The organism is uncultured Hymenobacter sp. (assembly GCF_964242765.1).
GTDB lineage: Bacteria > Bacteroidota > Bacteroidia > Cytophagales > Hymenobacteraceae > Hymenobacter.
This window is the reverse complement of sequence record NZ_CAXTBM010000025.1, coordinates 25,710-77,770: the sequence shown is the minus strand read 5'-3', so window position 1 is coordinate 77,770 and position 52,061 is coordinate 25,710. Positions and strand designations below refer to the sequence as shown.

30 protein-coding genes are annotated in these 52,061 nt (G+C 58.2%); 19 read left to right on the top strand and 11 right to left on the bottom strand.

Going from position 1 to position 52,061, the window contains the following annotated elements; all coding sequences use genetic code 11:
* Both ACFE7X_RS12515 and rpiA read left to right on the top strand, forming a co-directional pair.
* The coding region (locus ACFE7X_RS12515; RefSeq protein ID WP_375436011.1) for a beta-N-acetylhexosaminidase at positions 1–1,292 on the top strand (1,292 nt) is incomplete at its 5' end.
* 43 nt (positions 1,293–1,335) lie between these two features.
* Positions 1,336–2,085, top strand: a complete 750-nt coding sequence (gene rpiA / locus ACFE7X_RS12510) for a ribose-5-phosphate isomerase RpiA (RefSeq protein ID WP_375436010.1) — start codon at positions 1,336–1,338, stop codon at positions 2,083–2,085.
* Between the two features lie 100 nt (positions 2,086–2,185).
* On the opposite strand, the gene pgl is transcribed toward rpiA, so the two are convergent.
* Genes pgl through gndA form a run of 3 tightly spaced genes read right to left on the bottom strand, consistent with a single transcriptional unit; the run spans position 2,186 to position 5,973 of the window.
* Positions 2,186–2,920, bottom strand: a complete 735-nt coding sequence (gene pgl / locus ACFE7X_RS12505) for a 6-phosphogluconolactonase (protein WP_375436009.1) — start codon at positions 2,918–2,920, stop codon at positions 2,186–2,188.
* A complete protein-coding gene (gene zwf / locus ACFE7X_RS12500) occupies positions 2,920–4,437 on the bottom strand; it encodes a glucose-6-phosphate dehydrogenase (RefSeq protein ID WP_375436008.1) in 1,518 nt (505 codons plus the stop codon). The genes pgl and zwf overlap by 1 nt, the downstream gene beginning before the upstream one ends.
* A gap of 36 nt (positions 4,438–4,473) precedes the next feature.
* The gene (gndA, locus tag ACFE7X_RS12495) at positions 4,474–5,973 is read right to left on the bottom strand and encodes an NADP-dependent phosphogluconate dehydrogenase (protein WP_375436007.1); all 1,500 of its coding nucleotides are present in this window, start codon (positions 5,971–5,973) and stop codon (positions 4,474–4,476) included.
* Positions 5,974–6,314: 341 nt separating this feature from the next.
* Between gndA and ACFE7X_RS12490 the strand changes: the two genes are divergently transcribed.
* From ACFE7X_RS12490 to ACFE7X_RS12480, 3 genes are read left to right on the top strand one after another with little or no spacing between them, the layout of a single operon-like run.
* On the top strand, positions 6,315–7,142 hold the full coding sequence (locus tag ACFE7X_RS12490) for a polysaccharide deacetylase family protein (protein WP_375436006.1): 828 nt from the start codon (positions 6,315–6,317) through the stop codon (positions 7,140–7,142).
* A gap of 27 nt (positions 7,143–7,169) precedes the next feature.
* Entirely contained in the window at positions 7,170–8,396 is a 1,227-nt protein-coding gene (locus ACFE7X_RS12485) for an oligogalacturonate lyase family protein (RefSeq protein ID WP_375436005.1), read from the top strand.
* Positions 8,397–9,479 (top strand): glycoside hydrolase family protein, encoded by a 1,083-nt coding sequence (locus ACFE7X_RS12480; protein WP_375436004.1) that lies wholly within the window; start codon positions 8,397–8,399, stop codon positions 9,477–9,479.
* Between the two features lie 320 nt (positions 9,480–9,799).
* On the opposite strand, the gene ACFE7X_RS12475 is transcribed toward ACFE7X_RS12480, so the two are convergent.
* The 3 genes from ACFE7X_RS12475 to ACFE7X_RS12465 form a co-directional block, all read right to left on the bottom strand.
* Positions 9,800–10,540: a 3-oxoacyl-ACP reductase family protein gene (locus ACFE7X_RS12475; protein ID WP_375436003.1), complete on the bottom strand. Its 741-nt coding sequence runs from the start codon at positions 10,538–10,540 to the stop codon at positions 9,800–9,802.
* Positions 10,541–10,728: 188 nt separating this feature from the next.
* Positions 10,729–11,646: an NmrA family NAD(P)-binding protein gene (locus tag ACFE7X_RS12470; RefSeq protein ID WP_375436002.1), complete on the bottom strand. Its 918-nt coding sequence runs from the start codon at positions 11,644–11,646 to the stop codon at positions 10,729–10,731.
* A 125-nt stretch (positions 11,647–11,771) separates the two neighbouring features.
* Positions 11,772–12,626, bottom strand: coding sequence for a helix-turn-helix transcriptional regulator (locus ACFE7X_RS12465; protein ID WP_375436001.1), 855 nt, complete (start codon positions 12,624–12,626; stop codon positions 11,772–11,774).
* Positions 12,627–12,884: 258 nt separating this feature from the next.
* Here ACFE7X_RS12465 and ACFE7X_RS12460 point away from each other — a divergent pair, with 258 nt between their 5' ends.
* The 13 genes from ACFE7X_RS12460 (at position 12,885) to rhaM (ending at position 44,423) form a co-directional block, all read left to right on the top strand.
* The gene (locus ACFE7X_RS12460; protein WP_375436000.1) at positions 12,885–16,109 is read left to right on the top strand and encodes a SusC/RagA family TonB-linked outer membrane protein; all 3,225 of its coding nucleotides are present in this window, start codon (positions 12,885–12,887) and stop codon (positions 16,107–16,109) included.
* A 26-nt stretch (positions 16,110–16,135) separates the two neighbouring features.
* Positions 16,136–17,653: a RagB/SusD family nutrient uptake outer membrane protein gene (locus tag ACFE7X_RS12455; protein ID WP_375435999.1), complete on the top strand. Its 1,518-nt coding sequence runs from the start codon at positions 16,136–16,138 to the stop codon at positions 17,651–17,653.
* Between the two features lie 397 nt (positions 17,654–18,050).
* Entirely contained in the window at positions 18,051–21,272 is a 3,222-nt protein-coding gene (locus ACFE7X_RS12450; RefSeq protein WP_375435998.1) for a SusC/RagA family TonB-linked outer membrane protein, read from the top strand.
* Between the two features lie 103 nt (positions 21,273–21,375).
* Positions 21,376–22,878: a RagB/SusD family nutrient uptake outer membrane protein gene (locus tag ACFE7X_RS12445; RefSeq protein ID WP_375435997.1), complete on the top strand. Its 1,503-nt coding sequence runs from the start codon at positions 21,376–21,378 to the stop codon at positions 22,876–22,878.
* Between the two features lie 158 nt (positions 22,879–23,036).
* Positions 23,037–26,852: a DUF4450 domain-containing protein gene (locus tag ACFE7X_RS12440; protein ID WP_375435996.1), complete on the top strand. Its 3,816-nt coding sequence runs from the start codon at positions 23,037–23,039 to the stop codon at positions 26,850–26,852.
* Positions 26,853–27,188: 336 nt separating this feature from the next.
* The gene (locus ACFE7X_RS12435; RefSeq protein WP_375435995.1) at positions 27,189–29,333 is read left to right on the top strand and encodes a hypothetical protein; all 2,145 of its coding nucleotides are present in this window, start codon (positions 27,189–27,191) and stop codon (positions 29,331–29,333) included.
* A 398-nt stretch (positions 29,334–29,731) separates the two neighbouring features.
* On the top strand, positions 29,732–32,707 hold the full coding sequence (locus ACFE7X_RS12430; protein WP_375435994.1) for a right-handed parallel beta-helix repeat-containing protein: 2,976 nt from the start codon (positions 29,732–29,734) through the stop codon (positions 32,705–32,707).
* 273 nt (positions 32,708–32,980) lie between these two features.
* The gene (locus ACFE7X_RS12425) at positions 32,981–34,639 is read left to right on the top strand and encodes a glycoside hydrolase family 28 protein (RefSeq protein WP_375435993.1); all 1,659 of its coding nucleotides are present in this window, start codon (positions 32,981–32,983) and stop codon (positions 34,637–34,639) included.
* Between the two features lie 423 nt (positions 34,640–35,062).
* A complete protein-coding gene (locus tag ACFE7X_RS12420; protein ID WP_375435992.1) occupies positions 35,063–36,280 on the top strand; it encodes a glycoside hydrolase family 105 protein in 1,218 nt (405 codons plus the stop codon).
* A 177-nt stretch (positions 36,281–36,457) separates the two neighbouring features.
* Positions 36,458–39,325, top strand: coding sequence for a glycoside hydrolase family 2 protein (locus tag ACFE7X_RS12415; RefSeq protein WP_375435991.1), 2,868 nt, complete (start codon positions 36,458–36,460; stop codon positions 39,323–39,325).
* Positions 39,326–39,706: 381 nt separating this feature from the next.
* Positions 39,707–40,765: a glycoside hydrolase family 88 protein gene (locus ACFE7X_RS12410; protein WP_375436013.1), complete on the top strand. Its 1,059-nt coding sequence runs from the start codon at positions 39,707–39,709 to the stop codon at positions 40,763–40,765.
* 330 nt (positions 40,766–41,095) lie between these two features.
* Entirely contained in the window at positions 41,096–43,960 is a 2,865-nt protein-coding gene (locus ACFE7X_RS12405; protein ID WP_375435990.1) for a glycosyl hydrolase, read from the top strand.
* A gap of 148 nt (positions 43,961–44,108) precedes the next feature.
* A complete protein-coding gene (rhaM, locus tag ACFE7X_RS12400; RefSeq protein ID WP_375435989.1) occupies positions 44,109–44,423 on the top strand; it encodes an L-rhamnose mutarotase in 315 nt (104 codons plus the stop codon).
* A 1,279-nt stretch (positions 44,424–45,702) separates the two neighbouring features.
* Here rhaM and ACFE7X_RS12395 read toward each other — a convergent pair.
* The 3 genes from ACFE7X_RS12395 to ACFE7X_RS12385 all read right to left on the bottom strand — a co-directional run bounded on the left by ACFE7X_RS12395 (position 45,703) and on the right by ACFE7X_RS12385 (position 48,490).
* Positions 45,703–46,269 (bottom strand): lactate utilization protein C, encoded by a 567-nt coding sequence (locus tag ACFE7X_RS12395; RefSeq protein ID WP_375435988.1) that lies wholly within the window; start codon positions 46,267–46,269, stop codon positions 45,703–45,705.
* A 116-nt stretch (positions 46,270–46,385) separates the two neighbouring features.
* Complete coding sequence (locus tag ACFE7X_RS12390; RefSeq protein WP_375435987.1) at positions 46,386–47,753, bottom strand: lactate utilization protein B; 1,368 nt, start codon at positions 47,751–47,753, stop codon at positions 46,386–46,388.
* Complete coding sequence (locus ACFE7X_RS12385) at positions 47,750–48,490, bottom strand: (Fe-S)-binding protein (protein WP_375435986.1); 741 nt, start codon at positions 48,488–48,490, stop codon at positions 47,750–47,752. The genes ACFE7X_RS12390 and ACFE7X_RS12385 overlap by 4 nt, the downstream gene beginning before the upstream one ends.
* A gap of 47 nt (positions 48,491–48,537) precedes the next feature.
* On the opposite strand from ACFE7X_RS12385, the gene ACFE7X_RS12380 reads away from it, so the two are divergent.
* On the top strand, positions 48,538–48,921 hold the full coding sequence (locus tag ACFE7X_RS12380; RefSeq protein ID WP_375435985.1) for a four helix bundle protein: 384 nt from the start codon (positions 48,538–48,540) through the stop codon (positions 48,919–48,921).
* A gap of 69 nt (positions 48,922–48,990) precedes the next feature.
* Here ACFE7X_RS12380 and ACFE7X_RS12375 read toward each other — a convergent pair whose 3' ends face one another.
* Positions 48,991–50,319, bottom strand: a complete 1,329-nt coding sequence (locus tag ACFE7X_RS12375) for an FGGY-family carbohydrate kinase (protein ID WP_375435984.1) — start codon at positions 50,317–50,319, stop codon at positions 48,991–48,993.
* Between the two features lie 78 nt (positions 50,320–50,397).
* Entirely contained in the window at positions 50,398–51,678 is a 1,281-nt protein-coding gene (locus ACFE7X_RS12370; protein WP_375435983.1) for a sugar isomerase, read from the bottom strand.
* Between the last annotated feature and the right edge of the window lie 383 nt (positions 51,679–52,061).

Here is a 52,061-nt window from a genome sequence, read left to right as displayed (position 1 = left end):
CCTTCCACTGGCACCTGACCGACGACCAGGGCTGGCGCATTGAAATCAAGAAATATCCCAAGCTGACGCAGATCAGTGCCTTCCGCAAGGAAACGCTACTCGGCGCCCAGCAACAACTGAAAAGTCCGGCGGAGTTCAAGTATGATGGCACGCCCTACGGCGGGTTTTACACGCAAGAGCAAATCAAGGAGGTGGTGGCCTACGCCCAAAAGCGCTATGTCACCATTGTGCCCGAAATAGAGATGCCCGGTCACTCGGTGGCCATCTTGGCGGCTTACCCCGAGCTGGCGTGCAAGCCCGGCCCGTACGAAACCTGGACGAAGTGGGGCGTCAACGAAGACATTGTTTGCCCCACCGAGCCCACGTTCCGCTTCTTTGAGGACGTGCTGACCGAAGTAAGCGCCTTGTTTCCGGGCAAGTACGTCCACATTGGCGGCGACGAGGCGCCCAAAGCCCGCTGGAAGGAAAGCGCAGCGGTGCAAGAAATCATGAAGCGCGAAGGCTATACTGACGTGGAAAAAGTGCAAGGCTGGTTCAACCGCCGCATCGAGAATTTCTTGCAGAGCAAAGGCAAAAAGCTCATTGGCTGGGATGAAATCCTGGAAGGCGGCATCGCGCCAAGCGCTGCGGTAATGAGTTGGCGCGGCGAGAAAGGCGGCATCGAGGCCGCCCAGCACGGCCACGACGTAGTGATGACGCCCACCACCAACCTCTACCTGGACTATGGTCAGAATCCGCAGCCGCACAGCCCGTACGAGCCGCTCATGATTGGTGGCTACTTGCCCTTGGCGAAAGTGTATTCCTACAATCCCTTGCCCAAAGAACTTACGCCCGAGCAGCAAAAGCATATTTTGGGAGTGGGGGCCAATATGTGGACCGAATACATTACGACCCCAGAAAAAGCGGAATACATGCTATTCCCCCGCTTTCTGGCCGCCGCCGAAGTAGCCTGGACGCCCGCCGCCCTGAAAAGCTACGATGCCTTCTTGCCACGCATGGGACAGCAGTTTGCCCGCCTAGATGCCAAGAAGATCAACTACCGGGTGCCCGAGCCACTGGGCTTGGACAGCACCAACGTCGTCAAGCAGGGCAACCAAGCCGTACTCACGCTTCGTACCCTAGTGCCAGGCTCGCAGATTCGCTACACGCTAGACGGAAAGATGCCCGACGAAACCACCGAACTCTACACGAAGCCGCTGGCCGTACCCCTAAACCGGCAAATTACCGTTCGGGCGGTAACCGTTGCGCCGAACGGCCGCAAAAGTCCCCCAGCCCAACTGCTTGTCAACTAGCGTTAAAGGAGTGCAGGCTCTATCCTTTTGCAACACTCCCCCTATGATACCCACAAAAGACAAAGAGCTATTAGATCAGGAAAAGCAGTTGGCGGCTCAGGCGGCCTTGCAATGGGTGCGAGACGGAATGCTTGTCGGGTTAGGTACTGGCAGTACGGCCGCGCACTTCATCAGGCTACTCGGCGAAGTGGTGAAAGCCGGTAAGCTGCGGATTCAAGCCACTGCCACCTCAGTAGCCAGTGAAACCCTAGCCCGCCAGCTCGGTATTCCGTTGGTGGAACCCCACCGGGGCCTGCGCTTCGACCTGACCGTGGACGGTGCCGACGAGCTGGACCCGCAGCTAAACCTGATAAAAGGCGGCGGCGGCGCTTTGCTGCGGGAAAAAGTGCTGGCTACGGCTTCCGATTACATGCTCGTCATTGCCGATTCCTCGAAAGCAGTGGCCCAGCTCGGCCAGTTTCCGCTGCCGCTGGAAGTGGTTTCGTTTGCGCTGCCTTGGGTGCTGGACGCCGTGGCGGACCTCGGAGGAAACCCAGTGGTTCGGATGGACAAGAATGACCCAAACAAATACGCCCATTCCGACCAAGGAAATCTGCTGGTTGATTGCCACTTCAACCACTTGCCTAACCCCACCGAACTGGCAAGGCAACTGGAAACTATTCCGGGCCTTGTGGAGCACGGCTTGTTCCTGGGCTTAGCCCGCGCCGCCCTAGTCGTCCGCGGCGGGCAGGCGCAGGTGCTGCGGCCCGGTTCCGCGCCGCAGCCTGCCACCGACTTCACGGAGCTGCCTTAGTCCTCAAGTCTAGGAACAGGTAGTCCAGACGATAAAAAGAGCACGTCCTGCTGCGCTAAGCGCAGCAGGACGTGCTCTTTTCTGAGGGATGATGTGAAGCTCAGGTAACCTGCTGCTCTAGTTTGGAAGCTGCCGCGGTGTCAAGAAACCAGTGCAGTTCGCCGTCAGGGGGAGCAATGAGTTGGGCGGGGAAGTTGCCGATGTCCTCCTTGTCTTCCAGAATGTGGCGTACCGCAGCGGCTTTGTCTTCGCCGAAAACCAGAAACGCAATGGCGCGGGCCTGATTGATTAGCGGCGCGGTGAGGGTGATACGATGCGCTTTCAATTCCTCCACGTACACATCTTGCGCACTAGCTGTTTTGTCGCTCAGCACGGACGTGTGCGGGAATAAAGAGGCGGTGTGCGAATTGTCACCTAAACCGAGCAGTACCAAATCGAAGCGGGCTTGCTCGCCACTGAAATGCTGGTTGATGGCGGTTGTGTACGCTTCTGCGGCCTGAGCAGGAGGGAGGCTGGTGTCCACCGGAAAAGTCTGGGCCGCGGCAATGTGCAGAGGCTCAAATAAGGCCGTTTTCGCCATCAGATAGTTGCTCTGCGGGTCGGCGTGCGGGACGTTGCGCTCATCGCCGAAGAAGAAATACACCTTGGTCCAGTCCAATTGGCCTTTAAACGCATCGGAAGCCAGCAACTCATAGAACTTCTTGGGGGAACTGCCGCCCGAAAGGGCCACCGAAAAACGTCCGCGCGCGGCAATGGCCTCCCTGGCCGTGGCCACGAAGTAATCGGCCAGTTCATGCAGCACCTCGGTGGTGGCCGGAGAAATGTGAAGCTTCATTAGGCCGGTTTTTTCTTGTTGTTGACGGGGAGCGTAAACCAATGGAAACCTTCGCGGGCAATGAGGGCTTCCGCCGTTTCCGGACCCCACGAATCGGCCGAGTAATTGGGGAAATTAAGGCTCTTGCGGCCTTGCCAAGTGTTCAGAATAGGCATAATCAGGTCCCAGGCCTCTTCCACTTGGTCGCCGCGCATGAACAGCGTTTGGTCGCCGAGCATGGTGTCGAGGAGCAGGGTTTCGTAGGCTTCCGGGGCTTGGTTGGTGTAGGTGCCTTTGTAGTCGAACACCATGTCCACGGTATTCAGCACCATATCCAGGCCGGGGCGCTTGGCTTGCACTTGCAGCCGGATGCTCATTTCAGGCTGAATGCTGATGATGAGACGGTTGTGGCTGATGTTGTCGGCTGCCGAAGCCGGGAACATGAAGTGCGGTACGTCCTTGAACTGAATGGTAATCACCGAAGCCGACTGGTGCATTCGCTTGCCGGTGCGCAAATAAAACGGTACGCCTTCCCAGCGCCAGTTGTCCACGAAAAACTTCACGGCGGCAAAGGTTTCGGTGTTGGATTCCGAGCCTAGCTCTTCGCGGTAGCCGGGCACTTCCTTGCCTTCAATCCAGCCGCTGCCGTACTGCCCGCGCACCGTGGAAAGGCGCACATCTTCGGGCGAAAATCGGCGCATGGCCCGCAGCACGTCCACTTTGCGGTTGCGCACTTCCTCGGCGTTGAAGCTGATGGGCGGCTCCATGGCCACGATGCACAACAGTTGCAGCAGGTGGTTCTGAATCATGTCGCGCAGGGCGCCCGAGCCGTCGTAGTAGCCGGCCCGCTCACCAGCGCCGAGCTGCTCGGTCACCGAAATCTGCACGTGGTCGATGTGGCCGCGGTTCCAGACAGGCTCCAGAATGGAGTTGGCAAACCGGAAGGCCATGATATTCTGCACGGTTTCCTTGCCCAAGTAATGGTCGATGCGATAAATCTGCCGCTCGTTGAAGATGCGCGTTAACAACTGGTTCAGCGCCTTCGCCGACTCCAAATCGTGCCCAAACGGCTTCTCAATCACAATGCGGGTGCGTTCCGCATCCTTAGTGAGCTTGCTCTTGGCCAGGTTTTCGGCAATGATGGGAAAGAAATTCGGCGCCACCGCCAGGTAGTAGATGACGTTGGCGCGGGTGTGCCAGTCGGTTTCGTGCTGTTGAATACGAACACCGAATTCCTTGTAGGTTTCCGCGTCGTTCAAATCGGAAGCCTGGTAGAACAAGCTTTTCGAAAAGATGTCCCACTGCTCGGGCTTCACCTTGCCGCTGCGCGAAAACTGGTTGATATCTTTCAGCAGATTGGCCCGAAACTCCTCGTCTTGCAGCTTGGTGCGCCCCGTACCGATGATGGAGAATTGCGTGGGCAGCCAGCCTTCCAGATACAAATTATAAAGCGCCGGGGCCAGCTTGCGCGCGTTCAGGTCGCCGGTGCCGCCAAAGATGATGAAAATGGTCGGCTGGATTTTCTCGTTGGTATTCATGCCTGTTTACTTAACCGATAACAGATGGAAGGAGGGCTACTTGTTTGGGATTACCGGCTGCTGGCTTTGGGGCTCCTCTTCCACCTGCGCGCCCTTTTTGAAGGTCGCATCTTCGTGCTTGGGCGTCCACTGCGTATGGAAAACGCCCTCGTGTCCAATCAACTCATAAGTGTGCGCCCCGAAATAGTCGCGCTGCGCCTGAATCAAATTCGAAGGCAGACGGGCAGTCCGCAATGCCTCGAAGTAGCTCAGCGAAGCCGAAAAGGCCGGCACCGCCATACCCGCCGCTACGGCGGCCCCAACTACAGTGCGGGCACCGGGCAGCACGCTCGTTACTTGTTTTTGCACGTTTGGATCGAGCAGCAAGTGCTCCAAGTCCTTGTTTTGCTCGAAGGCATTGAAAATATCATTCAAGAACACCGACCGGATGATGCAGCCGCCACGCCAGATTTTGGCAATGGTAGCCAGCTGCAAATCATATTTTAGGTCTTTCGACGCACTAGCTAGCAGGTGCATGCCCTGCGCATACGTGACCACCATGCTGAAATAGAGTGCTTCTTCTAGTTGGCGAAGCAACTCCTCTTTGTCGCCGGAAAGTGGCGAGGCAACAGGAAGGTACAGAGTCGCCAGTTGTTCACGTAGTGCCTTGAACTTCGACAGGTCACGCATCGACACGGCGTTGTCGATGGTTGGGATGGGCAATGCTACGTCCATGGCCGATTGCGAGGTCCACTTGCCGGTACCTTTGGAACGGGCCTCGTCGCGGATATCGTCGAGCAGTAGGTGGTCGGTGTCGGGAGCTTTGTAGGCGAAAATATCCTTGGTGATGTCGAGTAGGTAGCACTGGAGCCGGCCCTCGTTCCACTTCGTAAAGGTCTCGCGGATGGCTTCGTTGTCCATGCCGAGGCCATTTTTGAGTACGCCGTAGGTTTCGGCAATCAGCTCCATCAAGCCGTACTCGATGCCGTTGTGCACCATTTTCACGTAGTGGCCCGCCGCGCCCGGACCCATGTAAGCCACGCAGGGCGCGCCATCGGCTTTGGCGGCAATGGCTTCGAACACGGGCTGCATCACCTTGTAGGCTTCCCGGTCGCCGCCGGGCATCATGCTCGGGCCGAAGCGGGCTCCTTCCTCACCCCCCGATACGCCCATGCCGAAGAAGTGCAGGCCGAGCTTTTCCAGGGAAGTAGCGCGGCGTTCGGTGTCGGTGAAGTGCGAATTGCCGCCGTCGATAAGGATGTCGCCGGGGCTTAGATACTGCTGCATCTCCACAATTACGGCGTCCACGATGGGGCCCGCGGGCACCAGCATCATGATAGCGCGCGGAGTAGCAATGCTTTGCACGAATGCCTCCGGGTCGGAAAAGCCCTCTACGGACTTACCCTCGCCTTCCTCGGTTAATAGGTCTACTTGTTTTAAACTTTTATCGTAGCCAGCCACGGCAAACCCGTGGTCAGCTATGTTCAGCAGGAGGTTGCGACCCATCGTTCCCAGGCCGATCATGCCAAAGGAGTATTTGGTTGGCGATTCGCTCATCGTTTTACGGGTTTGGTTTCGGGACTAGCCCTGGTTGTGTGGAAGTAGAAAGGCGGTAAGAGCGCCGAAAAGGTACAGTCCTTTTCTTTGATTGAACTGACTTCTACCGTTAAGATACCTTCATTGTTTAAGAAGGGATGGATTAAGCGGCTAATTGAGCTCTTAACGTGTAAATCCACCGGACGGTGGACGTAGCAAGTGTTTCCGCCTTGGCTGGCCTGCACTTGCCTTCAACTCGGATGCAGGCTAGCATTCGTTGGGGTTATGCGCGACCGGCAAGTTGCCCCGCCACCTACCGAAGAGTACAGGAGGGTTCGGGGCTGCTACCGTGCTTTCTTGTAGTGTCTTCCATCTTCATTTCGGTAGCAGTGGCGCGAACTTTCCAAGGAGTTTTCTGGCTGATGGTAGCGTGGTGGTTGGCATTAGCGCCCGATGCCCGCGCGCAGGTGCTCCGGCAGCCCATTCCCGATAAGCTGGTGGTGCTCACCTTCGATGATGGCGTCGTGAGCCACGCCACGGTGGTGGCGCCACTGCTCAAGAAGTACGGCTTCGGCGGCACGTTCTTCGTGTGCGAGTTTCCGCCCGACTTCGCCGACAAAACCAAGTACATGAGCTGGCCGCAGATAGCGCAGCTGCACCAGGCGGGCTTCGAGGTGGCCAGCCACACGCTCACGCACCGGCACGTAAACAAGCTGACGGCCGCCCAATTCAAGGCCGAGCTAGACTCGATAGAAAAGCGCTGCGCCACCTACCGGATTCCCAAGCCCACCACCTTCGCGTACCCCGGCTACGACACGCACCTTACTTCGCTGCCGGTGCTGCAGGCCCAAGGCTACCAGTTTGCCCGCGCCGGGGGCCGCCGTGCCTACGACCCCGCCACCGACCATCCGTTCCTGATTCCGAGTTTCAGCACCGCCATTGCCGATAAGCTCGATATCAAGGCCGTAGTGCAGCAAGCCCGCAACGGCAAAATCGTGGTGCTCACGGTGCACGGTGTACCCGACAATGCCCACGAGTGGGTGACGACTCCGCCGGCACTGTTCGAGGAGTATCTGAAGTATCTGCACGACAACCACTACCAGGTTATTGCCCTGCGCGACTTAACTCGGTACGTGAACGTGCCGCGGGCGCTGCAAACCCTGCCGCCAAACTACGAGCACCTGAAATAACCATCAACCACCTTCCCCTTCCCGCCCATGAAAGCAACCCGTTCCCTAACCTTGCTAAGCGGCCTTGTGTTGCTTGGAATGAGTGCGCAGGCCCAGAAAACCCTTGCTACCGGCTCGCAGAAGCCCATGGCCGCCGCCGAATGGATAGACCAAGCAACCGGCCATAAAATTGTGCGCTTGAGTGACCTGTCGGGGGAGAATGAGAGCTTCTACTTTCACAATAACCCCTTCGTGAAGCAGTTGGGCAAGGAAGGCGACAAGATGGTGTACTACCACAAAAGCCCGCAAGGCAAGCAGCTGTACGTGGTGAACCTGAAGACCCGGCAGAGCGAGCCGCTAACCCGCGCCTTTGCTGCGGTGAGCGGGGAAATTCTGGCTCCCAAGCGGCGGGAGGTGTTTTACCAGACCGGCGACAGTGTGTACGCCACGCACGTTGATACCAAAAAGACCCGGCTGGTTTTCGTGTTCCCCGCCGATTTCAAAGCCTCCATCACCACGCTCAACGCCGACGAAACGCTGCTTGGCGGCGCTTGGTCGACGGACGAGGAAAAAGTTATCTTCAAGCAGTACCCGGCCAAGAGCGACTACTTCAACCGCATATACGAAGCCAAGCTGCCGCGTACGCTCTTCACCGTGAACGTGCAAAACGGCGCTATCACCAAGCTCTTCAGCGACAAAGCCTGGTTAAACCATGTGCAGTTTTCGCCCGCCGATCCGCAGTTGCTCATGTTTTGCCACGAAGGGCCCTGGCACAAAGTGGACCGCATCTGGACCATCGACACCAAGACCAAGGACGTGAAGCTGGTGCACAAGCGCACGATGGACATGGAAATTGCCGGCCACGAATTCTTCGCTCCCGACGGCAAAACCATCTGGTTCGACCAGCAACTCCCGCGCGGTGCCACCTTCTACGTAACCGGCACCGACCTCAAGTCGGGCCAGGAAAAGCAGTACCAATTAGAGCGCAACGAATGGTCGGTGCACTACACGGTTTCGCCCAACCAAAAGCTATTTGCCGGCGACGGGGGCAACGAAACCGCCGTGGCCAAGGCGCCCGATGGCAAGTGGATCTATTTGTTCCGGCCCGAGGGCAACAAGTTTAAGTCGGAGAAGCTGGTGAACATGAAGCAGCACGAGTACGCCCTGGAGCCAAACGTGCACTTTTCGCCCGACGAGAAGTGGATTATTTTCCGCGCCAACTTCGAGGGCAAAAGCCAGATCTATGCGGTGGAAATTGTTAAAGCCTCTTTGTAGATGTTGAGTCGGAGGGCTTTTTTAGCGGGGCTGGTGCTGGCCCCGTTTGCGCGGACCGCAGCGGGCTACTCGGCGGGTCGGCTGCTCGACTTGCCGAAGCACAGCTTGTCGAAATTCAGCAAGCACCTGAAGCCCGTGGGGCGGGCCCTGGAACTGCCCGATTGGTACGTGTGGTGCAACTCGCCGATTTACGGGCCCGATGGCAAGGTGCACGTATTCTTCTCGCGCTGGCCCAAGGTCAAAGGCATGGGCGGCTGGATCAACAGCTCGGAAATTGCGCACGCCGTGGCCGATTCGCCCACGGGCCCGTTTCAGTACCTGGAAACGGTGCTGGCGCCGCGCGGGCCGGGCTACTGGGATGCCACCACGTGCCACAACCCGAGCATTCAGTTTGTGGATGGCAAGTACTGCCTGTTTTTCATGGGCAACTCCAACGGCAAAACCGACACCAAGCGCATCGGCCTGGCCACGGCCGACTCGCTCAACGGCCCCTGGCAGCGCCCCGACCAACCCCTACTCGAAGCCGGCGAAACGGGCGCCTGGGATGACCATTGCACCACCAATCCGGCTTTCATCAAGCACCCCAACGGGCAGTATTGGCTGTACTACAAGTCGTGGAACACGCAGGACTACCTCACGGCCAAAGACCCCACCATCCGGGGCAACCGCAAGTACGGCTTGGCCGTGGCCGAGCAGCTAGAAGGTCCCTACGTGAAATACGCCGGCAACCCGGTCATCGACTTCTCGAAGCAAGGCAACAACAAGCAGTTCGAGGATGCCTTTGTGTGGCGCGAGCAGGACCGTTTCAAGATGCTGGCCCGCGACATGGGCGTCTACAACCACGAAGTAGGGCTGTATCTGGAATCCAAGGACGGCAAGGAGTGGACGTTTCCGAAAGTGGCTTTTTTGCCTTTGCGCGAGTACGGCGTGCAGGAGTCACCCGCCCCCGCCAACCTCAAGCGCTACGGCCGGCTCGAACGCCCACAGTTACTCATGCGCAACGGCAAGCCGGAGTACCTGTTCGGTGCCTCGCAAGGCGGCAAAAGCATGACGGCTTCCGCGTTTGTATTCAAGATTACTTAGAGCTGCTTACTAGGCCGCCTTGCTTGCTCTAGCGTCCGCGGAGGGCAACGAAGCCGAAGCATCTGGCGTGCTAAGTTGGCGTTGCCAACGCAGCTGTCCTGCCGAGCTTGCCGAAGCATTTTTACTGCTTCTTTGCACCGGCTCACAACAAGCAAGCGGCAGGGCACCGGCTGGCGCTGTGGGTCGGTTAGCGTCTGTCCTTCCGAGCTTTTTCGACTTTCGGACCTCAGCTTGGCACTGGGAAAAGCCGTTTACCGGCTCGTTTCAAGTAGCTCAACTGCTTGAAACGAGCCGGTAAACGGCTAACCTAGACGCGCCACCTAGCTGTTCATGCCGCCGTCGATGGTAAGGATGGAGCCGGTTACGAAACGGCCTTCCTCACTGGCAACCCAGGCGGTCAGGGAGGCTATATCCGCGCCTTGGCCAAACTCGGGAATTGCCATCTGGGCGCGGAGCCAGTCGGAATAAGGGCTATCGGCGGGGTTCATATCGGTGTCGATGGGGCCAGGCTGAATCAGGTTCACGGTGATGCGGCGCGCGCCTACGTCGCGGGCTAAGCCCTTGGTGAAGCCGAGCAGGGCGGCTTTGGTGGTGGCGTAGAGCGTGGCGTTGGCGGTGGGTACTCGCTCGGCCAGGTTGCTGCCGATAGTAATGATGCGGCCACCGGCCACCATATGCGGTAACGCCGCCTGGGCCGCCACGAAAGGCGCCTCCACGTGCACCGCTAGCAGCTGCCGAAACTCGGTGAGCGTATATTCCTCGAAAGGCTTATTGCTGGAAATACCGGCGTTGTTGACTAGAATATCAACCCGGCCAAAGGTAGCCGCCACCTGCTCGACAGCCGCCGTGACGGCCCCCGAATCGGCACTGTCGGCTTGCAGGGCCAGAACCCGGAGCCCTTGTTGCGTGAGTTCGGTGGCCAGGGCCTCCGCTTTGGCAGTGGAGCTAACGTAGGTGAAAGCAACGGCCGCCCCTTCTTGGGTTAGGCGCCGGACAATGGCCGCGCCAATGCCGCGGCTGCCACCCGTAACCAGGGCGACTTTGTTGGTGAATCGGGACATACTGGAATCAAAGAAGAGCCGCAACTGTGCATCGAGGCATTGATAATGGAAAAGCAGGGGAGGGCTAGACGGGGGCGACCCTACGCATAACACATAGCGGTTCGCAGGGGCACTGCCCAACCTGCCACCGCCGAAAATTTGTCAAGCTTGTTGTCGAGGTCACAAACTCGAGCCTGCGTCAGTAGTACTTACCGGCTTGCTGAAGCTGCCCGGGCTTGCAATGCTGCGGCCAGCAGGTGTGGCGCGCTGGTCCACTCTACATCCGGGTAGCGGTTGTTGTCGAGCGGGTCGTGCTGCACGCTGATCATGCTCAGATTATACTGCATCTGTTGCCACGCGGGGTAGAGTTCCAACTCGCCTTCCGGGTGTGCGGCCCGCGCATGCTGGATATGCGTCGCCAGTTCCGCCCGGCTGCCCATGCGGACCAGCGCAAACGGTTCCGTGGTTACTTGCTCGCCAACCGCCGCCAGTTCGCGGGCGCTAAGCTGAAAACTGGCGATGCGTAGAAGCCGCGGGGTGGTGGGGTCGAGGGCCGCCGCCGCTGTGTAAGCAGCCGTGTCGTCCATAGTGGTGAAGTCGATGCGCCAATCGGCATCTTCCCAATACCCGACGCTTTTCTTCTTGAAATCGAGCAGAGGGATATTATAAGTTAGAATCTCGCCGAAGGCTCCGTTGAGGATGGAGGTGGCGGCAATGGGCGCCTGGTCGAGGCGCTCTTTGAACTCGCGACGCAAATCGAAGTTGCGGTTTTCGCCGGCGGGCAGCTTGGTGAAATCGGTCGAGAAGTCGGAGGGGATGAAGCGGGGTACCCCGGCGGCCACGGCCGCATCAAGCAGCGCCGATTGGGCGTCTACCACCACGTCGTACAAACCCTGCAAGGCCGAAACCACGCAGGCTACGCCCGTGCAGGCTGCCGTGAGCTGCGCCACATCGTTCATGTCCACTAGCACAACTTCCACCCCGCGGGCCGTTAGCTCCTCTATTTTTCTGCCGTCGGAGCTAGGGCGCACCAAGGCCCGAACGGCCGCGCCGCGCATAAGCAGTGCCTTGCTAATTCGGCCGCCGAGTTCACCCGTCGCGCCGGCTACTAGAATAATAGGTTTCATTTGCTTTGTGGGTTTAGGAGCGTGAAAAGCGCTCTTCTTGGATGCCACAAAGGTTGTTGCTCTCGTTTCCGGGCCTGCGCTACTTCTTGCTTTCTTCTTTCAAATTCTTGCTTTTCTCGCCCCGCCTAGCTGCGTTGAAACTCGCGCGGGCTCTGGCCCACGCTGCGCTTGAAGGCCGCCGAAAAGTGGGCCGGCGAAGCAAAGCCCAACGCATCACTAATGGCGGCAATGGGAGCATCAGCGGCGCGCAGCAACTGCCGGGCCCGCCGGATTTTCCAGCTTATTACGTACTGATAGGGCGAGGCGCCCGTGGTTTGCTTGAAGCGGCGGGCAAAGTGAAACACGCTCAGATTCGCCAGCCCAGCCATGGTTTCCAGCGTTACGGGGGCATCGGCATGAGCCTCCAAGTACGCCTCAAGGCGCGCCAGCACCGAGCTAGGTAGTTGGGGGCCGGCAGCAACGCGCCGCTCGTAAGTGGCGTGGTGCTCAATCAGCTGGCCGCACAGCGCGTTGGTTAGCATCTCGACGTAGAGCTGCCCCAGCGTATGGTGCGCCCCCACGGCGCCTAGTAGCTGCCGCCCTAGTTCACTCAGTAGCGCATCCTCGAACTTGTACCGGTCGCGCAACCCGAAGTGGGTGAGGTCCATGCCCTGGCGGGCCAGGTTTTCCAGGTACTGATTGTCAAGGTACAAGTGAATCGTGTCGGTTGGCCCGCTGCAAACTATTGCGCCGTATTCGCCGCCGGGGTACAACCCGGCATCACCGGCCCGAAATACCGCTTCCTCCACGCGGCTACCCTGCTGCCGGCGCGAGGTCACGGGCGCAACTCCCTGGTGCAGCAGCAGCAGGTGTTGCTCGTGGTAGTGCGCAGGCAGCTCTATCGAGTCTAGCTGGTGCCGCTCCACCCGCAAACCCGGCCACGCCAGGTCCTTGCTGCTTACAAGTGCCGGGCGGGCATACATTTCGGAATCGTATTTCATCGGGGCAGTAGAAGGGCAGGCGAATCAACATTCAACCGGGGGCCGCCTTGAATGTTCAGCTCGTAAACTCGGCTCTGATACCGGGGAGGCAGGGCGCAAGAAGTTGAGTATTCCTATTCTTTATTGAATAATAAATTTCACTTGAAACAGCTAAGCCGGTACGGTACAGGAGAGTTTCGGAGCGCTGATAAAATAGCTTCGTGTTGACTAGAGTAGTCATTAGCAGCTCTTTGATTTTAAAACCTACCCATACTGCTCATGAAAAAAAACTACAAGCGGCAGCACGGCCGGTTCGCGGTGTGCTTGCCCCTGCTGCTCCTGGCCGGGCCCGGAGTAACCGCAGTACAAGCCCGCCCGTCAACCAAGATGGTAGTGGAATGGCAGATAACGGGCCGCGTGGTTTCCAAAACCAACGAAGGCTTGCCGGGCGTAACGGTGGTGCTCAAGGGCACGACGGTTGGTACTTCGACGGGCGCTGACGGCACCTTCACGCTGTCCGTACCCGAGAAAGCCGGCACGCTGGTATTGAGCTATATTGGCTTCCAAACCAAAGAGCAAAGCTTCACGGGGCCAGGACCCGTCACGGTAACACTGGGCGAAGACGTCAAGAACCTCGATGAGGTAGTGGTAGTGGGGTACGGCACGCAGAAGCGCGGCGACGTAACCGGGGCTATTGCTTCGTTTGATGCCGAGAAGCTGACTGAGCGCCCCGTAACCCGCGTCGATCAGGCGCTGGTGGGGCAGCTGGCGGGCGTGCAGGTCAAGCAAACAACGGGCGTGCCCGGCCGGGGCTTTTCGGTGCAGGTGCGGGGCTCGGGCTCCATTACCGCCAACAACGAACCCCTGTACGTTATCGACGGCTTCCCGCTGGAATCGGCGTCGCAGAACTCGTCGGGCCGCTTTGGCACGGGCAGTCCGCTCGACAACATCAACCCCAACGACATCGAGAACATCGAGGTGCTCAAAGATGCGGCGGCGGCGGCCATTTACGGTTCAAGAGCTGCCAACGGCGTGGTGCTCATCACCACCAAGCGCGGGAGGTCGGGCAAGCCCAAAATTAACTTCAACACCTACGCGGGCTTTGTGCAGGCGGTCCGCAAGCTGGATATGCTGAATTCCGAGGAGTGGGTTGACCGCTCCATCGAAATAATCAACGCCAACTGGGTTAATTCCGGGACGGGCCGCCGTGCCGACCAGACCACGGCCGAGCGCCAAGCCGTTTTGCGGGTAAATACCATCAACCCAAGCCTGATGATCGACGAGCGGTGGCTGCAACCGGACCATCCGGGCCTCGATTACGTGGACTGGCAGGACGAGGCGTTCCGCACCGGCTTCACGCAGGACGTGCAGCTTTCGGCCAGCGGGGCCAGCGACTTCGTGAACTACTACGTATCGGGCGACTACCAGAAGCAGGACGGCGTGGTGATTGGGCTGGGCTACAAGCGCTACTCGGCCCGCGCCAACGTGGAAGTGAAAGCCAGCGACAAGTTCAAGTTCGGCTTGAATCTGGCGCCGTCTTTTTCCGTCACCTCCGACCCCGGGGTGGAAGGCAAAGACAATTTGATGCAAAACATCATTTCCACCTCGCCCGTGGTGGAAAGCGCGGCCGGCCTGAACACCAACACCGGCAACTTCACCAACTACGCCTGGGGCTTCACGCGCAACAGCCCGATTCGGGTGCTGGAAAACGCCATCGGCGACACCCGCACATTGCGCACGCTGGGCACCATCTACGCCGAGTTTCAGCCCATTAAAGGCTTGGCTTTCCGCTCGACGGCCAACCTCGACAACACCGATGCCGAGTCCAAGGCTTACAGCCCGGCCTTCGTGAACGGCAGCCTGGGCAACCGGCAAGCTACCGGCTCCTTCAGCAATTTCCGCAAGCAAACCTTTGTGACCGAGAACACGCTGACGTATACGAAGACGCTCGGCGGCAAGCACGATCTGACGGGGCTGGCCGGCTATTCCTACAACTTCACCAAGCTGAACGCGCAGGCCTTATCGGCCTCCAACGGCTTCGTGAACAGCGCCGTCACGACGCTCAACGCCGCGACCACCATCAGCGGCACGGCCAACAACTTCACCACCGAAACCCAGAACGTCCTGATTTCCTACTTCGGGCGCTTGCAGTACGCCTTCGCCGGCAAGTACTTGGCGTCGGCCAGTATTCGGCGCGACGGCTCGTCGCGGTTCGGCGAAAACACCAAGTTCGGGGTGTTCCCGGCGGCTTCGGTGGGCTGGCGCATCTCGCAGGAGAACTTCATGCAAAACCTGACCCCAATCAGCGACCTGAAGCTGCGGGCCAGCGTGGGCTACTCCGGCAACAACGGCATCGGCGACTACAGCAGCATTGCCACGCTCGGCATCTACAACTACACCTACGGGGGCACGCAGTTCAACGGGCAGGCTCCCAACCGCGTCAACAACCCCAACCTGAAGTGGGAACGGTCGCGCACCTACGATGTGGGCTTTGATTTCGGGGTGCTGAAAAACCGCATTACGGGTTCGTTTGATTACTACACCAAAACCAGCAAAGACCTGCTGCTCAACATTCCGGTACTGGCGGGCGCGGGCTTTCCTACGCAGCTCACCAATATCGGCGAAGTGCTGAACCGGGGGCAGGAACTGGAACTAACCAGCCGCAACTTGGTGGGCGCCTTCCAGTGGACTACCTCCGTGAACGTGAGCCACAACACCAACAAGGTGGTGCGGCTGGGCGCCGAAAATGCTCCCATTCAGGTGCTTTCGGCCTTTGATATTCCCAACAACATCTTGCAGGTAGGCCAGCCGCTCTACAGCATCTACGTGGTGAAGCAGGATGGTATTCTCACTGATGCCGACCTCAATAATCCTGATGTAAGCCAGCGTGCGGCCCTCTACGGCCCGCAAACCGTGGGCGACCCGAAGTACGTGGACTACAACGGCGACGGGAAGATCGACGCCAACGACCGCCAGATTGTGGGGCACCCCAACGCCGACTATAGCTGGGGCGTCACCAACAGCTTCAAATACAGAGGTTTCGATTTGAGCTTCCTGGTGCAGGGCCAGAATGGGGGCTCGATCTACTCGCTGTTCGGCCGGGCCGTTGACCGCACCGGTACCGGCCAGCCCGACAACGTGCTGGGGCTCTACCGCGACCGGTGGCGCTCCCCCGACAACCCCGGCGCCGGTTTGCGGGGCAAAGCCTACTCCACCTTCGGCCGCATCAAAAACACCGACTGGCTGTACTCGTCGGACTACTACCGGATTCGCAACATCACGGTGGGCTACGACCTCGGGCTGCTCATCAAGAAGAGCGTGGCGCAGGGGGCCCGCCTCTACGTAACGGCCGAGAATTTCTTTGGGCGCGACAAGTACACCGGGGGCCTCAACCCCGAAGCCGTAAACACCGCCGGCGGCGACGACAGCTTCCCAGTAGGCGTGGACTATGGCGGGCTGCCCTTAACCAAGTCGCTGATTGTAGGGCTGAACCTCACCTTTTAAGCTTCGCCTTTACCTTCCCGTATCCAATGAAAAAGACGATATATCTGCTAGCGGCAACTGCCTGGCTTGCGCTAAGCGGCTGCGAGAAAGAGCTAGACCAAAATCCGCTTTCCAGCGGCTCGACCCCTACTTTCTACCGCAGCCAAGCTGATTTCGACCAGGCGCTGGCCGCGGCGTATCAGCCGCTCACCGGTTACGCCAGCCGGGCCCTGAACCTGTCGGAAACCCGCTCCGACAACATCTACGGCGTCGATGACTTGGGCGTGCGTGATTGGGCGCCGGTCAACAACTTCTCGACGGCCCTGGCCAACAACCCCTACGTTTCGGAGGCGTGGAGCACCAATTACCGGGGCATTTTCCGGGCTAATACAGTGCTGGACCAACTAGCCCTAAACGGTAGTGTGGTGAGCGACGCCGCCCGCCCGCGCCTCGAGGGCGAGGCCAAGTTTCTGCGCGCCTTCTACTATTTCGACTTGGTCCGCTACTTCGGCAAGGTGCCTGTCTACGAAGCCGCTTTGCTGCCCGATGCCGTAGCCAAAATCCCGCGTAGCCCCGTGGAAGACGTGTACAAGCTGATTATTGCCGACCTGCAAGCGGCCATCAGCTCACTGCCCGCCACCTACGACAACGCCGTAGCAGCCGAGAAACCCAATGTGGGCCGGGCCACGGGCAACGCCGCCAAAAGCTTGCTGGCACTAGTGTACCTAACCCGTTCGGGCCCGACTTACGGCATCGAGGGGCCGGGTTTGAACACCAACGAGTACAGCCTAGCTTTGCCGCTGCTCAACGACGTGCTCAACAGCGGCAAATACTCGTTTCTGGCTTCCTACCCCGACATTTTCTCGTACACCAACGAAAACAACCGGGAGGTAATCTTCGATATTCAGTTTCAGGGCGGCGGCACCGGCCTGGGCAGCGACTTTCCGGGTTTGCTGGTGCCCGATGCGTACTTCACATTCCTAAGAATACCCTACGCCTCGGGCGGGCTTGAAATCCGGCCCATTTCCAATGAGCTGCTGAACTCGTATCCGGCCGGCGACGTGCGCAAGACCTTCAACTTTGCGGAGGGCTACCTGAGTACCACCGGCTTCCGCGAAACGCGCTGGTTAATGAAGAAATACCTCAATGAAAACCTGCGGGGCCCCGGCCGCCTCGACTGGCCCATCAACTGGATAGTGCTCCGCTACACCGACGTGCTCATGATGAAGGCCGAGTGCATTCTGCACGGCGTGGGCGGCACCCAGGCCGACGTGGACGCTATTGTAAACCAAGTGCGGGCCCGCGCCGGCGTCACGGCCCGGCTTACCAACGTGACGCTGCCCCAGCTCATGGAGGAACGGCGCCGCGAACTGGCCGGGGAAGGCTCCCGCTGGCACGACCTGGTGCGAGAAGGTTTGGTGCTGACGAAGATGAACGCCTGGATTCCGGTGGAAGACACCCGCAAGCGCATGAGTCTGATGACCGCCGACCAGATTATCTACCCAGTGCCGCAGTCGGAGCTAAGCGCCGCGCCTGGCCTCTATGAGCAGAATAGGGGCTACTAAAAACAACAAGTGAAGTGAGGAAAGCGTCATGCTGTGGTTCTGCCCGGCATGACGCTTTTTTGTTTTCGGCTAGTGTATTTCGGGTGGAGCGGTTCGTTGGCCCTGCTGGTAGTTGATGCTCTAAAGCACTGATTGATTGGCTAATGCCACTTAGCAGTGCCGCTAGGTAAGGTAGCGCCTTCTCGACCGTTGGCGCCACCACTTGTCGTTGGCCAGGCCAAGCAGAGAGCAGCCTATAGGGTGGGCTTGCTACAAGATTTAACGAGGAAAATTAACTGCTACTCTGTGGTAGTAAGCGGTACGGTACAGGAGAGTTGCAGGTGAGTAAGTGAATACTTTTAAAGTAAACCAGCGCTGTACTCTGGTCTGCCTATTAAAACTTTCCCACCTATTGCTCATGAAGAAAAACTACACATGGCGGCGCGGCCAACTGGTGGTCTGCCTGCCTCTGCTGCTACTGGCTAGCGCGGGAGTTACTACCGTTCAGGCCCGTGCTACATCCAATAAAGTAGCGGAATGGCAGCTAACCGGTCGGGTTGTCTCCCAAAACAACGAAGGGCTGCCCGGCGTGACCGTGGTAGTGAAGGGTACCACGATTGGCACTACCACGGGCTCCGACGGTAGCTTCACGCTGTCGGTGCCCGAAACGACGGGTACTTTGGTTTTCAGCTTTATCGGCTTCCAGACCCAGGAACGGCGGTTTGTGGGGCCGGAAAAGGTGAGTATCAAGCTCGCCGAAGACACCAAGAGCCTCGATGAGGTAGTGGTAGTGGGGTACGGCACGCAGAAGAAAGCCGATGTAACCGGGGCCGTCGCCACCTTCGATGCCAGCCGGCTGGAAGAGCGCCCCATTGCCCGCGTCGATCAGGCGCTGGTGGGGCAGTTGGCGGGGGTGCAAGTAAAGCAAAACACCGGCGTGCCGGGCCGCGCCTTTAGCGTGCAGGTTCGGGGGGCGGGCTCCATTACGGCCGGCAACGAGCCGCTATATGTTATTGATGGTTTCCCGCTCGACAATGTGTCGCAGAACGGGGGCGGGCGCTTTGCCAACGGTAGCCCCCTCGACAACATCAACCCCAACGACATCGAGAATATTACGGTGCTGAAAGACGCTGCCGCCGCGGCCATCTACGGCTCGCGGGCGGCCAACGGGGTGGTGCTCATTACCACCAAGAAAGGCCGCTCGGGTAAGCCGCAAATCACGCTCAATACCTACGCCGGGATTTCGCAGGCCGCCAAAAAGCTAGATTTATTGAGCAGCGAAGAATGGGTGGAACGGGCCACTGAGGTTATCAATACCAACTGGGTACGTTCGTCGCCGGCCGCGGGCCCGGCCCGCACGGCCAGCCAGACCACGGCGGAGCGTATGCGCATTCTGGGCGTAACCAGCATCCAACCCACCCAAATGATTGATGAGCGGTGGTTGGAGCCAGGTCACCCCGGCCTCCAGTACATTGACTGGCAAGACGAAGCCTTCCGCACCGGCGTTACGCAGAGCTACCAGGTAGCTGCCAGCGGGGCCAATGAAAACGTGAACTACTACGTTTCCGGCAACTATACCAGCCAGCAAGGCATGGTAGTAGGGCTGGGCTATAAGCGCTATTCGGCGCGGGCCAACGTGGAAATCAAGGCCAACAACCGGCTGAAGTTTGGCTTGAATATGACGCCCACGTACTCGGTGACCGATGACCCCGGCGTGGAAGGCAAAGACAACCGCCTGCACCAGCTCGTATCGATGGCGCCGGTGGTGGAAGACACCGCCGGTGTGGCCAGCGGCTACGGCAAAAACGATGCGTACCGCTGGGGCACTTCATCGGCCAGCCCGGTGTCGGTAATGGAAAACGCCATTGCCAAAACCAACGCTTTCCGGACCCTGAGCACGATTTTCGCCGAGTACGAGCCCGTATCTGGCCTGCGGCTGCGCTCCTCGCTCAACTTCGACAACAACGACGTAACCGCCAAGTCGTACCAGCCGCCGGGGCGCACCCTTGCCAATTCGCAGGCTTCAGGCTCGTACAGCAGCTACCGCCGCCAAACCCTGGTCAACGAAAACACCGCGACCTACAGCAAAGTAGTTGGTGACAAGCACGATATAACCGGCTTGGTGGGGTATGCCTACAACGTCTCGAAGCTGGACAACGTGCGCCTGGCGGCCACGGGCGGCTTCATCAACAACACCGTCACAACGCTCAACGCGGCCACCAACATCACGGGCACGGGCAGCAACAACACCACCGAAAGCCAGAACATCCTGATTTCTTATTTCGGCCGCTTGCAGTACGCCTACGAAGGTAAATACCTGCTCTCGACCAGCATCCGGCGCGACGGCTCGTCGCGGTTTGGCAAAGAGCGGCAGTTCGGTATTTTCCCGGCGGCTTCGCTGGGCTGGCGCATCTCGCAAGAGAATTTCATGCAGGATGTAACAGAGTTAAGCGAACTGAAGCTGCGCAGCAGCATTGGCTTGTCGGGCAACAACAGCATCGGCGACTACAACAGCATTGCCACGCTGGGCTTCAACAACTACACGTTCGGCGGCGCGGCCGGCGTTTTGGCTACGGGCCAGGCCCCGAACCGGGTGTTCAACCCCGAACTTGGGTGGGAGAAAAACCGGACCATTGATTTTGGAGTGGACCTCGGCTTGCTCAAGAACCGCATCTACGCCTCGTTCGACTACTACACCAAAACCAGCAAAGACCTGCTGCTGAACGTGCCCATCCCGACGGCTTCGGGCTTCGCCACCAACTTGGTGAACATCGGGGAAGTGGTTAACAAAGGTTGGGAGGTGGAACTCAATACCACCAACCTCAACAATGCCCTCAGCTGGACCACTTCCATCAACTTCAGCCACAACGCCAACAAAGTAACCAAGTTAGGCGAGGGCCAGACCAGGATTGAAGTGCCTTCCGTCACCAACGAGCCCAACAATGTTATTGAGATTGGCCAGCCGCTGTACGCCATTTTTGTGGTGCGGCAGAACGGCATTCTGAGCCAGTCGGATATCGATGGGGGAGCCCCGCGCTACGGCAACCAAACCGCCGGCGACCCCCGCTACGAAGATGCCAACGGCGACGGCAAGATTGACACCAACGACCGGGTGATAGTAGGCCAGCCCAGCCCCAAATACACCTGGGGCATCACCAACACCTTCAAATACAGAGGCTTCGACCTGAGCTTCCTGATTCAGGGCCAGAATGGCGGCTACATCTACTCGCTGCTCGGCCGCGCCATCGACCGGACCAGCGTGGGCTTCCAGGAAAATGCTTTGGGCCACTCGCGTGACCGGTGGCGTTCCGAAGAAGATCCAGGGGCCGGCATCAAAGGTAAAGCTGCCACCAACTTCGGCTTCTTGAAAAACACCGATTGGCTGTACTCGTCGAACTACTACCGAATCCGCAACATCACGGTGGGCTACGACTTAGGCCGCATCATCAACAAACAGGTGGCGCAGGGGGCCCGCGTGTACGTGACGGCCGAAAACTTCTTCGGCCACGACAACTACTACGGCGGCTACAACCCCGATGCCGTGAACACCGACAACGGCGGCGGCTTCACCTCGGGCGTCGACTACGGGGGGCTGCCCTTGGCTAAGTCGCTGATTTTGGGTCTGAACCTTACTTTCTAACGAAGGCAAAACCTAAAGGCCAGAGGGTGCGGCCCGTGTTCGTCGTTGGCCTGCCATCCGTCGGTTTTCCACTTCTCCCTCCTTGCTTCTCCTCGATATTTCCATGAAAAAGATATGTTTCCTGCTGCTCTCCGCCTGCCTACTCACGCTGGGCAGCTGTGAAGAAGATTTGAACCTCACACCGATTTCCAACGGTTCGGTGCCGGACTTCTACAAAACGGCCGCCGACTTCGAGCAGGCCCTCAATGCCACCTACAGCCAGCTACGGGGCTACCCCGACCGCATTCTGATTATGTCGGAGCTTCGGTCCGACAACATCTACGGCGTGAGCAGCCAAGGCGTGCGCGACTGGGACGCCATCAACAACTTCAACCCCACGCTGGCGGGCAACCCGTATCTGGCCGACACCTGGGCCTCGGATTTCGGGGCTATTTTCCGGGCCAACACGTTCCTCGATCAGCTAGCCGCCAACGGAGCCGCGGTGGGCGGCGAGGTTTTGCGCCGGCGCTACGAGGCGGAGGCGCGTTTTTTGCGCGCTTTCCACTACTTCGATTTGGTGCGCATGTTCGGCAAAGTACCCGTCGTCGATAAGGCATTGATTCCGCAGGAGATATCGAAAATTCCGCGGGCTTCGGTGGCCGAAGTGTACGACTTGATTATCAGTGACCTGGAGTTCGCCAAAGACAATTTGGCGCCCAGCTACACGGGCACCAACGTGGGCCGGGCTACCACTGGCGCCGCCAAGGGCCTGCTGGCGCTGGTGTATCTCACTCGCTCCGGCCCGACCTACAATATCGAGGGGCCCGGCCTAGGGCTGAACGAGTACGACAAGGCGTCGGCGCTGCTCGATGAGGTTATCAACCGCACCAATACGGCCGCGTATTCGCTGGTACCCAGCTACCCCAACGTCTTCTCTTATACCAACGAAAACAACTCGGAAGTGCTGTTTGATGTGCAGTACATCGTGGGCAACGGCGCTACCCACCCCGGCGTGATGGTAGCGCAAAACTTCTTTACTTTCTTGGGCATTCCGTTCGACTCCCGCGGCATCGAGAACAAGCCTGTTTCCACGGACCTGATCAACTCCTACGCTGCCACCGATGCCCGCAAAACGTTCAGCATTCAGCAAGGCTACACCCAAGCCGGCGTGGTGGAAAACCGGCCGGTACTCAAGAAGTACGTTAGCGCCGCGGGCCGCAGCACCGGGGGCACCGACTGGCCCATCAACTTCATTGTGATGCGCTACGCCGACATTCTGCTCATGAAAGCCGAGTGTATTCTGCGCGGCAACGTGGGCGGCACGCAGGCCAATGCCGTGGCGCTGGTCAACCAGGTGCGTACCCGCGCCGGACAGCCTGCTGTCACTAGCATTACGCTGCCCCAGCTCATGGAGGAGCGCCGCCGCGAATTTGTGGGCGAAGGCCTCCGCTGGCACGATTTGGTGCGCTCGGGCCTGGTGCTGGACGTGATGAACGCCTGGATTCCCAAGGAAGATGTTGCCCAAAAAATCACCCGCAACATAACCGCAAACAGCATTATCTACGCGGTGCCACAGTACGAGCTGTCGTCGGTGCCCGGCTTGTACGAGCAAAATCCTGGCTACTAGAAGCTAGCGAAGCAGCGGGTTGTGTTGGGCCTGCTTTTCTTATCGAAGTGAAGCAGGCCACTCAAATAGGCTTTATTGGTGTAAAGGAATTGAGCCTGAATACCAAGCAAATAACGTAAGCTCGGTTTTCCCAGGCGCATTGCCGGGGAGAATCGGGCTTGCAGGTTAATTATGTGTACTTGAATGGTAATGCAATGCCGGTGAAAAGCAGCTTTGTTGAACGTCTTCCCCGCCCGCGGCAACTCTGCTGCCTACTGGCTTGTGCGCTGCTGGGGATTGGGGCGTTGACCGGGCATCTCGCCGTGGCGCAGTCCGAGACGCCCGCCACGCCTGCGCTGCCGCTTTGGCACAACCAACCACGCACGCTCCGCTACCAGCCCGACGGCGCCGATTTCGTCGTCCGGAACGGCACCAAACGGTTTACGCGGGCCCTCTACGGCACCAATACCGCGTTTCGGGTGGAGGCCGGTGACTTGCCGGAGTTTGCGCTGTATTTGCCGGGCATGGGCGGCAACCTGAAATTCGGTTTGCTGAGCGCCGACGGGCGCAGCAAGTGGCTCATCACCGCCGACAACGTGGTGGCCCGCTACCGGCCCGGTGCCATGCTTTATGAGATTTCCGACCCGTTGCTGGGCACTGGCAAGTTGCAGCTCGAAGTGCAGGCTATGGCCGATGCCGAAGGCCTGCTCGTTCGGGCGCAATTCGACGATGTGCCTGCCGGGCAGGTGCAGTTGCTATGGGCGTTTGGCGGCGTCACGGGCAAGAAGTTCAGCCGCGACGGCGACATCGGGGCCGACCCGGAATCGAGTTTTTACTTAAAGCCGGAGTACTGCCAAAACAACGCGTTTAAATTGCAGCGCAACATGTTCACGCTAACCTACGGCGAGGCAGTGGGTGGCACCGAAACCGAGCGGTACGAAATCCAGCACAAGCCCACCTCGTCGGGGAAACCCGTTGCGCCTGCGCCCCGCAAAACGCTGGTGGGCGTAGTACCCCCCGGCGCCGCGCTGCACGTTGCCGACGCCACGCAGCAAGAGTCGCCGACGCAGTTTGCCGCTTCCACGGCTTCCGGTGCCCCGGCACTGGCGGGCACCTTGAAGGTGAAGGCCGGCGAAGCCCTGTATTTTGCGGTACAGGTTCCGCAGAAAGCGGCGGCGCTGCAGTATGCAGATTTGCCGAAAGCCCTAGAACAGGCGGAGGCTGCCCGGCAGAAGCTGGCGGGCCGCATCAAGGTGAGCACCCCCGACCCGTACATCAACACCGTGGGTGGGGCGCTCAGCATTGCGGCCGACGCCATTTGGCAGGACCCTAGCTACCTGCACGGCGCCATTGCCTGGCGGATGCCGCTCAACGGCTGGCGCGGCGCCTACACCGCCGACCCGCTCGGCTGGCACGACCGGGCCCAAACGCACTTGCGGGCCTACGCTAAGTCGCAGCTCACCAGCCCGGAAACGGCCCCGGTGGTGATGGATACGGCCTTGAATCTGGCCCGCCACCAAGAGAAGCTGGGTACGGCCGTGTTCAGCAGCGGCTACATCAGCCGCAACCCCGGCGGCGACTTCCGGCCCCACCACTACGACATGAACTTGGTGTTTATCGACGAACTGCTGCGCCACTTCAACTGGACCGGTGATCTGGCGTTTGCCAAGGAAATGTGGCCGGTGCTACAGCGCCATCTGGCCTGGGAAAAGCGCAACTTCGACAAAGACAACGACGGCCTCTACGACGCCTACGCTGCCATTTGGGCCTCCGATGCCCTGCAATACAGCGGCGGCGCCGTCACGCATTCGTCGGCCTATAACTACCTGGCCAACCTACTGACGGCGCAACTCGCGCAGCGCATCGGCGAAAACCCGGCGCCGTATCGGCAGGAGGCTACCCGCATCAAGCAGGCGCTTGATAGTCACCTCTGGATGCCCGCCAAAGGCTGGTACGCCGAATACCAAGATGCGCTGGGCCTCAAGCAGCTGCACCCCGCCGCCGGCCTCTGGACCATCTACCACGCCCTCGATTCGCAGGTGCCGGATGCTTTCCAGGCCTACCAGGCGCTGCGCTACGTGGACGCTGAAATCCCGCACATTCCGGTCCGGGCGGCGGGCCTGCCGGATGAGGGTTACTACCTGCTCTCGACCACCAACTGGCAGCCCTACGACTGGTCGATTAATAATGTGGCCATGGCGGAAGTGCTGCATACCACGCTGGCCAATTGGCAGGCTGGCCGCACCGAAGAGGCCTTCAAGCTTTGGAAAAGTGCTTTGCTGGAAAGTATGTACCTGGGTTCGAGCCCCGGTAATTTTCAGCAGGTATCGTTTTATGATGCCCACCGCGGCGAACTGTACCGCGACTTTGCCGACCCGGTAGGTATGGCTTCCCGCTCGTTGGTGGAAGGCTTGTTCGGCATCTTGCCCAATGCCCTGGAAGGTGTGCTGACTGTTCGGCCCGGTTTGCCCGCGGCCTGGAATGAAGCGGCGTTATCCGTACCAGACGTAAAGTTTGATTTCCGCCGCCAAGGTCAGCAGGACGTGTACACGATTACGCCAACCTTTGCCAAGCCCCTGAAGCTGCGCCTGCAAGTGCAGGCCCGCACCGCAACGGTAGGGGCGGTGACGGTGAACGGCCAGCCAGCGCAATGGAAAAACGTGGCGGAAGCCGTGGGCCAACCCGTCATTGAAATTAACAGCGAGTTAGCGGCAGAATACGTGGTGCAGATTCAGTGGAAAGGAGAGGCGCCTGATGCCGTGGCACTGGCTCCCACGTATGCCTCCAACTCCGCATTAGTGGTCCGTTTCCCGCACGCTACGGTGGCCAAAATATTCGACCCACAGCAGGTGCTGGCTGATGCCAAACCCAGCCAGTCGGCGCTGACGGCGCAGGTGGCGGGCGCTAGGGGAAGCCGTACGGCGTTTGTGCAGCTCCAACAGGGCGGCCTGACGTGGTGGGTTCCCTTGCCCATTGAAGTGCGCGAGGCTCTAACGGTTGAGTTGGCAAAGGAATCGGTGGGCGGGCTGCGTTTTCGGTTGCAGAATCACACGGCTACCCCCGTCTCAGCTAAGGTGACGATGGGCGCCCGCAAAAACGCCTTGGTAATCACCGTGGAAGTGCCCGCTAATGCCCTCTCCGAGGAAGTGCAGGTGCCAGCTGCTAGCACGCTCATGGGCAGCAATACCGTACAAGTGGAGTGGGGGAAAGGCCAGCAACTCAAAACAACCCTAATGAATTGGGGCAGCGGCGCCGCCAACAACAAGGCTCGCTATGAAACCGTGAATCTGGCTTCCTATTTCAACGATAAGGTGACGCAGATTTTCCAGAACAAGTACCTCTCGCCCCGGCCAGCCGGCCCCACACTTCAACTTCCCACGCAGGGCATCGGCAACTGGTGCTATCCACTCACGCAAGCCAATATCGACGACGCGGGTTTGCGCCAGCTGGCAGGCGCCGGCAACGAAATCAAACTGCCCTGGGGTGTGCCGCTGCGCACACCGGGCACGGCCGGGGAAAAGAACATTCTGTTTGTGTCGCAGTGGGACAATTATGCCGAGCAAGCTACCGTGCCACTTCGCGGTAAGGCTTCGCATGCTTACCTACTCATGGCGGGCTCGACCAATCCTATGCAAAGCCAAATCATCAACGGCGAAGTAGTGGTAACCTACACCGACAAGTCCACCGAAACCCTGCCCCTGCGCAACCCCGACAATTGGGCTCCGATTGAGCAAGACTATTTGCAGGATGATTTCGCCTTCACCACGGGTGCCCCCAAACCCTACCGCGTCCACCTCAAAACCGGCCTCATCACCCGCGACTTCAAGCAGTACACCAGCATCAAAGGCTTCAGCACCCGCGCTATTGATGGCGGTGCCGCCAACATCCTCGACCTGCCGCTCAACCCCAATAAGAAGCTCAAGAGCCTTACCCTTAAAGCGCTTTCCAACGATGTAGTGATTGGGCTAATGAGTGTAACGCTGGTTCGCGAATAGTCTTTGAAACATTGAAGTAAGCTGTGCTAAAGTCAGAATTTGATTCAGGTAAGGAATGATTGACGAACGAATGAACGACACCACCAGCCCATCATGCTGCGCTGGTCGAAGCATCTTGCTAGGGTGGTTAACTCCAACGCTTGCGCAATGATTCGAGCGAGATGCTTCGACCAGCGCAGCATGATGGTCGGCAGAAGCAACGAGGTTCAATCACTCCTAGCCCCTCCTCATTTGAGGGAAACTAGCTTCTAATCGTAGCCTAAATCCAGACGCAAAAGTCTACACTTCAATTTGCGCAGTAAGAGAATCTAATGCCTGCCATTGAAACTTCCATCTATGCCACCTCTCCCCAAACTGCTTTCAGGCCTCTTGTTACTTAGCTCCATGCAGCCCCTGATGGCGCAGAAAACGCCCATCGACCGGAAAGCATTAGTGGAGCGCCACACGGTAGTACTTACCACTACAGATACGTTGTCGTCGTTGTCGGTGGGGAACGGCAAGTTTGCTTTCACGGCAGATGTGACGGGCTTGCAGACGTTTCCGCAGTATTATGAAAAGGGGGTGCCGCTCGGTACACAGTCGGAGTGGGGCTGGCACAGCTTCCCGAACAAAGAAGGCTACAAGTTCGACGCCACCTTGCGCGAGTATGAGTTGAACGGCCGCAAGGTCAGCTACTCGGTGCAACGCAAGGAGCCCGGCAACAAGGAGGCCGTGGATTTTCTGCGGGTTAATCCGCACCGGTTGCAGTTGGGTAACCTCGGCTTCGTGGTGTTGAAAAAGAATGGCCAACCTGCCACCATCAAAGACATTCGCAACATCCGGCAAACGCTGAACCCTTGGACGGGTGAAATCAAAAGCCACTTTACGGTCGAGAATGTGCCGGTGGACGTCTTGACGGTGGGGCATCAGCAGCAGGACGCCGTAGCGGTGCGGGTGGCGTCGGAGCTGCTGAAAACCGGGCAATTAAAAGTAGCCCTGCGGTTCCCATACCCGACGGCGGGCTGGGCCGATATGGGTACCGACTACTCGCACAACGACCAGCACAAAACGGCCATAACCGAGCAGAAGAAAGGCAGCGCCCTGATTTCGCACCAGCTCGATACCACCCGGTATGTGGCCGCCTTGAGTTGGCCGCAAAACGCCACGCTGGCGGCCGGCCAGTTGCATGAGTTCGTGCTGACACCCAGCAAAACCGACAAGGTGCTGGAAGTGTCTTGCCGCTTTTCGGCCCGTCCGCGTGCTACGGCGGTGCCAACCTTCGCGGCCACGCTCCAAAATAGCCAGCAGCAATGGCCCGTATTCTGGAAAAGCGGCGGGGCCGTTGATTTCAGCGGCAGCACCGACCCGCGGGCCAAGGAACTGGAGCGGCGTATCGTGTTGTCGCAGTACCTGACCAAGCTGCAAGGCGCCGGCTCGCAGCCACCGCAAGAAACGGGCTTGGTGCTGAACAGCTGGTACGGCCGGCCACACCTGGAAATGCATTGGTGGCACTCAGCGCATTTCGCGCTCTGGGGCCGCCCCGACTTGCTGGAACAAAGCCTGGTCTGGTACGCCCGCCCCGACGTGCAGAGCGTTGCCCGCGGCATTGCCCAGCGCCAGGGCTACGACGGAGTACGGTGGCAGAAAATGACTGACCCTTGGGGCCAGGAAGGCCCCTCGTCGGTGGGCGCGTTTCTGATTTGGCAGCAGCCGCACTTCATCTACTTCGCCGAAGAAAGCTACCGTGCCCACCCCAATCCGGCTACGCTGAAGCTATACCAGGACCGGGTAGCGGCCACGGCTGATTTCATGGCCTCCTTCCCGTTTTATGAGAAAGACAAAGACCGGTACATCCTCGGCAAAGGCGTTATTCCGGCGCAAGAACGTTTCAAGGCCGAGGAAACCTTCAACCCCACCTTCGAGCTGGTTTACTGGAATTGGGCCTTGAACACCGCGCAGCAATGGCGCATCCGGCAGGGCCAGCCGCGCAATCCGAAGTGGGACGCCGTGCTGCAAAAGCTCTCGAAGCTGCCGCAGGCCGGCGGCGTGTACCTGGCCACCGAAAGCGCCCCCGATTCCTACACCAACCCCGAATTCAAAACCGACCATCCGTCGGTGCTGGGCGCGCTGGGTATGATGCCCGCCACCGGCCAGGTCGACGCCGCCACCATGCGCCGCACCTTCGACCTAGTCTGGAAAGACTGGAGCTGGGACAAAACCTGGGGTTGGGATTTCCCCATGACCGCCATGACGGCCACCCGCCTCGGCATGCCCGACAAAGCCGTGGATGCCCTACTGATGAAGGTGCAAACCAATACCTACCTGCCCAACGGCCACAATTACCAGGAAGGCCGCTTGCCCATTTACCTGCCTGGTAATGGCGGCCTGCTCTCCGCCGTGGCCCTCATGTGCGCCGGCTATGATGGCTGCAAAGAAGAAAACCCCGGCATCCCCAAAACTGGTTGGAAAGTGAAATGGGAAGGCCTAAGCAAAATGCCCTAATGACTGCCACAAGCATCAAAAGCACTTTGTATTTTCCTTAAGTTTTGCCAAACCAGTGGCCCGCTTAACGCAGCAAGAGGAGAGCACTCAACAACAGTTGTTGAGTGCTCTCCTCTTGCTGCGTTAAGCGGGCCACTGGCGAGAAAGTTTAGTTTTATCTTCCCTAGAGGCCAAAATTTGGTGCTTAATATCTCGTGATTATACCATAAATTGCTATAAATATCAGATTTGTGGAGTTTGTAATACTATAGAAATAACAGGCTAGTTGATGGGAATTGCAGGTAGTGTAATTGAAAATTTATATGTTTTAAATTTATCTTGTTTAAAATTATCCTTTAAAAAGTTAAATAAACTTACTGTCTGTTTGGTGTTGTCGTAATCAACTTGAAGAACCTGTTATGAAAAATAATTTATCCCCTTTTGCTGTCCTGTTGCCAATTGTTCTGGCTAGTGGGCCGGTCACTACTGCCGTTGCGCAATCCACACCGGCAACGGTGCTGTACGTGAATGACAGTGCCACCAGTGGCGATATTTTCACTACCGCGGCCGGCAGCGACGCCACCGGCGACGGCTCGGCCGCGGCCCCTTTTGCTACCGTAACCCAAGCGCTGGCGCAGGCTGATCTTACCACCCAAACCATCTTCATCGACGCCGGTACCTACACCGAGCGAGTGGTGCTCAACAAACCCGTGAGCTTACAAGGCGCCGGTACCGCTACGGTCCGGCCCGCCAGCGCCACCATTTTTGACGGGGGGCTGTTGCCGGCGGCCACCCAAACCAGCGAGGCCGGCTTGCTGATAACCGTGAGCGGAGGCAGCAGCAGCCAGCCACTGACTATTGCTGACTTAACGTTGCAGAAGTACGATTTTGGCATTCAGGCTGAAGGAGGCAATGTTAGCCAAGCCAACTTTCTGCTGGAGGATGTGGAAACGCTGTACAACCGTCGGCAGGGTATTCTCTGGCGCAGCCTTGGGGGTGTCCAAAACCTAACTTTTCGCCGGGTGCACGCCGCGTATACCGCCGAAAGCGGCAACACCACCGCTAACGGCGCCGGCCGGGGTTTGTTTCTGGTGAACGGTCACAAGGCAAATATCCTGATTGAAGATGGCGTGTTTGAAATGAATCGCCGGGGTGGGGTAGATATCAACGATGGCAGCGTGAGTGGCCTGACGGTGCGCAACAACCTGTTTGCGCAAAACGCGGGCGGGGCATTGGTCGTGTTGGGGGCTGCTGGGTCTCGCAATGGCAGCGGCAGCTTCACGAGCATCGCAGCCCTGCTGGAAGGCAACGTGATTCGCAACAATGCTTCCAATGGCATGGAGTTTAAGGCCTGCACTGGCACCGGCCGCCGCAGCGGCGCCGGTAGCTTTGTGGTGCGCAACAACTTCATTGCCCGTACCATAGGCGCGCCCACCACCTTGAGTGAAGACAACGCCGGTTTGGCTTTCGTTGACCGGGACCGGGACGTAATTGCCGTAGGGGGCGGCGTCAACGGCGACTTAACCACCGGCGGGGCCTTCATCGAGGGAAATACCATTCGGGGCTATCTGGCCGATGCCACTAGTGCGAGCTTCAATATCAATGGGTTCGGACTGGTACTGGAGGGCGCGCAGAACAAGGTGTTTGGCAACGTAGTGGCCCAATGCCAGCGGGGCGTGCAAGTGCAGGACCGCCCGGCAAACAGCACCGGCAATACGCCCTTCTTCGATAGCAGCCGCAATGGGCTGGTGGTATCCTCCGGCGATAGTATCCGCGGCAACCGCCTCGACAGCTGCGCCACGGCCATCCGGGCAGTGAACCTAACCAACCCGATTAATGCTTCGCTGAACTGGCTTGGCGCCAGCTCCGCCGCCTCTGTGCGCGGTGCGGCCGGCACAGGCGGCCTCGTCGTGACACTGGATGGCCCGGCTAGCAGCTTCGCCGAACGCTCGGCGTTTGCTTCTACAGGCCTGATCGACTATTCGCCGTTTCTTCACAGCAACACCGATGCAGCGCCAGCCGTTGGCTTTCAGCCGGCGCTCAACTACTTGCACGCAGACCAGTTCAGCCCCCAGTCAACTGCCGAAACCCCACTGGCCGAGGGCTTGGCGCTGGTAACGGAAAGCGGTACGCTGAGTTTGAGTGCCGCGGTATACAACGAAAGCATCAGCATTGACAAGAATCTAACGCTGACCACTGAAGGAGCCACCATCCTGCGCGACCTTACGCTGAACGGGACCAATAAGGTGCTGACGTTGGGGGCGCCACTTACGCTGTCGGGTGCTCTCACTTTAACCGAGGGTCTGCTGCAAACCACTGCCACTAATCTACTTTCCCTAGCCGACCAAGCCACCGCCACAGCGGGCACTGCTACCTCCTATGTTGATGGTCCGCTTCGCAAGGTTGGCCAGCAGGACTTTGTGTTTCCTTTGGGTAAGAATGGCCAATGGGCCCGGCTCGGCATTTCGGCGCCCGCCAGCCCAACTGCGGCTTTCACGGCCGAATATGTAGCCGCCGCGTACTCCAATCGCCTGGCCGCTACGCCACTAAGTGAAGTAAGCCAAGTGGAACACTGGACTTTAGATGGGGCTGGCACAACTGATGCGGTGAGCGTGCGCTTATTTTGGGAAAATGCTTTCCGCAGCGGCATCGACGACTTTTCCTCGGATCTACAGGTGGCGTCTTTCACTGGCGCCGAGTGGGAAACAACTGGCAACGGCGGCCTTGGCGGCAGCCTAAGCGCTGGCTCGGTGGCGTCGGCGCAGCCCGTTAGCGGCTTCACTGCCTTCACGCTAGGTTCGCTCTCGTCAACCGTAAATCCGCTTTCCACCCAACTCATGGGCTTCACCGCGCAACAGCCGCGCCCCGGAACGGTGAACTTGGAATGGACCTTGGTGGGTGAGTCCAACACCTACGGCTACGCCGTGGAACGCTCGGCTACCATGGCCAGCTGGCAGCAAATCGGCTTTGTGGCGAGCCAGGGCCTCACAGCGCAGCCGCGGGTGTATACCTATCAGGATGCCAGCGTACAGGGCCTGAGCCAAGCGTTTTACCGGTTGCGCCAAACCAACGCAGCCGGCGTGGCCCGCTACTCGGCGGTAGCTTCGGTGCTGCTCACCAGTGGCCCACTAGCCAACGCCATACCAGAAGTCGAGCAGTTTGCCTTCTATCCTAACCCTGCCAGGAGCCGGGTGACGCTGTGCCTGCCCGCCTCGGCAAGCGGTTCCGTCCGGGTAGTTCTCTCCGACCTGAGTGGCCGGCGGGTGTTGACCCAAACCCTGCGGGGTACTAACCCGGAAATCAATCTGCCCGCTTCTTTGTCGGCGGGTGTTTACTTGCTTCAGGTGCAAGCGCCCGGCTTTTCGGGCAAGCCTCAACGGTTGGTGATTCAGTAGCCCTCGCTAGTGAGTGGCGAACCTCAACTGACCTCTCCGCTTGAGGCGCCGTGTTTGAGTTTCTGACCTTCTAGCTTTAGATCTAGCTTGCGCAGAAATACTTACTATATAAATCAGCCCGTTAGCTGCCGGCCGCCTCGTGCTACCGACAGCTGACGGGCTGAGTTGTATGGTGGCTAAGCCTGTGCGGTTTTCACGGCAGATAATCAGGAACGGATTTCGTTTCTCGTCGTAGCTTTAACTCCTACATCCTTCCTCTGCTTTTACTCCACCATGATAAAGCCTTTTGCCGTCCTGGGCCTACTTGCTCTTCCGAGCCTAGTTGCCGCTCAATCGTTCGTTCCCAATCTGCCACCCGTCAAAACCACTTCGTTTCGCGCCGATACATTTTCCATTGCCAAGTATGGTGCCGTGCCAGATGGCGTGACGTCCAATACCACGGCTTTCCAGCAGGCCATTGCGGCGTGCAGCCAGAAGGGTGGGGGCGTAGTGCTGGTACCGCGCGGACACTGGCAGACCGGCCCGATTGAAATGCGTAGCAACGTGAACCTGCACATTGCGGAAGGGGCACTCGTGCAGTTCAGCGACAACCGCGCCGACTACAAACTTCACAAAACCAACTGGGAAGGACTGGACGCCGTGCGCAACCAAGCCCTGATCTACGGCAAGAACCTAGAGAACGTAGCCATAACCGGCAAAGGCATTGTGGACGGGGCCGGCGAGGCCTGGTGGATGGTGCAGAAAGCCCGCGCCACCGAAGGTGAGTGGAAGCAGCTGGTGGCTTCCGGCGGCGCCCTCAACGAGAAGCAGGACCGGTGGTACCCCTCGGCCCAAAGCTTGAAAGGCACCACAGTAAAAGAGGCCGGTGTGCTGACCGAAGAAAAGTCGGAAATCAAGGACTTCGAGGACATCAAAGACTATCTGCGGCCCGATATGCTGGTACTGGATGGGTGCAAACGGCTGCTGCTGGAGGGCGTTACGTTCCAGAACTCGCCGGCCTGGACGCTGCATCCCATGATGAGCGAAGACGTAATCGTGCGCAACGTAAACGTGCTCAACGGCCCGTACACGCCCAACACCGACGCACTGGACCTGGAGTCCTGCAAAAACGGCATCGTGGAAGGCAGCACGTTCAGCGTCGGCGACGATGCTATTTGCATCAAATCGGGGCGCAACGAGCAGGGGCGCAAGCGGGCCATGCCCACCGAGAACTTTGTGGTGCGCAACTGCAAAGTGTACCGGGCACACGGCGGCTTCGTAATTGGCAGCGAAATGTCGGGCGGAGCGCGCAACATCTACGTTTCCAACCTCACTATGATTGGCACCGACATTGGGCTGCGCTTTAAAACCACGCGCGGCCGGGGCGGGGTGGTCGAGAATATCTTCATTCAGGATGTCGATATGAAAGACATTCCCGGCGAGGCCATCTTGTTCGATATGTACTACATGATCAAGGACCCGACGCCACAGGTGGCGGGCTCTAAGGAGCGGCCCGTTTCGCCAGCCAAACCCGTGGATGAAACCACGCCACAATTCCGCAAAATCCAGATCCGCAACGTGACTTGCAACGGCGCCAGAACCGGCATCATGGTGCGTGGCTTGCCCGAAATGAGCATCAAGGATATCAGTATCGAAAACGCCGTGCTGCAAAGCGACAAAGGCCTCGTGTGCATCGAAGCCAACAACATCAGCCTCAAAAACGTGACCCTGCTGCCCACCAGCACCGACCCCGTAATGGAAGTGCACAACAGCCAGAACATCACCCTCGACAACATCAAATACGCTCCCGGCGCTTCGGTGCTACTACGCGTATCCGGCGCCGAAAAAGCCAAGAACGTCCGCCTAGTAAACACCGACGCCTCGAAAGCCAAGAAGGACATCGAGTATGGCCAAAACGTGAAGAAAAAGGCTGTAGTAATATCCAAACGATAACAACCCCATCTAGCCCTGTAAAGCAAGCAGGAAAAATTAGAGCCTAGTTTCCCCAAATGAGGAGGGATTAGAGGTGGTTGACCAGCCATTGTTTCCCTGGCCGTCATGCTGAGCGCAGTGCAACGGAGCCGAAGCATCTCGCGTGGTGTCGTTGAGTTAGTACCACAACCTCAGCACGCGAGATGCTTCGACTGCGCTCCGCTTCGCTCAGCATGACAATACCTCTGTAACAATGCGAGCGAGATGCTTCGGCTCCGCTCAGCATGACGGCCAGGGGAAACAAGGGGCTTAGCAAACGATAATTAACACTTCCACAGGCTTAGCACAACAACTCTTCACAACATCAGCGACTAGTAATCAACCACCAACTCCTCCCATTTAAGGCAGCTAGCTCTTCGTCCTTCAGTTTTAAACTCTCTTCTTATGCGTGCTTACCCCCGTAGTCTGCTCTTGCTTTGCCTGCTGCTCGCTCAGTTCACCCAAGCGCAAAACAAGCATAAAACAGCCGCCAAGTCTCTTTCGCAGCGGATGGCCGACTTGTTTATGGCCGAATACCCCGATTCATCGGGCCCGGCCAAAAGCAAGGCCGCCCGTTGGGGCTACGAGCAAGGAGTGATGCTGAAGGCCGTGGAGCGGGTTTGGCAGCACACCGGCGACAAGCGCTACTTCAACTACGTGCGCAAAGTGCTCGACTATTCGGTGCAGCCCGATGGCTCCATTGTTGGCTACAAGATGGACGACTACAACGTGGACTACATCCCAACGGGCCGCTCGGTGCTAACCATGAGCCAGCAGTTTCCGAAGGAAGAGAAGTACCGCAAGGCCGCCGACTTGTTGCGCAAACAGATCAGCAGCCAGCCGCGCACGCAGGAGGGAGGCTTTTGGCATAAGAAGCGCTACCCCAACCAGATGTGGCTGGATGGCCTCTACATGGTCGAGCCCTTCTATGCCGAGTACAGCAAGCTCTACAACCAGCCCGCCAATTTCGACGACATTGCCAAGCAGTTTGCCTTGATCGAGAAGTACGCCCTGGATTCCAAAACCGGCCTGCTCTACCACGCCTACGACGAAAGCAAAGAGCAGAAATGGGCCAACAAAACCACCGGCCAGTCGCCCAACTTCTGGAGCCGGGGCATGGGCTGGTACGCCATGGCCTTGGTGGATGTGCTCGATTATTTCCCGAAAAATCATCCGCAACGTGCCCAACTCATCAAGGATTTGCAGCGCCTAGCGCCGGTGCTAACCAAGTACCAGGACGCTAACACGGGCGGCTGGTACCAGGTGACGGACCAGGGCACCCGCGCCGGCAACTACATCGAAACCTCGTCGTCGAGCATGTTTGTGTACGCGCTGGCCAAGGGCGTACGGTTGGGCTACCTCGATAAGTCGTACCAGAAAGCGGCGGGAAAAGGCTACCAGGGTTTGGTGAAGAACTTCATCGAAATCGAGCCCAACGGTAACGTTTCCCTGAACGGCATCGTGAGCGTGGGCGGCCTTGGCGGCGACCCATACCGCGACGGCAGCTACGAATATTACCTGAGTGAGCCCATCAAGAAGAACGATTTCAAGGGCTACGGGCCGTTCATTATGGCGAGCGTGGAAATGGAAATGGCCAACCCCAAAAGCCTGACCAGTGAATAGGTTACGCGGTAGGAGCGGGGTGCCAGAAGAAAGCTAGTTCTTCTGGCACCCCGCTTTTTTGTGGTACGCGCCACCAACTTAACCATCAGAAAGCAGGATACTACAGGTTACTGATAGAAAAATTCCGTGGTAAGTTGGGACGATAATGAACTCCTCGACTTCCTTGAATCATCTTCTATGAAGACCAATTTACTGTCTTGGCTGGCTTGTGCGGCGTTGTTTTGGGGTGGTGATGCTGCTGCGCAAACGTCGGCTCGCAAGCAGGTGCACTACCTCTCCGGCACCGACAACATCCATACGAAAACCTGGGATTTTTACTGCACGGGTGGCCGCCGCAGCGGCGCTTGGACTACCATTCAGGTGCCTTCTAGTTGGGAGCAACAGGGTTTCGGCAGCTACAACTACGGCCGCGACTACAAAACCTACGGTAAGAACTTTCGCTTCGCCGACGAGAAAGGCCAGTACAAGCACCAGTTCAAGGTGCCCGCCGCCTGGCAAGGGCAAGAGATATTCATCGTGTTTGAGGGCTCGATGACCGATACCGAAGTAAAAGTGAACGGCCAGCTAGCCGGCCCCATTCACCAAGGTGCGTTCTACCGCTTCAAGTACGACCTCACCAATAAGCTGAAGTACGACCAAGACAACCTGCTGGAAATAACCGTCAGCAAAATGTCGGCCGAGCCGACCGTGAACAACGCCGAGCGACTCGCCGACTATTGGGTATTTGGCGGCATTTTCCGGCCGGTATACTTGGAGGCGTATCCCAAGCAGTTCATCCCGCATACCGCCATTAATGCCCGCGCCGATGGCTCGTTTGCCGTCAATGTGGCCCTCAAAGGTTTGCGCCAGCCGACCGATGTAAAGGCTGATATTCTGGACGCCCAAGGCAAGGTGGTAGGCACCGCCCAAGGCCGTGCCGCCGCCACCGATACGCTGGTGAAGCTCAGCACCACGGTTAGCAAGCCGCTGCTCTGGAACTCGGAAAAGCCGAATATGTACCGTACCAACATTCGGCTGGAAGCGGGCGGCCAGACGCTCTACCAAACCACCGAAAAGTTCGGGTTCCGCACCATCGAAATCCGGCGCGGCAAGGGCATCTACGTGAACGGCACGCAGGTGAAGATGAAGGGCATCAACCGGCACAGCTGGTGGCCCGAAACGGCCCGCACCCTCAACGACTCGATTCACTTGATGGACGTGAAGCTCATCAAGGAAATGAACATGAATGCCGTGCGCATGTCGCACTATCCGCCCGATGCTAAGTTCCTGGACCTCTGCGACTCGCTCGGGCTTTACGTGCTCGATGAGTTGGCGGGCTGGCAGAAAGCCTATGGCACCAAAGTAGGGGAGAAGCTGGTGCGCGAGATGGTGATAAAAGACGTCAACCACCCGAGCATCATCTTCTGGAGCAACGGCAACGAAGGCGGTACCAACAAGGAACTGGACGACGATTACGGCCGCTACGACCTCTCGAACCGCCCCGTCATCCACGCCCACCACCGCCCCGGCAACGCCTTCAACGGCATCGACTGCAACCACTACGAGAACTACTACAGCACCCAGAAAATCCTCGCCGACTCGCTGATTTACATGCCCACCGAGTTCCTGCACGCCCAGGACGACGGTGGAGCCGCCGTGGGCCTGGCCGACTTTTGGGACCTGCACTGGAAGTCGCAACGCTCCGGCGGCGGCTTCCTGTGGGCCTTGGTTGATGAAGGCATCGTGCGCACCGACCAGAACAACATCATCGACGTGAACGGCGTGAATGCGCCCGACGGCGTGGTAGGTCCGCACCGCGAAAAGGAAGGTAGCTTCTACGCGCTACGCGAAATTTTCTCGCCGATCAAGATTGACATGAAGGAGTTGCCCGCCAAGTTCAAGGGCACGATTCCGGTGGAAAACCGCTACCACTACAACAACCTCAACGAGTGCTTTTTCCAGTGGGAACTAGTGAATTATCGCCAACCCGGCGAAGTCTTCACGGGCTCGACTACGCTCCAGAAAAGCCGCGCCACCTCGCCAAAAGTAGCGCCGCTAGGCCGGGGCGAACTGAAACTGAAGCTGCCCAAAAACTGGCAAGACTATGATGCCCTGGTGCTCTCGGCCTTCGACCCGCAGAAAAATCTGGTGTACAAATGGACCTGGAAAACCAGCGACAACACCCGCTTGCTCCGCAACATCCTGCCCGGCACGGAAAAGCAACCGGCCGTAGCTGCCACTGAAACCGATAGCACCCTCACGCTGCAAGCGGCGGGTATCACGGTTAGCTTCAACAAGAAAACCGGCGAAATCCAGGACGTGAAGGGCAATAGCGGCGACAAGCTCAGCTTCGGCAAAGGCCCCGTGCTGGTAAGCGGAAATGCCACCTTCACCGGCCTGAAGCGCCGCACCGAACCCGACGGCGAGGTAGTGGAAATGAGCTACCAAGGCGACCTAAAATCGGTGCGCTGGAAGATGGACGGCAACGGCTGGCTGCGCCTCGACTACGAGTACGCCGTGAGCGGCGACCTACCCTTCACCGGCATCAGCTTCACTTACCCCGAAAACTACGTGCTTGGCGCTAAGTGGCTCGGCAAAGGCCCATACCGCGTTTGGAAAAACCGTATGCAAGGCGTGGGCGAAAGTGTGTGGGAAAACGCCTACAACAACACCCAAACCGGCGCCGCCCCCTGGATTTACCCTGAGTTCAAAGGCTACTTCGCCGACATCACTTGGATGGAAATGAACACCGTGGAAGGCAAATTCCTGGTTGCCAGCCCCGACAAAGGCTTGTTTGTGCGCCTCTTCGATTTCTATGGCTTATCCGGCGTGAAGCCTTACCCGACGCTGCCCGTTGGCAACCTGTCGTTCCTGGAAACCATCCCGCCGCTCGGCACCAAACTGGCCCTGAACATCGACGCTAACACCAAAAACCTCGGCCCCAACAGCGAGCTAAACCACGTCAGCGGCCCCTCAAAACGCACTCTCTACTTCTTCTTCGGTCTCCCCAAGTCCAACGCCACCCCCCAGCCCTACAAGGCGCCGGCGAAGGACGAGTTGTTCTAACGGCCTCGAGGCAATCAGACGATGTAGAGACGCGACACTTCGCGTCTCGGCGTTGAACGACCCGAACTGCGCAGTCTAAGCAACCTCAGCAACGCCGAGACGCGAGGTGTCGCGTCTCTACATCGTGCAATCATAGCAACACCAATATGCGAGGCTCAGGCTTCGCGCTACATCAGCACGGAAGAGTACAGGACGGCTAGCGTGGGCGGATTCGCCTTCTTGAACTTGTTCTTCACTACCCACCACTAAGCAGCAGCTACACGAGCCCATTCAACAATGCTAAAAGTGAAATCGAGTCGTCTGAAAAACCATTTCCTAAGCTGGAAAACCCTGTTGGTAGGGTTGCTGATTGCGTCCTCGGTGAGCGTATCGGGGCAGAAGATGCCGAACAAAAAGGCGGTGCTCAAAACCATGCGGCAAACCAACGACTACTTCATGAAGCTCTGGCCCGATCCGGGCAAGGACATCATGACCAACAAGCTCCGCCCGAGCCACATCTGGACCCGCGCCGTGTACTACGAAGGCTTGATGGCGCTCTACGGCCTCGACACGCAGCAGCGCTACTACGATTACGCCGTCGATTGGGGCACCAAGCACCAGTGGGGCATCCGCAACGGCATCACGGACCGCAATGCCGACAACCAGTGCGCTGGTCAAACCTACATCGACCTCTACAACATCGACCCCAAGCCTGAGCGCATCCGCGACATCAAGGCCAGCATCGATAACATGGTGCAAACGCCCAAAGTAGACGATTGGAACTGGATTGACGCTCTGCAAATGGCTATGCCCGTGTACGCCCGCCTCGGCGTGCTTTACAAGGATACCGCCTACTACGAGAAGATGTACCGCATCTACAACTACTCGAAAACCGTGCACGGCGGCAACGGCCTCTACAATCCGCAAGACCAACTCTGGTGGCGCGACAAAGACTTCGTACCGCCCTACAAAGAGCCCAACGGTGAGGATTGCTACTGGAGCCGCGGCAACGGATGGGTGGTAGCCGCCATGGTCCGGGTGCTCGACATCATGCCCAAAGACGCCCCGCACCGCGCCGAATACGAGCAGATGTACCTCAATATGATGAAAGCCCTGCCGCCCCTGCAACGCCCCGACGGCTACTGGAACGTCAGCCTCCACGACCCCACCAACTACGGCGGCAAAGAACTAACCGGCACCGCCTTATTCATCTACGGCATGGCCTGGGGCCTCAACCATGGCCTGCTCGACGCCAAGCAGTACCAGCCCATCATTGCCAAAGCCTGGACCGCCATGGCCAAGGAATGCGTGCATCCCAACGGCTTCCTCGGCTACGTGCAAGGCACCGGCAAAGAACCCAAAGACGGCCAGCCCGTCAGCTACACCAGCAAACCTGACTTCGAAGACTACGGCCTCGGCTGCTTCCTGCTAGCCGGCACCGAGATATACAAAATGAAGTAAACCGTGAGCTATGGTCAAAAGGACTATAGCTGTAATGAAAGCCAAAGAGCTAGCTCCCTAGCTCAGAAGAGGTGTTTAGGAGTGGTTGATCATCCGTTGTCTCCATAGACCGTCATGCTGAGCTTGCCGAAGCATCTCGCATGCTGACGCAGGATTACTAACTAGACATCAGCACGCGAGATGCTTCGGCTCCGCTCAGCATGACATTCTTAACAGTCGTTCAACTAGTCCCCCACCTCAAGCCAAGCCCCTCCTCATCTGAGAGGAGCTAGTCTGCTAGCCTTATAGCGCTTAGTTCGCAGTGCCACAAATTCCTCGCCTTTCTGACTTATGAAAACGCCACTCGCCCTTTCCCTGCTTTTCGTCGCTGCGCTAACCCAAAGCTCCGCCCAGGCACAGGGCCCGAAGTGGCCGGAAATCACGCAGCAAACCAAGCCCTGGACGCGCTGGTGGTGGGAAGGCAGCGCTGTCAACAAAGAGGATCTGACGCGCCTGCTCACGCAGTATCAGCAGGCCGGGTTGGGTGGAGTGGAAATTACCCCGATTTATGGGGTGAAGGGCGCCGAAAACCAGTTTATCAACTTTCTGGAGCCGAAGTGGATGGACATGCTCACGCACACCTTCACGGAAGCGGGCCGGTTGGGCATGGGCGTAGACATGGCGCAGGCCTCAGGCTGGCCCTTCGGTGGGCCGTGGGTGACGCAGGAAGACGCTTGCAAGTACGTGGCCTCGCAGACGTACACGCTCAAGGGCGGCGAGCAGTTGAAAGAACCCGTGCACTTCGTGCAGCAGCCCTTTCTGCGTATGATTGGCCCGCGCGTTGATATCAAGCAGTTGGTGGAGCCGATTACCAAGAACCCGGATTTGCAGCTTCGCGCCTTCGACCAGGTGCGCTTCGAGAAGCCGCTGCCGTTGCAGGCCCTCATGGCATATTCCGATAAAGGTCAGACGCTGGATTTGACCAGCAAAGTAGCCGCTGATGGCAAGCTAAACTGGACCGCCCCGGCCGGCAACTGGACGCTCTACGGCGTGTTCCAAGGCTGGCACGGCAAGATGGTGGAGCGCGCTGGTCCTGGTGGCGAAGGTGACGTTATCGACCACTTCTCGAAAACCGCCACCGACAACTACCTGCGTTATTTCGACCAAGCCTTTAAGGGCCGCGACGTGAAACCCATCCGGGCGTTTTTCAACGATTCCTATGAGGTAGACGACGCGCAAGGCGAGAGCAATTGGACGCCGCAGCTGTTTGCCGAGTTTCAGAAGCGCCACGCCTACGATTTGCGCCAGCACCTGCCGGCGTTGTTTGGCAAAGCGTTGGAAGACGAGAACAAGCGCGTGCTGTCGGATTACCGGGAAACCATTTCCGAACTACTGCTCGAAAACTACACCAAAACGTGGGCCACGTGGGCGAAAACGCACGACGCGCTGATCCGCAACCAAGCGCACGGCTCGCCCGCCAACATCCTGGATTTGTACGCCGCTACCGACATTCCCGAAACGGAAGGCCAAGACTTGGTGCGCATCAAATTCGCCTCGTCGGCGGCGCACGTAACGGGCAAGCCGCTCACGTCGGCGGAAACGGCCACGTGGGAAAACGAACATTTCCTGACCAAGCTCAGCGACGCGAAAAAAGCCATGGACCGGATGCTGCTCGGCGGCGTCAACCATACGTTCTATCACGGCACCAACTACTCGCCGCAAGCCGCCGCGTGGCCCGGCTGGATCTTTTATGCGGCCGTGCATTTCAACCCCAACAACTCGTTCTGGCCCGATTTCGGCCAGCTCAACAAGTATGTGGCGCGTTGCCAGTCGTTCATGCAAGCCGGCAAGCCCTCCAACGACGTGCTAGTGTACCTGCCCATGTATGATGCCTACGTACGGCCCGGCAAGGTGCTCTTGCAGCATTTCGACGGCATCGACCACGGCTTCAAAGGCCTACCCATCGAAGAAACCAGCGCCACCCTCCTCAAGCGCGGCTACGGCTTCGACTACATTTCCGACAAGCAACTGCTAGGTGTGAAAGGGGTGGGTAGCACCCTGCAAACCGGCGGCGCCACCTACCGCACCATCTTGGTACCCAATGCCAGCCTGATGCCACTGCCCACCCTGCAACAGCTCGTGAAGCTGGCGCAAGGCGGAGCCACCATCGTCATGGGAGACCAGTTGCCCGCCGATGTACCCGGCCTCGGCAGCCTCGACAGCCGCCGCAGCGCATTCCGCAAGCTGCTGGCCCAAATCAAGCTGGCCCCTGGCAAGCAAGCCGGCGTGCAGCAGGCGCAGGTAGGCAAAGGCCGCGTCTTGGTGGGCAAAGACGTAGACCAACTGCTGACGCAAGCAGGGGCGAAGCGCGAAAAAATGGTGGATACCGGTCTGGAATTTGAGCGCCGCCGCCACGCCAAAGGGCACTACTATTTCGTGGCCAACTGGAGCGACAAAGCCATTGACGGTTGGTTGCCGCTGCAAACAGCTGCTAAATCGGTGGCCCTCTACAACCCCATGACCGAAAAGCTCGGCATGGCTTCCACTCGGACCGCCGCGGAGGGAATGCCGGAAGTGTACGTGCAACTGGCCCCCGGCGAGTCGTGCATTCTGGAAACCAACGAAGTGGGCACCACCGGTCCGGCCTACGCCTACGTGAAACCAGCCGGCGCGCCGCAGCCCATCAACGGTACCTGGAAAGTTGCCTTCGTATCGGGTGGGCCAACGCTGCCGGCGCCGCTGCAAACGCAGAAGCTGGACTCCTGGACTACGATGGCCGGGGAGGCGGGCCAGAAGTTCTCGGGTACTGCTACCTATACCACGTCGTTCCCCGCACCGCAAGGCACGGGCACCGGCTGGCTGCTCGACCTCGGCCGCGTGGCGCAGAGTGCCCGCGTGCAGCTCAACGGCAAAGAACTCGGCACGCTCATCGGGCCCGTTTACCAAGTGTACGTCTCGAAAGAGCAACTACAAGCCACCAACAACCTGACCGTCACGGTCAGCAACGGCATGGCCAACCGCATCATCGACATGGACAAGAACCACGTCGAGTACAAGAAATTCTACAACGTGAACGTGGCCGCTCGGCTCAAGGAAAACCGCACCCCCGAAGGCCTCTTCACCGCCGAAAAATGGACCCCACAGGAGTCAGGCCTGCTAGGCCCCGTAACTTTGACGCCCACCGCCTCCGCCACGCAGCCCGCAAAAGTGCAGTAAGTGGCTGTTTGATAAAGAACGGTCGTGCTGCGCTTGCTGAAGCCTCCACCACCTCGGCAAGCGCAGCATGACGTCTTTGCCAACTGATTCACTTACAGAACACTGCGTCTTCTGCGGGAACCGTCGTCCACTCACCCTCACTCAACCAATGGAAGAAATAGCCTTCACCATGCAACTCAAACCCGGCAACGTGGCCGAATACCAGCGGCGGCACGACGAAATCTGGCCGGAGTTGTCCGAGGCACTAGAAAAAGCGGGCATTCGAGATTATTCCATCTACCTCGACCCGACCAGTGGAACGTTGTTCGCCGTGCAAAAGCGCACTCCCGACCATACTACCGATCAACTGCCGGGTTTGCCCATCATGAAACGCTGGTGGGATTACATGGCCGATCTGATGGACACCAACCCCGATAATTCTCCCGTGGTGAAGCCTCTACAACGCGTGTTTCATATGGCTTGAAGTGCCAACTGTCCTTCCGACTCCCGAGGAATCTGGATACAAATTCCAAGGAATTACGCGCAGGTTTCTCCTGCGTTGGAACGGCAGCTAGTGATGCAAAAAAACCTTTTAGCAGGAGGGTACGGGACAGTTCTGTGGAAGTAAATCGACAGCTTTGGAATGTGAGTGAAATACTTTTGACTGACGCGTGGTGGAACCGGGAATTGCGGCCGTGGGAATCCGTCTTGCCCAACCTCACCACGCGTCACGTCAAAAGAAATACCCCCCTGTGATGAGCCCGATTCTCTGGCGGCTGTTTCCACTGCTGGCTTAGATGAACTCGTTCACGGAACCTGCGCCGAAACCTCAACTACACTGAAAGTCCACTGCCCGAGCACTGGAATAAAATGCTAGCTAAGGTAACCCCAAGCAAGGCACTCCGCACTTTCGCAACCTGACCATCCGCAACCTGCGCCCCACTGCCGACGAAGCCATTTCGGCCGAGGGACAGTATACCCCGGTACTCGAAAATTTCACCCTTGAAAACAGTACCACTACCAACTCCAAAGCTGGCAAAATAGACCACGCTAGAGTCTGGCGTGTTAAGGGCCTCAATATCACAGCGCAAAATCAGGAGCCGATAGCGGTGCAGAACAACACCAGCATGAAATATTAAAGTGAAGTGAAGAATAAGGCCAAAGAAGCGGCTTCCAGCTGGAAGCCGCTTCTTTTTTGTGCCAAGGCAACCAAGCACTACCATGCCCATACCGGTGCCCTCACAAAGCCGTGTGCCAGCAGCCAATCAGCCTAGCAAAGGGAACTCAAGGAGGTAAAGGCAAGCAGGCGCTTCCAAGGACCGACAAGGTTTGTCTATTGGAGCAGCAGCAAGAGTACCAGCACTACCAATACGCCGTACAGCAAAGTGCCCGCGGAAATGGTGAGCGTAACAGGGGTGATGGAAGCAAATGCATAGAAGTTTGCTTAGGGCTGCAACAGCAGTTCAGTTTCGAGGCAACCACCAAAACCAGTGCAGTTACTAAAAGTAGTAAACACACGAGCAGTTGCCGACTCGGCAACTTGCCCGCGCCGCCTCCAACAGCCACCAGTGCCCACCAAGCACGGCCACAATCAATGGCAAACACACTTAGCAGCAACGTCCGCGGCACCCGGACTCGAAGCAGTGACGTAGGCTGGTAGCAGGCACCATTGACAAGCACCGTTTGTACGCCCGCGGCATGAAAGAATGCTCTAGCACGCGGACGCCAGATTGGGCAGAAGGGCCTTCGGCTTATCTTGTTTATCAATACAGCAACACCACCAAGCTACGTGCACCATGCGCGCCGATGACTAAGGACTGCTCGATATCTGCTGTCTTGGAAGGGCCTGCTACAAAAGCTCCGTAGCCGCCCGTAGAAGGCAACTGCGCGTAGGCTTGGTGCATGGTGGCCACGATGCGGCGATGGTCGAGTACCAGCACTAAGTGTTGGGTGATGGTGGGGAGGGCGCGGTGCAGCATGTTGGCCTCTGGCAGCCAGATACAGCCGTTTTCTGCCACGCCCATTTCACCGGGTAACACCGCTAAGTCAACATCAGCCAAGACTTCCGTAGAGGTCAACGCATCCACGGGCACGGTGCCCGGAAAGAGGGGAGAAGCCGAAAGCCGAGACTCCGGAAATAGCTGCTTCAGTACCGGCTGCAACTGCTCGGGCCCATCGACCCACACCACTTGACCGCCAATGCTGGTCAGGACTTGCGTGAACCGGTCGGTGGAATCGTCGCCGCCGAAATCGGGGACGGTGGGCAGCGGTGTTTCGGCGGGTTTGTTGGCGCGGGCGGCAGCTAGGATTTTTTCGCGTGAACTACTCAAGGGAAGTGGTGAGATGTAGCGCGAAGCCTGAGCTTCGCGTATCCGTGAACGATATGTATTAGCACAATACGGCTTCGCTCGTTTCGCGAAACGCGAAGCTCAGGCTTCGCGCTACATCATGATTTGGTTTGTTGTTGGTACCACTCGCGGAAGCTTTGCTTGGGCGGGGTTGGAAGCTCGCGGGCCACGGCCCACACGTTGAAATGCCGGGCGTGGGTGAGGCTGTAGGGCAGGTACTTGATGCCGTGTCGGGCTAGTTTGCCGCCCACCCCAAATGCCTTTGGGCTGGTCAGTAAGCGCCCCATGAGCTTCATGCTCCACTTCTTGGAGGCTGGTATTTCGTTGGCTTCGCCGAGCACTTGCCGCCACTTGTAGAGCTGCGTGTGGATGTCAATCTTAACAGGGCACACGTCGGAGCAGGAGCCGCAGAGTGTGGACGCAAACGGCAGGGAGCTGTGCTTCTTCATGTCGATGTTCGGCGACAAGATGGCCCCAATGGGGCCAGGCACAGTGAAGTTGTAGGAGTGGCCGCCGCTGCGCCGGTACACGGGGCAGGTGTTCATGCAGGCGCCGCACCGGATGCACTTCAGCGAAGCCCGGAAATCGGGCCGGCCGAGCTGCTTGGTGCGGCCATTGTCCACGATGACGATGTGCATCTCCTTGCCGGCCGCGGGCTTGGTGTAGTGCGAGGTGTAGGTGGTAGCGGGCTGCCCGGTGGCACTGCGAGCCAGCAGACGCGTAAACACCGCCAAATCGGAAAGCCGCGGAATCAGCTTCTCGATGCCCATGGCCGCAATGTGTACGTGCGCCAGATTCACGCCTAAGTCGGCGTTGCCTTCGTTGGTGCAGATGACTACGCCACCCGTTTCGGCCACCGCAAAGTTGACGCCCGAAATGGCCACTTCCGCTGCTAAGAATCGGGCGCGCAAGTGCTGACGGGCGGCTTCGGTAAGAACCTGCGGATCTACTTCGCCTTTAGCCGTGCCGAGGTGTTTGAAGAACGTTTCACCCACGTCTTCCTTCTTCAAGTGAATGGCGGGTAGCACCAAGTGGCTCGGCGCTTCGTCGCGCAGCTGAATGATACGCTCGCCCAAATCGGTATCCACTACCTCAATGCCATTGCTCAGCAGATGGGGGTTCAGGTGGCATTCCTCGGTCAGCATCGACTTGCTTTTCACCACCCGCGTGGCGTTGTGCTTCCGAATGATGTCGAGGATGATGGCGTTGTGCTCGGCCGCATCGGCGGCCCAATGGATGTGCACGCCGTTGCGCTTGGCTTGTTCCTCGAACTGTTCGAGGTAGGTGTCCAGCTTGCTCAGCGTGTGGTCTTTGATCTGCGAGGCCAGCTCGCGCAGGTCCTGAAACTCAGGCACGGCGTACACGGCTTTGTCGCGCTTGGCGCGCACAAACCAAAGTGTTTCGTCGTGCCAAGTGGTACGGTCAGCATCGCCAACAAATTTGGCGGCCCGGGTGGCGTGGTTCATGAGAGGGTGCCGTTAAGTATTTCGGCGGCGTGCATGACGCGCATCGGCAACTGCCGACGCCGCACGATGCCTTCTAGGTGCATCAGGCACGACATGTCGCCGCCAGTGAGGACGGTGGTGCCGTTGCGTTCGTGGTCGGCCACTCGGTCTTGGCCCATGCGGGCCGAAATAGCCGCTTCCGATACGCAGAAGGTGCCTCCAAAGCCGCAGCATTCGTCGTTGCGGTCCAGTTCTGTCAGCTCGATGCCGTTGAGCGAGCCGAGTAGCCGGCGTAGCTGCCCGTCGCGCACCGGCGTTATTTCCGATTCATTGGCTTGGTGTAAACCGCGTTGGCCGTGGCAGCTTAAGTGCAAGCCCACGCGGTGCGGAAACGTGCCGGGTATTTCCGTCACGCCGAGCACGGTCGTGATGAAGTCAATCAAGTCGTAGGCGGAAGTGCGAACTTGCTGCACGGCAGGGGTCTGCTCTAGCTTATCGAAGTGCTTGCGGACATGGTACACGCAGCTGCCCGAAGGCGCTACCACGTAGTCGTATTCGGAAAAGGTATCGACGTAGTGTCGGTAAATAGGCAGTGCATCCTTCTCGCAGCCGCTGTTGGCTAGCGGCTGCCCACAACACGTTTGCGCGGCCGGGAATTCTGCCTTCACGCCCAACTTCTCCAAGAGCTGCAACGACGCAATACCTACCTGCGGGTAGAATTGGTCGACGTAGCACGGCACGAATAAGGCGACTTTCATTTTTTGGAGGTTGATTGTTCTTTGTTGATTGTTGTTGTTCTTGAGTGATGGAACAACAAAATCGCCATTTCAAATTAGGTGATGTTGAAGCGTATCGAACTAGCTTCAACCTAAGCAATTGTGTGTGGGAGTTTGTTTCAGGCTGGAACCACTTAGCTCAAAGTACTGTGGGCACCCAGTTCATCAGAGCAGTGGATAGCATATCAGCCAACTTAGCTGAAGGCTTTGGGCGTCATGGTAAAAAGGATAAAATCAAATTCTACCGCATAGCCCGCGGTTCTTTAATGGAGGCATTGGATTGGAACGAGAAAGCCAAAGTGCGACAACTGCTCACTATCGAGCAATACAACCACATCTTTACGCAGCTTCAACTCCTACCCAAAAGCATCAATACGCTCATCAAATACACCAACAGCAGCCTGAAAGAATAGGGGTTGGTTGATGATTGCTTACTGTTAATGGATATACAACAACAATTAACAATCATCAACCAACAATTATCACGTAAACAGCAACTGCGTTTTCTTCCAGGCTTCGCCTTGTTCGAGGTGCACCAGGGCGCCAAGGGCAGTGGCTTGCGGTACTTCCAAGGTCCGGATTTCGGCGCCGGGGAAGTTCCAGCTCAGGGTTTGCATGAACAGCGGGTTGCGCGCAAAACCACCATCAACGTAGATGATTTTCTCGCCCTGCCACACCAGATGAATGGATTCGAGCAGCAGGTTGATGAGGCCGTGCATCAGGTGCTGATACGCATCGGAAGCCGTGCGGAAGCCGGTGATGTCCCATTCGGCGGCGGGCCGGTCGGGGAAGGGGCCGGTGCCCGCCATGCAGGCCGGCTGGAAGCTAGCTGAGGCTTCATCGTAAGGGCGGGCCAGCACCAGGGAGCGGTAGAAGTCCGGCTTTACGTGGAAGTGCTTGGCAATACGGTCCACTTGGTAGTCATGCTCCCGGCCTAGGAATACGCGGGCGGCGCGCATGGGCTGGCCACCGGGCGTGAGGAAGCTCAGACTATCGCGCTTTAGTAACTCCGGGGTAAGGGGCTGGCTGTTGAACGGGTTGATGGTTACCGACCACGTGCCCGTCGAAACCAAGACAAACGGTTCGTCGGTTTCGGCCAGGTAGGGCATCACCGCGGCAGAGCTGTCGTGCAAACCTACGCCTACCATGATGCCATCGACTACCGACGCAATAGAGTCTTTGGTGAGCGGCGCTAGCTTCTCGTCGATGCCCTCGCGGCGCACCCAATCGTGGTATTGTCCCCGTTCAAAGTCCCACAGGTTGGTGTGGCAACCAACCGACGTATAATCGCTGAACTTCTCGCCGGAAATCAGATAGGATAGGTACTGCGGCAAATGCAACGACGTGTGAATGCGCGCGAACAGCTCCGGTTTGGTGTGCTTCAGCCAATACAACTGCATCCCGGAGTTAAGCATGCCGAGCTGCGGCGAGCAGGTTTCGGCCGCAAAATCCTCGGGCGCTTGGCCTAGCATCGAGTAGAAGCGCTGCATCACTTCCTCCGGCATCGGCTTGAGGTAGTTGTAGAGCGGCAGCATCGGCTGGCCCTCGGCATCGAGGTGCACAAAGCTGGCACCGTACGCCGTGAAGTTGACGCCCTTCACCGTGTAGTGCGGGTGGTGGCGCAACTGCTGCCAATGGTCTTGCATCCACTGCGTCAGGCGCGGTAGGTGGTCACACACAAATCCGTCGTCGTCAATGGAGTCGGTGCAGATGTGCTGGTTCTCGTCAATAATCTGCCGGTCCTCATCAAACAGGATCAGTTTCTTATTGGTCTTGCCAATGTCAAATACCGCGTAGATAGATTTTTTCATCGTCGGGCTGAGGTTAGGGCTTCCAACTCGGGGCGGCGCGTTAGGTCTGCAACGCGCCGCCCGAAGCCAGCTGCTTGATTACAAACCAGTGGACAAGCTGAGTTTACCGCGCAACTGAATGAGCTGCTCGCGGATACCGGCGGCGCGGTAGGCGGCCACCGGCCGCAGTGCGCCACCCGCCCGGCGATACGCCTCCGCCACCAGCGGCCGAACGTCCAAGAGGAAGGCATCGCGCATGATTTCCTCGGCCCGCACTACGTCGTTTTTCTCTTGCGCCTCATACAGCGCCGTGCGGTCAACGAGCAACGCCTTGGCGTAAGCACTCAAGATGTTTTCAACCGATTGCAAAAGGTCTTCCAGCGGGTCTTTCACGTTGTGGCTGGCGTCTATCATATAGGCCACTGTGGGGTTGGTCACGGCTTGGTCGCGGGCCGCATCTACCAGCTCGTTGAAAATGAGGAACAACTGGAACGGCTTGGTGCTGCCAGTCGTCAGGTCGTCGTCGCCGTACATCGAGCCGTTGAAGTGGAAACCACCCAAGCGGCCAAACTGCTGCAAGCGGCCCACAATCTGCTCGATGTTGGTATTGGGCAAGTGGTGGCCCAAATCCACCAACACGTTGGCATTCTCGCCCAACGACTGGCACAGCGAATAGGAGGTGCCCCAATCGGGAATCACAGTGGAGTAGAAGTTGGGTTCATAGGGCTTGTACTCAATGAGCATATTCCAGTCGGAAGGCATGGCCTCATAGATGGCCGCTAGCGACTCCTGCGTGCGCAGATACGCCCGGCGCAAGTGCTGCTGACCAGGGAAGTTGGAGCCATCGGCTAGCCACACCGTCAAGGTTTTGGCGTTCAGGGCCTGGCCGTGCCGGATGCAGTCGATGTTGTGCTGAATAGCCTGCTGGCGAGCACCTGCTTCGGTGTTGCTCAGCGAACCAAACTTGTAGGAATAGTGCTGGTCTTTCTGGTCTTGGAAGGTGTTGGAGTTCACCGAATCAATCACCAGTTTCTGCTCGCTGAGCTGTTGCTGCAAGCCCGGAATGTCCTGCGGAATATCCCACGGAATGTGCAGCGAAATAGAGTTAGACGAGCCGTTAAGCTGATGAAGCAAGCCTACGTCGTTGATTTTCTCTTCTAAGTTGCGCGGCTCGCCGCCCAACGGAAACCGCCCAAACCGCGTGCCGCCCGTACCCAGCGCCCAACTCGGAATAGCCACCTGAAAATCGATGAGCTGCTGTACCACTTGCCCGGCATCGAGCTGACGGCGCGCCAGCAGATCAGTCAAGAAATTGAACTGCAACTGATGTTCTTCCAGCAACGGCTGGTTGAGGTCTTGAATGCGGGATTCGGAAAGCATAAAGGTCGAGGTTTGGGAGGCAAGGTTCCTTGGTCAGCTACAAGCCGGCCAGTTTGTTTCCCCTCCAAGTGGTGGAAGCTTTATTGATACAAGCAAATTAGTTGGGCAACCCCTGCCGAACTGTTCTGAACTCTCCTGTCCATCGTGTTTTTTCTAGCAGTAGTACCAAAGCATACATTTTTCAGTATTGCCCTCGTACGCCACCAAATACCACGCAGCCTCAGTGGTGTGTAACGCAAAACTCTGCTCAGCAACCCTTAGAACCATGGAGGCCGGTTTGCTAGTGCCGGTTGTTCTGGTGGGTCGCCAAGCAGAGCTTCGCGGGGCGTATCAAACTTGCTGCTTAAGCTCCAACTGAGCTTAAGTTAAAACTGCTTACAATG

Bases quoted from the DNA above. Each gene is read 5' to 3' on its own strand.
- pgl (WP_375436009.1), bottom strand. From the start codon at position 2,920: ATGAAGCTTCACATTTCTCCGGCCACCACCGAGGTGCTGCATGAACTG.
- ACFE7X_RS12450 (WP_375435998.1), top strand. From the start codon at position 18,051: ATGAAGAAAAACTACACATGGCGGCGCGGCCAACTGGTGGTCTGCCTG.
- ACFE7X_RS12380 (WP_375435985.1), top strand. From the start codon at position 48,538: ATGGAACAACAAAATCGCCATTTCAAATTAGGTGATGTTGAAGCGTAT.
- ACFE7X_RS12445 (WP_375435997.1), top strand. From the start codon at position 21,376: ATGAAAAAGATATGTTTCCTGCTGCTCTCCGCCTGCCTACTCACGCTG.
- ACFE7X_RS12385 (WP_375435986.1), bottom strand. From the start codon at position 48,490: ATGAAAGTCGCCTTATTCGTGCCGTGCTACGTCGACCAATTCTACCCG.
- ACFE7X_RS12475 (WP_375436003.1), bottom strand. From the start codon at position 10,540: ATGTCCCGATTCACCAACAAAGTCGCCCTGGTTACGGGTGGCAGCCGC.
- ACFE7X_RS12425 (WP_375435993.1), top strand. From the start codon at position 32,981: ATGATAAAGCCTTTTGCCGTCCTGGGCCTACTTGCTCTTCCGAGCCTA.
- ACFE7X_RS12420 (WP_375435992.1), top strand. From the start codon at position 35,063: ATGCGTGCTTACCCCCGTAGTCTGCTCTTGCTTTGCCTGCTGCTCGCT.
- ACFE7X_RS12390 (WP_375435987.1), bottom strand. From the start codon at position 47,753: ATGAACCACGCCACCCGGGCCGCCAAATTTGTTGGCGATGCTGACCGT.
- ACFE7X_RS12455 (WP_375435999.1), top strand. From the start codon at position 16,136: ATGAAAAAGACGATATATCTGCTAGCGGCAACTGCCTGGCTTGCGCTA.
- ACFE7X_RS12470 (WP_375436002.1), bottom strand. From the start codon at position 11,646: ATGAAACCTATTATTCTAGTAGCCGGCGCGACGGGTGAACTCGGCGGC.
- ACFE7X_RS12435 (WP_375435995.1), top strand. From the start codon at position 27,189: ATGCCACCTCTCCCCAAACTGCTTTCAGGCCTCTTGTTACTTAGCTCC.
- ACFE7X_RS12465 (WP_375436001.1), bottom strand. From the start codon at position 12,626: ATGAAATACGATTCCGAAATGTATGCCCGCCCGGCACTTGTAAGCAGC.
- ACFE7X_RS12370 (WP_375435983.1), bottom strand. From the start codon at position 51,678: ATGCTTTCCGAATCCCGCATTCAAGACCTCAACCAGCCGTTGCTGGAA.
- ACFE7X_RS12405 (WP_375435990.1), top strand. From the start codon at position 41,096: ATGAAAACGCCACTCGCCCTTTCCCTGCTTTTCGTCGCTGCGCTAACC.
- zwf (WP_375436008.1), bottom strand. From the start codon at position 4,437: ATGAATACCAACGAGAAAATCCAGCCGACCATTTTCATCATCTTTGGC.
- ACFE7X_RS12480 (WP_375436004.1), top strand. From the start codon at position 8,397: ATGTTGAGTCGGAGGGCTTTTTTAGCGGGGCTGGTGCTGGCCCCGTTT.
- ACFE7X_RS12430 (WP_375435994.1), top strand. From the start codon at position 29,732: ATGAAAAATAATTTATCCCCTTTTGCTGTCCTGTTGCCAATTGTTCTG.
- rhaM (WP_375435989.1), top strand. From the start codon at position 44,109: ATGGAAGAAATAGCCTTCACCATGCAACTCAAACCCGGCAACGTGGCC.
- ACFE7X_RS12485 (WP_375436005.1), top strand. From the start codon at position 7,170: ATGAAAGCAACCCGTTCCCTAACCTTGCTAAGCGGCCTTGTGTTGCTT.
- ACFE7X_RS12460 (WP_375436000.1), top strand. From the start codon at position 12,885: ATGAAAAAAAACTACAAGCGGCAGCACGGCCGGTTCGCGGTGTGCTTG.
- rpiA (WP_375436010.1), top strand. From the start codon at position 1,336: ATGATACCCACAAAAGACAAAGAGCTATTAGATCAGGAAAAGCAGTTG.
- ACFE7X_RS12410 (WP_375436013.1), top strand. From the start codon at position 39,707: ATGCCGAACAAAAAGGCGGTGCTCAAAACCATGCGGCAAACCAACGAC.
- ACFE7X_RS12375 (WP_375435984.1), bottom strand. From the start codon at position 50,319: ATGAAAAAATCTATCTACGCGGTATTTGACATTGGCAAGACCAATAAG.
- gndA (WP_375436007.1), bottom strand. From the start codon at position 5,973: ATGAGCGAATCGCCAACCAAATACTCCTTTGGCATGATCGGCCTGGGA.
- ACFE7X_RS12415 (WP_375435991.1), top strand. From the start codon at position 36,458: ATGAAGACCAATTTACTGTCTTGGCTGGCTTGTGCGGCGTTGTTTTGG.